This window comes from Carnobacterium divergens, assembly GCF_900258435.1.
GTDB classification, from domain to species: domain Bacteria; phylum Bacillota; class Bacilli; order Lactobacillales; family Carnobacteriaceae; genus Carnobacterium; species Carnobacterium divergens_A.
On the sequence record NZ_LT992558.1, the window covers coordinates 988736 to 1046406 of the forward strand.

Consider the following 57671-nt stretch of genomic DNA (forward strand, 5'->3'; position numbering starts at 1 on the left):
GGGATACAAAATGATTTAGTAAAATACGAAGGAGCAAATAAAGAGATTTCAAAAGAAGGTTATCTGAATGAAGACAATTTAAAGTTACAAATTCAACTCATGAAAGCCTCTAAATCAGCCTTAACGGCATCAGCGGATACATTCAAAAATCTAGCAACAGTGAGTCCAATACCGGGATTGAAAGATATGTTAAATCATGCTCAAGAACGGTTGAATCGGATGGCCAATAGTATGCAAGATGACATTGACAAGTTACAGAAAAAAATCAAAAAGTTACATGATTTTTCTAGTCAGACGAATGGACTTTTTAGTAATAGTTTAAATGAAATGAAAATTGCGATGCAAGGAGTTCTTGTATTGAGTGGAACGACAGTTAATAGTGATGGCTCGTATTCATTGCCAAGTGGAACGGATAAAAGTTGGTTTACTAAAATACAATCTGAAAAAGCGAAAAGTGAACTTGATAAACAATATGATGAAGTAAAAGAGTGGAACAAACTATACAAAGAATTTATCAAGACAGGAGATAAGTCGTTTAAAAGCGTTTGGTATGGTGCACGTGTAAGTCGATTATCAGATGGAACCTTGATTGTAACGACTGTCACTGGTATGTCGAAGCGATTGGATGAATTTACAGGATTTAGTAAATTTGTTAAACAGCATAAAAATTTTAATCGGATATCTTCTGGTGGTATACTAACAAAGGACGGTTTGAAAATACTAAAAGAAGCAAAACTAAATGATGTAGGAACCTTAACAAAAGGAGTATCAGGGCGCTTTGGGGATATGGCTAAAGCTACATGGGGAGCAATTAAACCCGACGTATCATCTGCAATAAAAAAACCAGTAACATTTGGTTTAAACACGATACTAAAAGATGCGAAAAATTTGAAAACAGCTAAAGGATTTGGAAAAGTTATACCTGGATTGAATATCGCTTCGGGTGCTATCGATGTTGGTACTGGAATTAAAGATAGCTATGCTTTAGCGAAAGAGGACGGTTTAAAAGGGGGGCAAGTTCTTGCAAGTCAAGCAGGTGGTGTTGCTGTTGATGTGACTAAAGTAGCTGTGACAACGGCTGTAGCTACTGTTGCTGCTACTGTGGGTGCAGCGGCTGTCACAGCTGGATTAGGTCTTGTAGGTATAGCAACTGCTCCGGTAGGTTTGACAGCAGCAGCAGCTGTTTTAGTTGGTTGGGGTGCGGTAAAAGGAGTGGAGTTTATTGATAAAAAATTGGGTATAACTAAAGGATTAAAAAAAGGTGTGAATAGTCTAATTAAAGGCGTAGGGGGATGGTTCAAATAAATACTGTTAATCCATTTCAATTGAAAAATTTTAATACAATGATAAAAACTTACGGAGTATTTTTTTTAGTAGGGTTACTATTTTATTTTTTTTCAGGAGAAGATTTCCAAAGAAAACGTTCCATATTTTTTTGTATTCTATTCTTATTTCTTTTAGTTATTGGAATTATTGGAAAACATTATTTTCTGAGTGAGAAATATAAAAAAATGGGCTTATGGATGTTGTATTTAAGTATGATGATTGCTACTATAGGTTTTCCGCTACTTGCATATATAAGTGAGGTTACTCAAAATGTTGAAACATTTATTTTTAATTGTATAATAATGTTTTCTTTGAGTGTTATTATGATTATATATATGATAACGGTGGGAAAATACGGCAGGAAATTTTTTTCTGAAAATACGTTAGCATATGTGATTATGATCCCTGTATTATTATTATTAATAGTGCCAATAATAAAATATGGAGTTGAAGATTTTTTTAATGCATTTGTAGGAATAGGCGCTTTTTTTTTGGTGGGTACAATGGCTCAGTATAAAAGAATAGGTGCTTATTTTGAACAGAAAAACATGAAGAGATATGGAAACTCATTAGATATAGTAAATAAGAAAAAAGAAGGAGGAAAAAAATGGACGAGCAACGATTTACGATGATGAATTTAGCTTCACGAGAGATAGTCGGAAACATTCGAGATATTATTGAAATTGTGAGCACAGTCGAATTAAATAATTATGGTGAGGGGCGGTTTCAAAATGGACCTACGATGGTAGAATTCAAACCAACCGAAATAGAGAGCGAAGAACAAACATTTAAAGTATATCTTCCAATAAATGAAGAAGTTTCAGGTGAAGGAAATGATGGCGTAAATTGGAAATGGGTACCTGAGTTAAACCTTACAAAAGTATTAAGAAGTCGGGTTCCTTTTGATGAAGGTATTGAAACTAAATTGGAAGAAATGAAAAGCTATTTACAAGAAAACTCTATTCCATATGAAGACCGTCTTATACTATTGTTCTCTAAGATTTATGAAGAATACTGGGTGGATATGGTGATTCCATATGTTTAACAAAAGAAAAGTGGAAAGAGAAAGAAGAATGGGATTTAATCAAACTATTCATTTTGAAAATGTAGTAAGTCGGTATTATCAAGTAGATTTAAAAGATTTTGCCAAGGCATTTGAAGATTTTGTAACAACTGTCGTAAAAAGTGGGTATACGCCAACAAGTAATTTTTTCTATGCCATTAATTCAGATTTAGAAGATCCTGTTGATATGCTGTTGCAAGTGTTTATCCCTGTAGAAGAAGATAAATCATATGAGTTACCCGAAAACTATCGATACCAGTCCTACTACGAAGTCATCAATATGGTAGGTGTGCGAGTGGAAGGTGACAGCGAATCCCAATTTTCAGAAGGGATAAGAGTATTAGTTGAACAAATAGTAGAAATGGATGCTGAATTAGCAAGTCCACCATTTTACTTCGTAAATCAAATAGGCGACAAAACATTTACAGATATTTTAATAAAAATATCCGTAAATGTTTAGCTTATGTAGCTATTGAGATAGATTGAATACTATTAATCTATCTGACAATTTCCTGAGATTAACAGGAGCTAGGAAGCGAATATGTTAACTTATACCTCAGTTATTGTACAGATTCAAATTATTAATAGGATAAATGAAGTCAATAAATAAAGATGCTAATCAGACATTTCTTAGTATCTTTATTTAATTTAGTTTAAACCATAGAACAACTAAATGAAGAACACTCAGAAATCCAGAAAGAAAGGAATGAAGTCTCATGGGATTAGTCTATTCAAGCGGAGACTCTTCAAATTTACTGAGTCCGTTATCTAGTAATTTAGGGACGGCGAAGAGTACGATGAATGGGGTATCAACGGTTGACTGCCGCAGTGGATGAGTGCATTTAAAGTAGCAGGAAAAGCAACCACGTTAAGCAAGCTAGGTAAAGTCCCTTCCATGGTGGATAAAGCGCTGAAATATGGAGATGACGCTCTAAAAGTCTTTGCGACAAAATTAAAGAATATTCCAATGCCGATAATGGACGAAGTGGCTCTTGCGGGTGGAGGAAGTGTCAAAGTTTTTGGTAAGAACGTTGGGTTATTACATGAATGCAGCAAAAGTGTACTTTAGTAAGGGAGTGGAGCTGTTGATGATGCTGTTAAGAAAGCCAGTGGGGCTAAAGTTGAAATTCCAGAACAAAGTTTGAAACATGCTTATGTCGGAGATTTTACTGTCAATCCTTCAAAACTAATAACAACAAATAAGAGGAGAATACAATAAATGAATGAAAAAAGGGTACAACGTAAATGGGCATTAGTGGTAGCAGTATTACTGACTTTGGCATCCATTAGCCAGTTAGCCAAAGAAATAAATCTATCAAATTTGTATGGAATAGGAAATTTTATAGGATTAATAGCATTCCCCATAGTATTTTATTATCTAGCTTTTAAAAAGAAAAATTAGGTGAGTGGCATGTTGGAAGATCTATTTTTAAAAATAGTAATCATTTTTTAGTGCAATAAAAATAAAAAATTGAAAACAATAGAAGGAAGACTAGTTTATATTTCCCTTGACTTTCCCCAAAAACCTGCTAAATTTACCAACTGAATTTCATATGCTATAGTATGAAAATAACCCCTGAGAGGAAGTTGGATATGAAAAAAATAGTGGAGCCCGTGCAAGAAATAACCGAATTTATTGAAAATGAAGAGATTTATATAGAAGAGATTGAAAGTCATACACACTATAAAAATTGTCGGATTGACATGAGATTTGGTGTAAAAAAAATCAATGAAATGACATTTGAAAATTGTCAATTTGAAATCAAAGACTTTAATAATATGGAATTTTTAGATGTCGTATTTATTAATTGCGACCTATCAAATAAGGATTTCTCAGATTCAATCATGTACCGCACACGCTTTGAAACCTGTAAATTAAGTGGCGGAAACTTTATTGGAACCGTATTGAAAAATGTTCAATGGTGGGACTGTTTATTAAGTTATAGCAATTTTTCAGATACAAAAATGGAGAATAATTTATTTTCTGAAGGACGACTAAATGAAAGTTATTTCCAAGAAGCCACTTTAAAAAAAGTTCATTTTAAAAATATCGATATGGATGAGATTGATTTAAAAGGCACGGATCTTAGAGGCGTTGATTTATCTGAGGCGACTTTTGAAACAATCAGCTTAGATATTCCGCTTGCAAAAGGCTTGATTATTGACTACAGTCAGGCTTATAAAATTATTTCATTATGTGGCATTGTTATTAAATAAAGAGTTAAGTTTTTTTTATAAAGATTAATTTTTTTAGAACCTCATTAGAAGGTTCTTTTTTTGCATTAAAACCAAAGGATATTCATAATGGTTTGTTCTAAAAGAAACTAATAAGATGTTATCTTATAAAAAAAGAGATGAAAGTATGTAAAAAGAACGCTCCTGATGTTATAATGTAAGAGGTTACAAATTTATCTCATAGGAGTGAATCGGATGAAAGCAGCAGTAGTTAGTGAAAAGAATAACGGGAAAGTTGAAATTAAAGACGTAACATTACGAGCTCTAAAAGAAGGTGAAGCGTTAGTTGATGTGGAATATTGTGGCGTTTGTCACACAGATTTACATGTTGCCCATGGTGATTTTGGTGAAGTTCCAGGACGTGTTATTGGACATGAAGGAATTGGAATCGTCAAAGAAATCGCACCGGATGTTACGAATTTAAAAGTTGGCGATCGCGTAAGTATTGCTTGGTTTTTTGAAGGCTGTGGAACATGTGAATATTGCGTTACGGGTCGTGAAACATTCTGTCGTGATGTTAAAAATGCTGGGTTTTCAGTTGATGGCGCGATGGCAGAAGAATGTATCGTTAAAGCTGATTATGCAGTGAAAGTACCAGAAGGATTGGATCCGGCTCAAGCAAGTAGTATCAGCTGTGCGGGTGTGACTTGTTACAAAGCAATTAAAGTTTCTGATGTGAAGCCAGGACAATGGATTGCGATTTATGGTATTGGTGGGCTGGGGAATTTAGCCATTCAATACGCTAAAAATGTTTTTAATGCAAAGGTAATTGCAGTTGATATTAATGATGATAAATTAGAATTTGCAAAAGAATTAGGTGCAGATTTAGTTTGCAACCCATTGAAAGATGGTGACGCAGGTGAGTGGATTCAAAAAGCTGTTGGCGGCGCACATGCAGCTGTCGTAACAGCAGTATCTAAAGTAGCTTTCAATCAAGCGGTTAATTCAGTTCGTGCTGCTTCAAAAGTAGTGGCAGTAGGATTGCCTTCTGAGACGATGGATCTAGAAATTGTTAAAACGGTTTTAGATGGCATTCAAATCGTTGGTTCCTTAGTTGGAACTAGAAAAGATTTAGAAGAAGCCTTCCAATTTGGCGCTGAAGGAAAAGTTGTGCCATTAGTTGAAACGCGTAGCTTAGATGAAGTAAACGATATTTTTGAAGAAATGGAACAAGGAAAAATTAGAGGAAGAATGGTTGTCGATTTACACAAAGGATGCAGCCATTAATGAATGAAACAAGAAGGATCACCTGATCTTTCTTGTTTTTTTACCTATTTTTATTTTTTGTTTGCAACCCCTTTCTTTAAGCAGTAGAATAAGAGAGTAAGAGAAACGGAGGGAATCATCGTTATGAAACAATTAGATTTAGGGAAAAGTGGCTTAATGGTTTCAGAAATTGCCTTAGGTTGCATGAGAATGTCGGATCTTTCAATTCAAGAGGCTAGTAAGGTGATTGAAACATCTGTAAGTGAAGGCATGACGTTTTTTGATCATGCGGATATTTATGGTGGCGGAGCTTCTGAAGAAATTTTTGCGTCAGCTTTAAAACAAACCTCGATTAAACGAGAAGAGATTCATTTACAAACAAAATGTGGCATTCGTAAGGGATTCTTTGATTTTTCTAAGGAACATATTATCGCTTCAGTTGAAGGAAGCTTAAAACGTATAAATACAGATTACGTTGACACGTTGTTACTCCATAGACCAGATACATTGATGGAACCAGCAGAAGTAGCAGAAGCCTTTAACGACTTACAAAAAAGTGGAAAAGTACGTCATTTTGGTGTCAGCAATCAAAATCCGTTACAAGTAGACTTATTACAAAAATCAGTGGATCAAAAATTAATCGCAAATCAATTGCAATTCGGTGTGATGCATACAGGAATGATTGACTCAGGTATCAACGCGAATATGAAAAATTCAGCAAGTATTTTCCATGATGGAGGCGTATTAGAATATTCACGCTTAAAAGAAATTACCATTCAAGCGTGGTCACCGTATCAATACGGCATGTTTGAAGGGGTCTTTTTAGGTAATGAAAAATTCCCAGAGATTAACCAAAAAATCGATGAAATTGCAGACCGCTACCAAGTTAGCAATACCACGATTGCAACAGCTTGGATCTTGCGTCATCCAGCAAATATGCAGACCATTGTTGGGAGCATGAATCCCGACCGAATCAAACAAATTGCACAAGCTTCTGACATTCAATTAAGTCGTGAAGAATGGTATGAAATTTACCGCGCAGCAGGCAATCAACTGCCTTAATATAAAAAAACACGCCAACAATCGTTTAGTATTGTTGGCGTGTTTTAATTTTAAGTAGTATGAGATTTACGATAAACCTCTAAAGTTGAATGTTGTTCTGTTGCTAATTGGAAGCCACATTTTTCAACTAATTTCTTTGAAGCGGTATTTTCTTTTTCGATAGAAGCAAACACCGTTTCCAATCCGAGCTTTTCAAAAGCAGTCTGGCAAAGAAGAGCAACAATTTCAGTTCCTAATCCAAGATTCCAAAAAGTCGGTAAAATTTCATAGCCGATTTCAGTTTCCTTTGCTTGCCAGTCAAAGAAATTAAAACCGCAACTGCCAATGCAATTATTCTGGTAATAAATAGCATAGCGCACTGCTTTTTCAGTTAGCAAGATTTCTTCAAAAAAAGCAATCATCTCTTTTGCCTGCTGAAGCGATTCAAATGGGGCAATATTCATATACTTGGTAACGGTTGAATTCGACCAAACATTAAAGAGAACCGTAGCTTCGCTTAATTGAACTGGGGTTAACGTTAGTCGTTTCGTTTTTAGTAATGTTGGGATCACTTAATTACACATCCTTTATTTTTTTAGGGTAGTGGTATTTGTGATTTTCGCTGGCATTGTTCACTCCCTTCAAGAAAGTTAAATATTAAAGTAAAACAATCAAAATTACGGTCATAATAATTAATGAAAGAATAATACTTGCCGATGAAATAAATCCAGCAACAGAGGCTTTACAACCAAAAGCGATTGAGCTAATTGTAGACAAACTACCAATTGGAGCAAATGCAAGTAAGACAAGCACTTTACGAATAAACAATGGGAACGGCAATACGAAATAGAAAAAACAAGCCACGACGGTAGCCAGTAAATAACGAGTAATTAATACTTTACTGACAAGTTTTAAATCGGTTTTTTGAATCGAGATTTCTAAGTACAAACCAATCATAAACATGGATAAGAAGGCATTTCCGCTAGCAAATAAGTGTACATAGGATAAGACGGTTTTTGGAATTGTAATATGAAAGATGGCAAGAAAAAACATCAGAATGTAAACCGTGAAAGGAGGAGAAGAAAACAACCGTTTTAAGCTTTGAAGTGCAGAAAATTTGGATTCACTTTTACCCGTCATTGTTTCTACTAAAATGGTTGAACCTCCTGATAACATTAAGGCATTTCCCATGTCGAACATACATAAAAAAGGAACGGCGGCGCTAAAAAAACCTTGTACAAAAGGAAGGGTAAAGTTGCCAATATTATAACCTGAGATTCCAAACATCATAAAGCCTTGTTGGATGGGATCTTTCTTTTTCCAAATGAAACCGCCAAAAAAGACGAGCACCACATTCGTAAGAAAACCAATTAAAATTAAATAAAAGAAAATGGAATTTACCTCAACACCATTAAATCCCAAAATAATCGCAGCTGGTAAGGTAAGATTGACGATTACCTTCGATAAGAGGTGGCCATCACTTTGTTTAAATAGCCCTCCTTGCTTTAATAAATAGGCAACTGAAATAATCAATAAAAATCCCGTTGCTTGTAAAATAATCGAACTCATTAAATCACTCCTCTACTACTATTATGGAATGAATAGGCTAGAAGCGCAAGGATAAAAAATGAAGTCTTGCAAATTGTGGTATACTAAATTGAATTCAAATAAAGTGGGTGAAAAAATGAATGGCAAAAATAGAAAAGATATCCAAATTGGTGCATCGGTTGAAATTGTGTTAAAAAAAGACCAACGCACTGGAAAATTAACAAAAGGACACGTTAAAAGAATTTTAACCAACAGTCCTACTCATCCACACGGCATTAAAGTCATGTTAGTAGAAGAGGACCAAGTTGGGCGTGTTCAAAAAATCAATCCAAATTAAAAGGCTGAAAAGAGCGTTCTCTTTTCAACCTTTTTTTAATTTGGACGAAGCTGATTTAGTTTCTCTAAAGCTTTTTTTGGAACATCATTTTGTGTGACTTCTTCCCACTCACGAACATAGTCCCCTTTGGCATCTAATTTAAGATACGCGTCTTCCTTTAAAATGCCTCCTGCGTAATATTTAATGGGAGATTCGTCCCCATCTTGGTTATAAGCTTTTTGAGTATAATGATAACCGCCTTCTGGAACTTTGACAGCATCCTTTGTTGAAGTCAAAACATAGACAGGCTCACTCTTTACTAGTGGATTAAAGCGATCGCCAAATCCGATAATGGCTAAAGCACTGGCTGCGATAGCTAAAAGAATCAATAAAATACTACTACTTAAAATTACTTTTTTCATACAAATCATTCTCCTTTTTTTTATTACTCTTTAAGTATAAAGTATTTGTTATTTTTTTGAATTGAATCACCTTACAAAAAAGTGACGAAACTTACAGAACTGTTAGAAACGACTAGGTCTTAAGGTTGATTTTTTGTTATTAAATCATTAAGATATGCTCAAAGTTGAACAAGCTCTTGTTTTTGACCTAAAAAAAGGCGTATACTATTTATATAGTAAGAATTAGATAGTAGGGGGCTTAAAGAATGAGAATAGGAATTCCAAAAGAGATTAAGAACAATGAAAATAGAGTGGCGATTGTGCCAGCGGGTGTTGCGACTTTAGTTGAAGCAGGACACGAGGTGTTTGTTGAAAATGAAGCAGGCATTGGAGCGGGTTTTTCTAACGCTGATTATGTAAAAGTAGGGGCAAAAATGATTGAAGAGGCTGAAACCGTTTGGTCAGCCGATATGATTATGAAAGTAAAAGAACCACAAGTATCAGAATATCGTTATTTTAGAGAAGACTTGATTTTGTTTACGTACTTACATTTAGCGCCAGTAAAAGAATTAACGCTAGCATTAAAAGAAAGTGGCGTGACAGCTGTTGCTTATGAAACGATGGTAGACAATGAAAGAACCTTGCCGTTGTTAACACCAATGAGTGAAGTGGCAGGAAGAATGTCTGTGCAAATTGGCGCTCAATTTTTAGAAAGTCAATATGGCGGCAATGGCACCTTGCTTGCAGGCGTTCCTGGGGTTAAGCGTGGTAAAATTGTGATTATTGGTGGAGGGAAAGCCGGTACGAATGCAGCTAAAGTTGGCATTGGAATGGGTGCTGCTGTGACAATTTTAGATGTTAGTTCAAAACGATTAGCGGAATTAGATGATTTATTTGGCAATCAAATCAATACGGCGATTTCTAACGGATACACGATTGCACAGGAATTACGCGACGCAGATGTTGTAATTGGAGCCGTTCTAATACCGGGAGCGAAGGCACCAAAATTAGTTACGGAAGAGATGGTCAAGGAAATGAAAAAAGGCGCTGTTTTAGTTGATATTGCCATTGATCAAGGAGGCATTTTTGAAACAACAGATAAAATTACGACTCATGATGATCCTATTTATCTAAAACATGGTGTCATTCACTATGCCGTTGCCAATATGCCTGGTGCAGTAGCTAGAACGTCAACATTAGCTTTAACAAATGCTACGTTGCCTTATGCACTTCAAATTGCCAATCAGGGTATCAAAAAAGCAGCGAAAGCCAATCCAACAATTTTTAGTGGACTTAATTTGATGAATCATGAAGTTACTTATGAAGCAGTTGCACTGGCTCATGGGTTAAATTATGTTTCGGCAACTAATTATATAGAATAAAAAGACAAAAAACGAACTCTTTATTGGAATTTGATGCAAATTCGCGAATAAAGGTTTCGTTTTTTTCATGAAAGTTTTATAATAGTAAAGAAGAGAAAATATTTGTTGATAAAGGAGTTCATCATTTTGGCTAGAAGCAATAAAGAAATTAGCGTAGAAGTGAGAGAGACGAGTAAAAATACTGAGAGTTTTGTAGAACTTGAATTAGTTGTAAATAAAGAAGTAATAGGGACTGTTCAACAAGAAGTGGGGCAAAATCCTGTTATTATTACAAATGATGGCAAACAACAAACGGTTAAATCCGTTGATGTTGGAATCAATGAATTGATTATGGCGTATAATTTACACAATTAAAAAGAAGAGTGGAAAATGTATGTTAGATTTTCCACTCTTTATTTTTTTGTTTAAAAACCAATTATGCTATGCTAGGGATAAGTACTTTTGAAAATGACTTGTATAGGATGTGACGTAGTGGTTTCAACAGAAAAGAAAGAAAAAATAAAAGAGTCAGCAGTCGCCATTTTTATTTTAGCAAAGAATAATTGGGCAAGGGTAGCTATTTCCTCTCAATCTGCTGAATTAGCGTATTATGTGTTGCTCTCATTGTTTCCTATTTTGATTGTTGTAGGAAATTTAGTGCCATTTTTACCGATTGATGTCGATGCAACCCTGCCGTACATCGAATCGATGATGCCTCCTGATATCTTTAAAGTCTTAAAGCCAATTTTGCTCCAATTTTTAAATAGCTCAAGTAGTAGCGCTATTTCAATTGGATTGATAACGGCAATTTGGTCTTCTTCGAAAGGCTTTAATTCACTACAAACGGTATTGAATAGTGTTTATGGAACCAAGAAACGAAAGAATTTTATTATTGTTCGAATAGTGTCCTTCTTAATTGCGTTAGCCATGATTGTGATTCTTGGATCTATTGTCTTTCTATTCGTTTTTGGCGAACAACTCATTCGGTTTATCCAAGATAAACTGTCATTGCCTTTCGATTTGTTAACGGATTTTACTCAATTAAAGTGGGGGGTTACGGTAATTGTTTTAACGGTTATTTTTACAGCGATTTATTTCTTGGTTCCGAATAATCGCTGGACTATTCTCTACGCATTGCCAGGAGCTGTTTTTGCAACGATTGGTTGGTTGGTTTCATCCCAAGCATTCTCGTTGTATGTTCGTTTTGGCGGTGGAAATTCAGTAGGGTATGGAACGATTGGTATTTTTATTGTGTTGATGTTGTGGTTGTATTTAGTCTCGATGATTTTGTTAACGGGAGCTTTTGTCAATGTTATGGTGTATCAATATCTGAATGGTGTTGACAGCCAAAATGTACCGAAAAAAGAAGTGGAAATGGAAAAATCATCAAAAAAACAGCGTCGGAAATTAACTAAATCTTAGATGTTTTTAATGTAAATTGAATAATCCTAAAGGTAAAATGTATAAACTTGCAAAGTGAGAAGGATTTCCTATTTTGGATGGCTTGACTATGCTAAACTAGATAGGATTATAGGAATTTAGGAGATTACTAAAGTGGATAAAATTCGTAAGCAAGAAGAAATAAAAAGTGACCGGCATAAAGTTGGACTGTTGCCATTGATTACCTTAGTGATGGGTTCTGCTATTGGTGCTGGAATTTTTAATCTAATGAAAGATATGGCTCAAGGAGCGGCTCCTGGGGCGGTATTGATTAGCTGGGTGATTGTTGGAATCGGAATTATAGCCTTAGCGTTATGTTTTCAAAATTTATCAGATGCGTTGCCAGAATTAGATGCCGGTATTTTTCAATATGCAGAAGATGGTTTTGGGAAATTTGCAGGGTTTGCAAGTGCGTGGGGGTACTGGTTGTCGATTTGGTTAGGCAATGTTGCTTTTGCAACGATGTTGATGAGTAGTTTGGGTTTCTTTTTTCCAATTTTTAAAGGAGGACAAAATATCCCTTCTATTATTGGGGCTAGTATTTTGTTATGGTTTTTGAATTATTTAGTAACTAAAGGAGTAGAAAATGCTACAGTTATCAATTTTGTTGTTACAATCTGCAAGTTGGTTCCGATTTTTGTCTTTATTGTTTGTGGCTTGTTTGCCTTTAAGCTAAGTACGTTTACCTATGATTTTTGGGGAACCGTTTCTCAACGTTTTGAATGGGCAGATGTCTTCTATCAAGTGAAGTCAACGATGCTGATTACGATTTTTGTTTTTGTTGGGATTGAAGGTGCTTCAATCTTGTCATCCCGTGCAAAATATAAAAAAGATGTTGGACGCGCGACGATTATTGGTGTTTTAAGCGTTTTAGTCATCTACATGTTGGTGACGATTCTTTCCTTTGGCATTTTACCTCAAGGGGAGCTAGCTCATTTACCTGAACCGGGGATGGCTTATGTTTTAGAGGCGATTGTTGGTTATTGGGGTGCAGCGTTTATTTGTGGCGGACTGTCTATTTCAATTTTGGGTGTGTGGCTGTCATGGACAATTTTACCTGCCGAAACAGGCTTGATTGCAGCAAAACAAGGCTTGTTTCCACAATTATTTGGGAAAGTAAACAAGCATGGTGCGCCAACCTATTCATTGGCAATCACAAGTGGTTGTATTCAATTGTTTATGTTTACCTTTTTAATTACCGATGAAGCTTACCAGTTTATGGCTTCGATGGTTTCAAGTGTTGTGATTATTACCTATTTATTTGTGACGCTTTACCAAGTAAAATTTTCTTATCAGCAACCAAAAAGTAAAAATAGAACCATCCAATTAGCGATTGGAGTTGTTGCAACACTTTTCCAAATTTGGGCATTCTTTAGTGCTGGTTTAAAATACAACTTATTATTAACGCTTCTCTTTGTACCAGGTATTTTTGTTTATATTCAAGCTCAAAAAGAGCAGGGACGTTCAAAAAATATCTTTTCCAATTTTGAAAAAATGGTAGTCGGTTTGATTTTTGTTGGAAGTGTCGTGGCCCTTTACTTTTTAGTTACAGGTGTCATCGCTATTTAAATAAAAAGAAAAAAAGCATCCCTCGTTTTCAGAGGTGATGCTTTTTTTTGTTAGAATGTTTCAGCTAAAGTTTGAGCTTGTTCAAAACCTGTTGCCATAATTTGAGGAGCCAAGTCTGGATCGTGATCCATTCCTTCAACAAAGATTTGGTGGTAGTCAGTTACTCCAATAAAGTTAAAGATCATTTTAAGGTATTGGCTAGCAGGGTCGTTTCCTTTATATACGCCACCACTTGCTTGGATGTGTAGCACTTTTTTGTCAGTTACTAAGCCAACAGGACCTTCAGCAGTATATTTAAAAGTTTTACCCGCAACATTTACTGTATCAATCCATGCTTTTAAGCGAGTTGGAACATTTAAATTCCATAATGGATTTGCAATAACAACTTTATCTGCATCTAAGAATAGTTGCGTTAATTCGTTAAAACGAGAAACTTTGTCTTGTTGTTCTTGAGAAAGTGTTTCAAAGTTTGCTCCGTTTGCTAACGCGCCCCAAGCACTTAAAATATCTAAATCAACTTCTGGAATAAATGAAGTATATAAGCTTAACTCTTCAATTTTATCGAAATGATTTTTTGCAGCATAAGCTTCAACAAACTTGTCTGCTACTTGCATAGAACGTGATGTTTCTCCAGTTAAGGGATGTGCGCGAACGACTAATAATTTTGTCATGGTTGTGAACCTCTTTCATAATTTTATGAATGTTGTAAGCTAAAAAAGCGCTTGTAACATATTTACAAGATTAATCTTACCAAAAGTAAGTGAGTTATGCAATTAAAAAAATGAAAATTTAATTTTTTTCTTAAATATCATCTGTTTAGTTGTTCTATATTGAGAACGTATTCATTAAAATAAGACGAAAAATCGAAAAAAACTACTTGCAAAATGACAGGTTGTCATCTATAATGACAAAGTGTCATATGACGACGTGTCATTAATGCTTGATTAGATTAACCAAACTCTCTATGAAAGGAGTCAACGATATGCCTACTCAAACTTTTTTTAATCTTCCAAAAGACAAACAGCAACGCTTATTAGATGCAGCAGCAACTGAATTTTCGAGAGCGCCATTAAAAGATGCTTCTATTAATAATATTATTAAATTAGCTGAAATTTCACGAGGGAGCTTTTATCAATATTTTGAAGACAAGGAAGATTTGTATTATTATTTCTTTCAAACGCTTCGACACGATACAAAGAAAATTTTAGAAGATTGTTTTAAAAAAGCAGATGGGGATTTATTTGTCGCTTTTGATGCTTTTTTTCCAATGATTCTAACAATGATTACGGAAGAGCAACATTCAGAGTTTTTTAGACATCTATTTGTTCATATGGATTACCGCTCAAGTAGAAAAGTTTCACCAGAAACCATGCAGCAACAAAAATGCGAACACGCTAAAAAGAATGGTCATTTCTTTGAAGATTATGTCGATACCGATCTCTTAAAGATTGGCGATGAAGATGTTCATCTGCTTGTAAAATTAATTATGAGCTTCCTATTTCAAACAATTGGCGAAGGATTTATTAAAGAATGGCCTAAAGAAAAAATGCTTGAGGTTTTTGATAAAAAACTAAGCTGGGTAAGGTATGGGGTAGCTGTTAAAGAATAATGAGGTAAAGGCTCTTGTCTTTACTTATTAGATAAAAAATCGTTCAATGTAACGACCAACAGAAAGAAAGGGATGATTAGTTTATGTTAAAATTAGCAAAAAGAATGTCTTTCTGGGCTGTAGCAGGAGCGATTCTGTTTATGATCGTCCAGGTGGTTAGTGATCTATATTTGCCAACCTTAACTTCAGATATTATTAACAATGGGGTTGCCAAAGGAGACGTTGATTACATTTGGTCTGTCGGACTTAAAATGTTAGGCTTTTCTTTAATCAGTATTGCAGCAGCAACTGGAAATGTGTTTCTGGCAGCTCGTCAATCACAAAAATTAGGAAAAACCTTACGTAGTGAGGTTTATAAAAAAGTAACGAATTTTACCAATGATGAATTTGATGAAATGGGCACTTCTTCTCTAATTACGCGGACAACCAATGACGTTGTTCAAGTTCAAAACGTTGTCATGATGTTTTTAAGAATGATGATTATGGCACCAATTATGTTGATTGGCGCAAGTTTCTTAGCCTATAGCAAAGATGGCGAATTAACAAAAATTTTCCTATATGTTTTGCCTATTTTAGCTGTTTTTATGGGTGTAATTATGTATTTTGCAGTTCCACTCTTTAAATCAATGCAAAAGAAAACCGATAAATTAAATCTTGTTTTCCGTGAAGGGTTAACTGGGATTCGTGTTATTCGTGCATTTAATCGCAGTAAATCTGAAGCTGTTCGTTTTGATGAAGCGAATAAGGATTTCACCGATACGTCTATTAAAGTAAATACTATTATGAGCTTTATGTTACCTGTTATGACATTTGTCATGAGTGCAACAAACATTGCCATTATTTGGTATGGTGGACACTATATTGCTGACGGTACATTAGAAGTTGGGAACTTGATTGCCTTTATGACTTACGCAATGCAAATTTTAATGAGCTTTATGATGTTGTCGATGGTTTTCGTCTTTATTCCAAGAGGACAAGCATCTGCTGTTCGGATCAATGAAGTATTAAATATGGAAAGTAAAATCAAGGATCCAAAAGTAATCACAAAAATGCCAACTGAAAACCGTGGTACGTTAGACTTTAATCATGTTGATTTCCGCTATGAAGGCGCAGAACGATTAGCTTTAAAAGACATTGATTTCCACGGACGTAACGGACAAACGGTTGCCATTATTGGTGGTACGGGGTCTGGTAAATCCTCTTTATCCAATTTGATTCCTCGTTTTTATGATGTTGAATCAGGTTCCATTGAGATTAATGGAGTCGATATTCGTCAAATGAGCCAACATGAATTAAGAGATGCTGTAGGATTTGTTCCACAAAAAGCGATGCTTTTTACAGGAACCATTCGTGAAAACATTCAATATGGAAAAAAAGATGCCACCGATGAAGAGATTTGGCATGCACTTGAAATTGCACAATCTAAAGAATTTGTTGAAGAATTACCTGATGGACTGGATTCCTATGTTGAACAAGGCGGAGGCAATTTCTCTGGTGGGCAAAAACAACGTTTGTGTATTGCAAGAGCGTTAATTAAGAAAGCCGATATTTTTGTCTTTGATGATTCATTCTCAGCACTTGACTTTAAAACCGATGCAGCACTTAGAAAAGCGTTGAAACCAGAAACAAAAGAAGCCGTTGTTGTTATCGTAGCGCAACGCATCAGTACGGTAGTGGATGCTGATTTAATTTTAGTCTTAGACGAAGGAGAACTCGTTGGAATGGGAACGCATGAGGAATTGAAAGAAACCAATGCAACATACCAAGAAATTATTAGTTCTCAACTTAGAGAGGAGGAAATCTAATGAGCGAAAAAGCGAATCATTCAAAACCAGCTGCTGGAAAAGGACCAATGGGCGGCGGACCTGGTGCGCGTATGCCAGCTGAAAAGGCTAAAAACTTTTGGCCAACTGTGAAACGTTTATTAGGTTATATGTCAAAACGTTCAATTGCGATTATTGCTGTTTTCGTTTTAGCCATTACCTCAACTATTTTTCAAATTAGAACGCCTAAAATTTTAGGGGAAGCAACAACGGAAATCTTTAAAGGTGTGATGGAAGGTTTCAAAATGAAACAAGCTGGTATCGCTGTTGATAAATTTCCAATTGACTTTGATAAAATTGCGACCATTCTTTTAATTGTTGGCGGACTTTATATTGCTTCGGCTGTCTTTAGTTTCTTACAACAATTTATTATGACGCGTGTTTCTCAAAGAACAGTATTTGAATTAAGACGTGATTTAAAAACTAAAATGAATACTGTGCCAATGGAATATTACGATACCCATTCAAACGGAGACGTGATGTCACGTGCAGTTAATGATATGGATAATATTTCGAACACCTTGCAACAAAGTTTAACACAATTAGTTACAAGTATTGTGTTGTTCTTTGGGGTTATGTATATGATGTTCACAATCAGCTGGCAATTAACTTTAGTTGCTTTGGCAACTGTACCACTAAGCTTGATTGTTGTTGGAATCGTAGCACCTAAATCACAAAAATTCTTTGCTAGCCAACAAAAAAGTTTAGGTCTTTTAAACAACCAAGTGGAAGAAACCTATAGCGGACATGTAGTTGTTAAAGGCTTTAACCAAGAGGGTGAAGCGATTGAAACATTTGAAGAGCAAAATGAAAAATTATTTGCTGCTTCATGGAAAGCACAATTCATTTCTGGCTTGATTTTCCCACTGATGAACTTTGTTAAAAACTTAGGCTATGTTTTTGTAGCGGTTCTTGGAGGAGTAAAAGTTGCTAATGGGAATATGACATTAGGGGATGTGCAAGCATTCTTACAATATACCAACCAATTTTCACAACCGATTACTCAAATCGCAAACTTAATGAATACAATTCAATCAACAGTCGCGTCAGCGGAACGGGTTTTTGAAGTTCTAGATGAAATGGATATGGACAATACGCCATCTGGCATTACACCAATTCCAAATTCACCTTATAAAATCAGTTTTGACCATGTTCAATTTGGCTATGGTGAAGGCAAAGAAAACTTGCTGATGACTGATTTTAACTTAGATGTTAAAGAAGGCCAAATGGTGGCAATTGTAGGCCCAACGGGTGCTGGTAAATCAACTCTAATCAATCTGCTAGAGCGTTTCTATGACGTTAAAGGTGGAAGCATTAAGTTAGATGGTACCGACACAAGAGATATGACTCGTGAAGAATTGCGTAGTCATTTCGCAATGGTACTGCAAGATACGTGGTTATTTAATGGAAGTATCTATGACAACATTAAATATGGGAATGAACGAAACGAAGCAGATGATCATATTATTGAAGCTGCCAAAGCAGCTCATGTCGATGACTTTGTGCGTAAATTACCACATGGATATGAGACTATTTTAAACGAAGACGCTAGCAATATTTCACAAGGGCAACGTCAATTAATTACAATTGCGAGAGCCTTCCTTGCAGATCCAGAAGTCTTGATTCTTGATGAAGCAACGTCAAGTGTGGATACTCGTACAGAAGTCTTGATTCAAAAAGCCATGCGTAAATTATTAAAAGGCAGAACAAGTTTTGTTGTTGCTCACCGCTTATCAACGATTCGAGATGCGGATAATATTATTGTAATGAACCATGGCTCTGTTATTGAAACAGGGACTCATGATGAATTAATGGCGAAAGATGGTTTTTATGCTGATTTATATAATAGCCAATTTTCAGAAAAAGCCGCTGTATAATAAAGAAATAGAAGCTTGTTAAACTAAGAATTCTCTTAGCTTAACAAGCTTTTTTTGTTCCTTTGCTAGTGATTAAAAAAGGATGCAACTTTTTTTTATTATGGTAAAATGAACTAGTAAATGTAAGTAGAGGGAGTGGGAGCATGTCAGATTATCAAGTTGTAACAGCAAAAGATCGTGACCAAATGATGGAATTGGCAGCGTATGCATTTAATCAGGAAGTGACTGAAAAACGAAGAGCTGTTTTTGAACGATTGTGTGAAGAGTCAATTTCTTTAGGTGCTTTTCAAGGAGATGTTTTAACGAGTCAGGTAATGGTAACACCTTTTAATGTCCATCTACATGGCAGTGTTTATCAAATGGGTGGAATTGGTTATGTAGCTAGCTATCCTGAGTATCGAGGCGGTGGGGATGTTGCAAAATTAATGAAGCTATCGCTTGAAAAAATGAAAGAAGCGGGGATGAGTTTATCTTATTTAGCTCCTTTTTCCTATGGGTTTTACCGTAAATATGGTTTTGAGCAAGTTTTCGATCGTTTGAAATTAACTTTTGAAGTGAGTGAACTCCCCTTTACTAAAGGAACAGAGGGCACGTTAAAGCGCCTTCAATGGGGAGATGCTCTAGAAACCTTAAAAGCTCTTTATGAAGAAAAAAATAAAACCGCAGTCGGCCCTTTAAAACGAAGCGACTGGTGGTGGGACTACTTGATGTTAAAACATAGCCAACGTAAAATTGGCATTTATTATAATGAAGAAGGAACAGCAACGGGTTACGTCATCTATGAAGGTACGGGTATGACCTTTACAATTCATGAATTGATTTATTTAACAAAAACGGCTTATGATCGTTTATGGCAATTTATATCTTCTCATAGTGCGAGCTTTAATGAATTTGTTTATTTTACTGGAACAGATAATAATGAAGCATATTTATTAAGCAACCCACGTATTAAACAAGAAATTGTTCCTTTTATGATGGCACGAATTGTGGAGATCGAATCGTTCTTGAAAAACTATGATTTTAAAAAAGGGCAAACAGGTACTTGTTATCTAAAAGTGAAGGATGAATCAGCATCTTGGAACGAGGGGGTTTGGAAACTTCAAGTGAGCGAAAATAAAACAAAGGTATCCTTCCTTGAAAATCCATCAAAGACTGAATTAGAGTGTGTTTTATCTGCAGATATTCAAACGTGGACGCAAATTTTTATGAACTACCAACCCATTCATCATTTAGCGTTTTATGAGCGTATTTCTGGAAATACAACTGAACTTGAACAATTAGCCGATCTATTGAAGACTGGAACTCCAGTTTTAGCCGATTATTTTTAAATAAAAAGCATTGCGAAATTTTCGCAATGCTTTTTTACTATAGAAGATTTAATACTTTTTCATAGGCTGTGATTTCACCTTTTAAGGTTTCGATTTTCAGTTCATTTTCGATGTAGTTAATGGCGTCTGCCAAATTTTCTGTGCGGTGTGTTGTTAACCGATCGACTTCTTTTTTTGCTTCGACTAGATAATGGTTGACTTGTTCTTTAGTTGTATTTGACATCTTAAATTCCTCCTCAAATTTCTCTAGTTACTTCTAATCTCATCCTACCTTTAATGGTTAAAATATGCAAAAGATATGAATTGAACACGAAACTTACAAAAAAGAAGTTTATTACTTGAAGTAATTAAAAAAGTATGGTTAAATAGATTTAACTAGTAAAGTGAGATTGGAAAGGATGATAAACTATGACAAACATTCACCCAGCAGCCCATATTGGAATGGTGGCCTTAAAAGTTGAAAACTTGCCATTAATGAGCGAATTCTACCAAGAAATAATTGGATTAGATGTAAAAAAACAAACAGAGACAGAAATACAGCTTGGCAATCAAGAGGATAACAAAATTTTATTAAGTCTGCAAAAAGTAGCCCCACAAAAGAAAAATCACTCAACAACTGGCTTATACCACATTGCCTTTTTACTTCCAGAACGAAAAAATCTAGGGGATAGCTTATACCATCTATTAAAGGCTAAGTATCCATTAGCCGGTGCAAGTGATCATGGGTATAGCGAAGCAATTTATTTAACAGATCCTGAAGGAAATGGGATTGAAATTTATCGCGATAAACCAAAAGAAGTTTGGACGATTGAATCAGATGGTCGGATTGAGGGCATCACGATTGAAATGGATGCAGAAGGTGTTTTAGGAGAAGCAACAGGAAGTTTTAGGGGGATGCCATCTGGAACGACGGTTGGTCATGTTCATTTGACTGTAGCAGATTTAGCGAAAACAGAAGAATTCTATGTTGGCTTAATTGGCATGAGCTTAAAATCAACTTTGCAAAATTCTGCTAAATTTATTGCCGCGGGGGACTATCATCACCATATAGGAACCAACATCTGGTCAGGTCGTCATTTACCACCATTGCCAGAAGATATGCGAGGATTAAATTATTTTACCATCGAGGTACCATCAGCAGAAGATACCCAAGCAATCGCGTTGCGATTAAATGACGCAGAGTATCCTTTTGAGTGGAGAGAAAATGATACGACACTTGCTGTGACGGATCCAAATGGAATTCATCTTTTAGTGAAAGTTGAAAAATAACTAATAGCAAGTACCTCAAAGTTGATTTTTAATGACTTGAGGTACTTTTTTTAGTCATAAAAAACAAATGAACCGATTGACGCTAAACAACGTTCAATCGGTTCATTTGTTTTTACAGACAATCGCAATCCTATTTAATCCAATTAGTTATCTGGCATTTCTATTTTGGCAGTACCATTGCCTTGTTCAGTCACGTTGACTTTTTTTCCATCTATTTCTTTTACAGTCGTTTTAGCCTGTTCATCTGCCTCTTTCTTGCCACAACCTGCTAAAAAGCTTGTTGAAATAAATAAAGACGCGAGTGCAACAACGATTAGTTTTAATTTTTTTGATTTCATAAAAAGAATTCCTTTCATCAGTTATTGGTATTCTAGAATATAATTATTTCATAGGCGCTAATTGTACCTTTTTACCATTAATTTCTGAAGTAGCCGTTGGTGTTAGTTCCTTTTTATCGTTCTCTTTTTTCCCACAGCCAGTCATTAACCCTAAAGAGATAAAAGCCATTGTTAAACAAGTAATGATCATTTTTAATTTTTTTGATTTCATAAAATTGCTCCTTTCTTGAATTAAGTCAAGTATAGAAGAGAATTGTCAAAAAATGTATGGAATTCATCTGTATCTTATCTGAAGTTTTTATGAAGCCCTTTTCCAAGAGGGAAGTTGTATGCTATTGTACTATTAAAGATTGCAACGAAAGTAGGAAAAGTTATTGTGAATAAAACAATTTTAGTCGTAGAAGATGATCTAAATACAAATGAAGTGATTTCAATTTTTTTAAGAGAAAAAGGATACACAGTGGAATCTTTTGATAATGGTGAAAAAGCCTATGAGTTTATTTCAATGAATACAGCCATCGATTTAATTATTGTGGATATCATGCTTCCTGGAATGGATGGAATTGAATTGTTAACGAAAGTTCGCTCCTTTTCTCAAGTACCAATCATTGTTTTAACAGCAATGGTAGATGAGCAAACCCAACTAGTAAGCTTTAGTAAACTTGCAGATGATTTTGTTGAAAAACCATTCTCACCGTTACTATTAGTGAAGCGAGTTGAGGCGGTTTTAAGAAGAAGCAATCCAATCAAGCAAACAAAAACATTCATTGGAGACTATACGATTGAGTTGGATAACTTAAAGGTATTACATGAAGGGAAAGAAGCCTATTTGACCGTCAAGGAAGCCGAAATTTTACATTATTTAATTGAAAACCGTGGCAATATTGTCACACGAAAAAAATTGATTGAAAGCGTCTGGGAGTACGATTATGATGTAAATGATCGTTCATTAGACACACATATCAAAAACTTACGAAAAAAAATTGGGCAACAAAACATAATTACCTGTAAAGGTCTTGGCTACAAATTAGGTCAATGAGGAGAAAAACAATCTTTCATTTAATGGAAGATTGCTTTTTTTTTGAAAAATACAGATTAAATACAGATAAGTTACATAATGGCTTCACGAGGCTTTGGTATGATTTGACTAGTAAAGAAATGAGGGAAAACAATGATAAAGAAGAAAAAGAAAAAATTAATAATCGCACTAACCGTAGCAGGAATGATCGTTGCAGGTACATCGATTTATGTAGTATCTAATCAGAAACAACAAGCAAGCAATTTAGTTCAAGATGCGCCTCAAGTAAACAAAGTCAGTGATTTGATGTCTAGTAGCACGTCAAAAGGCGAATCTTATTTGACTGGTAAAGTAGCGCCTAATGCAACAAGTAAACTAAATGCAGATTCTGCAAAAGGAAAAATTAATGAAGTATTTGTAAAAGTAGGAGACAAAGTAACAAAAGGTCAAAAACTTTTTTCTTATACCAACCCTGATGGTCAAATTGCGATGGAAGAAGCCGAGACTGATCGAACAAAACTCCAAAATAAACTCAATCAATTAAACGAATCAATTGCAACAAAACGAACACAATTGACTAAAAAAACGGATGAACTAACAGCATTAACGAATAAAGTCAACAATGCGACTACAGAAGAAAAAGAATCTTTAAATCAAGAGAAAAAAAGTTTAGAAGAAACAGTTGAGTTAGGGAAAAATGAGATTGAAACAGCTAAAAGCGAATTAAGTGATGCTAAATTAGACTTACAAAAAGCAGAACGCACACAGCAACTAACAAATGAAAAATATGGACGTTCAGAAGTAGTATCAGACGTAGATGGCATTATTCAAAAAATAGACGATACTCAGATTAACAGCACTGTCAGTGCGGGTTCACAGCCAGAAAGTTTTATGGAAATTATGGATACTTCCGTTTTAAGAGTTCTTGGGAAAGTAGATGAATTTCAAAAAGGAGAAATTGCAGTTGACCAACCTGTCAAATTAATTGATCGAAAAGATCAAAGTAAAACATGGCGTGGAAAAATTGCTAGAGTTGATGCAACGGCAACAGACGAAAAAGAGGAAAGTACGATTTCTAAATATCCCTTTGAAGTCGTGATGGAAAATGGAGAAGAGATGCCTAATATTGGCAACCATGTCTATATTCAACCTGAAAAAGAAGAAAATGCGAAAGTCAGTCTTCCTACAGATTATATTATGAATGAAAAGGACAAAAAATTTGTTTGGAAAGTGATCAAAGGTCAAGTTCTTAAACAAGAAGTAACCCTAGGAAAATCAAATGAAGAAGCCAAGACGATTGAAGTTAACGCGGGATTAACAAAAGAAGATACAATTGTTTTTCCAACAAAACTTATTAAAGAAGGAATGAAGGTGCCAATTCATGATTAGCTTGAAAAACATTTATAAATCTTATTGGCAAGGAGAAGAAGAAATAGCGATTTTAAAAAACATCAATTTAGAAATAGAAAAAGGGGATTACATTTCAATTATGGGACCTTCTGGCTCTGGGAAATCGACCTTAATGAACATCATTGGTTGTTTAGATAAACCAACTTCTGGAGACTACCACATCTATGATACAGATATTTTAAACTTAAACGAGCGCCAACTATCTGACTTACGAAATCAATCCATAGGATTTGTCTTTCAAAATTTCAATTTAATGCCACGTTTGTCCGTTCAAAAAAATGTAGAACTGCCCTTGATTTATTCAAAAATAACAAAATATGAGCGTTCAAGAAGAGCCGTTAGTGCCCTTGATAAGGTTGGATTATCTCAACGGTTAAGCTTTCGACCACCTGCTCTTTCAGGGGGACAAAAACAACGTGTTGCGATTGCAAGAGCATTAGTAACGAATTCTGATTTTATTTTAGCGGATGAACCAACAGGAGCGTTGGATACAAAAACAAGTACGGAAATTATGGCGCTTTTTGATGAATTTAATCACCTAGGTAAAACGATTATTATTATTACTCATGAAGCTGAAATTGCCGATTATACAAATCGAAAAATTGTGATTCGTGATGGTGAAATTATTTCAGATGAACGAAAGGAGGCATTAGATGAGTGAAAATATTTTGCTTTCATTAGAGTCGATTTGGGCCCATAAATTACGATCGATTTTAACGATGATTGGTGTGATTATTGGAATTGGTTCCATTGTTGCTATTTTTAGTATTGTTGAAGGAAATACAGAAAACACTAAAAAAAGTATGTTAGGTGGAGAAAACAATAGTATTTCGTTACAATACGCAACAAAGGAGACGCTAAGTGGACAATATGGTAACGATAATGGAAAGAAGCCGGACTATCTAAAGCCGCTTACTTCGCAGCAAATTAAACAAGTTCAAACGGTTGCTGGTGTTAAGGACGCAACGGTAAGCTATGAAGCTGAAACCGATGTGAGCCTTAAAAATAACTCTGTTACGAGTAAAATTTTAGGCATTACAGAGAACTATTTTAATTACGAAGGGTATTCTTTGCTAGAAGGCAGACTGTTAAATCAAAGCGATTATGCTCTTTCAGAACAAGTAGCAGTAGTAGATCAGTCACTTTATAAACAGTTATTTCCAAAAGAAGATGGCATTGGTAAGTTGATTGAAATTAAAGGGCTACCCTACCGACTTGTAGGTGTCGTAAAACCCAAAGAAGATCAACAAACGGGAATGTTTTCATTTGATAAAAAAACAGATCGAGCGTTTGTGAGCATTAACAACTGGTCTAAGTTCATGGGCACTCTTAATCCAGAGCCTAAAGTAACAGTTCAAACAGAAAAATCAGATGATTTACAGCCAGTTGCTAATCGTGTGGCCGATACGTTAAATAAAATGATTCCTAAATCCGATTATTTATTTGGTATTCAAAATTCAAAGGAAATGGAAAAAAGTATGGAAGAGTATGCACGTTCTCAATTCCAATTATTAGGTGGCCTTGCGAGTATTTCTTTAATTGTAGGGGGAATTGGCGTGATGAATATTATGCTCGTTTCCGTAACTGAGCGAACGCGTGAAATAGGAATCAAAAAAGCACTAGGAGCAAGGCGAGAAACAATCTTAACCCAATTTCTGATGGAGTCTATTGTATTGACTTTATTGGGTGGTATTTTAGGAATTACCCTTGGTTTAGCTGGAGGAAAACTAGCAACAAGCTTATTGGGCTATCCTTATTATATCTCGCTAATTGCCATTCTAGGAAGTGTCTTATTTTCAATTGCTATTGGATTGATTTTTGGATTATTGCCAGCCATGAAGGCCTCTCGTCTAGATCCAATTGAGGCATTACGATACGAATAAATCTAAATACGGTTGCGTCATTTGATAAAACCGTTATACTAAAAGAAAATGGAAAGCAGGAGGATGGTAGATTTTGAAAATCAGAACAAAAAATTTTCTTTATACTTCAGGAATCATCATCCTTATTGTGACGATTGCTTTTAGTATTCTGTATCTTTTGATGCCTAATTATTATCAAATGAAGAAGGAAAGAGAACTTAAAGTCGCAATAAAACTTGTCGTTACAAAAATAGAAGAACAGCCAACTTCATTAGATTCCTTTCAAATTTTGTCACAAGAATCCTTTTATAGCGGATTGACCTTTATTTTGAAGGATCCTAATGGGAAGATCATTTACCCAAATACGCTACAATTATCTGATGCAGCCAATCTACAGCAAACTAATGAAGTGCAGCAGGTTGAAGGAGCAGCGATTTTATTTTCAGATTTAGAAGAAATTGCCACGTATAGTCAAACGGCAAAAGTAAATAATGATTTACAGTATTTGACCTATAATGAAGCGTTTAAAGACAATCAGCAAAGAAAGTATGTGTTAACGGTCATTTATCCGTTACAACCCATTAATGAGGCTCAAGAAGTTCTTCTTGACATCTATCCGTTAGTCTTGCTGATTTGTTTTGTAATTGGGGCCTTTGGTGCCTATTTATATTCCTATTTCTCAACAAAAAGAATTACTAAAATTTCTGAAACTACTAGACAAATGACGTTTTCTAATGAAATTCTAGCGAATGATATCAAGGGCGTTGATGAAATCAGTGAATTGTCTAAAGATATTCACTATTTGCATGCGAGCTTGGTAACTACAAATGAACAATTAAATCAGGATTTACTAATTATTTCAAAACTTGAAAATTCAAAAACCGAGTTTATGCAGATGGCTTCTCACGAACTAAAAACCCCATTGACTGCACTTTCAGGGATTGTTGAAGGAATGGTGCATAAAGTAGGACCGTACCAAGATCGAGATAACTATTTAGAAGTGTGCCAAATGCTATTAAAGGAGCAAGCAGACTTAATTAATGATATTCTTTATATTTCAAAATTAGATAAAATAGAAGAACAAAAAAAGACAACTTTCCAATTAAATGAATTAATTGAAGCGGAGCTCCCTAAATTTGAATCGTTTGTTATTAAGCAAGATTATCACTTGGAGATTGCATTAGAGCCAGTCAAAGTCAAAGCAAATCCAGCAGAAGTCCAAAGAGTCATTTCTAATTTAATCAGTAATGCAATGAAGTATACAAAAGCAGGCGGACGGATTAGTCTTACGGTAACTAAGGGGGAATTCCAAATTAAAAACGAATGCGAACCTTTAAAAGAACAAGAATTAGACCAAATTTTTGAAGCCTTTTACCGACCTGATTTTGCTAGAAATAGAAAAGATGGTGGGACAGGACTAGGGTTATTTATTGTCAGTCAACTTTTGAAAAAAAATCAATTAGGTTATGAATTTGTCCCGCTGGAAAAGGGTCAAGGAATGGTGTTTAAACTATTTTTTTGACGGTGAAGAACGAATCTAGTATTTTAATAAAAGTATTTCTTGTTGCATTTGAAGGATGAATGCAACAAGAAATGCTTTTTTATCATGGTTACAATAGGTTTTACCGATTCTAAGCTCGATAAGAATTAACTGCTGACGGTATACTTCATTCACTAGTCAATGAAACACGTTTCTTTAATTATCAATACTTTATTCCTCATCCTTATAGTATAATTATTTTAGAATTAATAAGTGACAACAACAAGTAAGATTAGTAGGACTAATAAGGTACAAACCAACAGGTTTTAGCGTAACGTAAAATTTTTAACAGAGAAAGAAGGACACAACATGTATCCTAAAACACGAGCAATGATTCATTCTTTAATGGAAGATAAAACCATTCCAGGTGCAAACTATCAATTTATCACAAAAAAAGGCAATAAAAGTTATTCAGAAGGATTGGCTGCTGTTTTTCCAAAGAGTGAACCAATTAAAAGCGACTTGCTTTATGATGTAGCCTCTTTAACGAAAGTCATGATGACAACGACCGTGATTTTACAATTGTGGGAAACAGGACAATTAAAATTAACGGATCCTGTTAAGGTCTATCTGCCGACCTTTAGTGAACCAAAAGTTACGATTCAACACCTATTGACTCATACATCAGCTTTACAAGGCTTTATTCCAAATCGAGATCAATTAAATCAAGGGGAATTAAGAGAAGCATTGTTGCATTTACCAATTGGGGAAGGCTTTGAAAAAGAGGCAGTCTATACGGATTCTGGAATGATTTTACTCGGGTTTATTATTGAAGCTATTTTAAAAGATGATTTAGTCGCTATTTTCAATCAGAGAATTATCCAACCGTTAGATTTAAAAAATACCACCTTTAGCCCTCGTGATCCAATGCTGTGTGCCCCAACTGAAAATCATCAGACACGAGGCTTAATCCGAGGAGTAGTCCATGATCCGAAAGCCTTAGTGCTAGGTGAACATTGTGGTAGCGCCGGCCTTTTTTCAAATTTACAAGACGTGAGTCGCTTTAGTCAAATGCTGTTAAATCGTGGAACGATAGATGGGGTTGAAATTTTAAAAAAAGAAACCGTAACAGCTTTAATTCAGGATTGGACGCCTTCTGGCACCTTGCATCGTTCGTTAGGCTGGGATTTGTTTAGTTCCATTGATGGTACGGATAAAACCCGCTACTTATTTCATTCCGGATTTACAGGAACCTTTATTTTATTAGATTTAGCAGCGGAAGAAGGCTTCGTCTTTTTATCTAACCGTGTCCATCCAATTAATGACAATCCTCACTATTTGAAACGTCGAAATGAAGTCTTACAAGCCTACTTCCATGAAAAAGAAGCAAGATAATCAAAAAGACTAGTCAAATTATTAAAAAAAACTTACAAAATGACTAATTTTCATAAAATCGTTTTCAACTATGGTAAACTAAAGAATGTAAAAAGTAGAGGAGGAACAAACACGTGAATGAACCATTATTTTTAGAAGCCGTTTTACAAGAGAAAATCTGGGGTGGAACAAAGTTAAAAGACGTTTTTGGATATTCTTTGCAAAGTGATAAAGTTGGAGAATGCTGGGCGATCAGTGCACATCCCAATGGCCCAAGTATTGTTAAAAATGGCCCCTACAAAGGACTGACCTTAGCGGAGGTTTGGAGCCAACATCGCGATCTTTTTGGAAATGCTAAAGGAGACGTTTTTCCTTTATTAACTAAAATTTTAGATGCCAATGATGATTTATCTGTTCAAGTTCATCCAGACGATGCGTATGGGTTAAAGCATGAAGGTGAACTAGGTAAGACAGAATGCTGGTATGTAATTGACGCAGACGAAGGCTCTGAAATCATTTATGGGCATCATGCTAAAAGTAAAGAAGAATTGGAACAGATGATTGAGTCTGGACAATGGGATCAATTATTACGTCGTATTAAAGTCAATAAAGGCGATTTTTTCCATGTACCAAGTGGGACGATTCATGCAATTGGAGCAGGGATTATGATACTTGAAACCCAACAAAGCAGTGATACCACTTACCGTGTCTATGATTATGATCGCAAAGACGATCAAGGAAATTTACGGGAATTGCATATTCAACAATCCATTGATGTAACGACGATTCCTCATATTGATCCAGTCTTGCATATTGAGACAAAAAATCATGAAAATGTTGAAGTAACGACTTATGTTGAATCGGATTTCTTCGATGTGTATGAGTGGGATATTACTGGAAAAGCTGATTTTACAGCAACTGCACCCTATACATTAGTGAGTGTTTTAGCAGGAGAAGGAAAGCTATCTTTAGTAGACGGTTCAAGTTATCCCTTAACAAAAGGGGTTCATTTTATTTTACCAAATGGCATCAAACAGTGGAGTATTGATGGAAAATTACAAATAATTGCTTCAACTCCTGGAAACGAAAATCGTTAAATCGAACGGTTAAGTGAGTTAAAGAGTAAGTAGAAAAGTATTTCTACTTACTCTTTTTTTGTATAAATAAAAAATTAATAATTAGGTACCTAAATAGTTTGCTTTTTTATGTAAGAGGGTGTATGATGTTAATTGTTAGGTACCTATTTAAAAATAAAAAAACTAATTGAGGTGTAAAATATGAGTGAATTAACCAAGACACTATTTAAAAATTTTGAACAATTAATGAGACAAAACCACAGAATGATGGGGTTTATGAGTATGAATCGGGGAGGTAAACATTTTTCAAGTCAACAAAGAGTTCTAGGAATATTAAAGAAACATAACGGTGAAATGACGACTAGCCAATTAGCAGAAGAACTAGATATCCGTCCATCTTCTGTTTCTGAACTGATTAAAAAATTAGAAAAATCAGGTTTTGTTACTCGTAAAAAAGATGAAAAAGATAAACGCGTGACATTGATTCATCTTACTGAGTCAGGTATAACAGCAAGCGAAGAAAAATCAGATAAAATCGGTGATTTTAGCGAGATTTTTTTCAATAGCTTAGATGAAGAAGAACAAGCAGAATTGAATCGATTACTAGAAAAATTATTAACCAATTCTAAAGATCAACGAGAAGAATGGTTTGAACACATGCAACAAATAAGAAGAAGACCTGATTTTGGAGGACGAGAAAGAGGCAGACATCCAGGTCATCCTTTTTCAGACTTTGAAAATCATCCTGATGGAATGGATCGTGTTGATTTCTTTCATCATCCGTCTGAATTTAAAAACGAAGAAGAACACAACGAATTTATGACTAAATTTTTTGGAGGAAAAGAGCAATGAGAGAAGTACCAGAAAGTGAAGAAGAAATGATTGTCACAAAGGGCGAACATTATTCATGGAAAGCATTCTTTAAATTAATTCGCAATACACAGCCTAGAAAAAGTCTGCTGGTTTTTGGATTGATTTTAAGCACGATTACAACCTTAGCGGGATTAGCAGTTCCATTATTAACTAAAAACTTAATAGATGGCTTTAGTATGGCTAGCATTTCGGTAGGACTGATTGCCTTAATTATCGGAGCCTTCATTTTTCAAGCCTTAATCAGTAGCATAGGCTCATTTATGTTAGGTTACGTTGGGGAAGAAATCGTAGCAAAATTAAGAAAACAAGTTTGGAATAAATTAATCACCTTAAAAGTTCAGTATTATGAAAATACCAAAACGGGGGAAACGGTAAGCCGATTGATTAACGATACAACGACCGTAAAAATGTTAGTAGCAGATCAATTTCCAAGTTTTATTACAAGTATCATCTCAATGGTGGGTGCCTTAATTATCTTAACGATTATGGATTGGCGTATGATGCTGATGATTTTTATTTCGGTACCCATTGTAATGCTAGTTCTAATGCCAGTAGGTCGCATGATGCATAAAATTGCCAAAAAACTGCAAAAAGAAACCGCTGATTTTACTGGAATTACAAGTCAAACGTTATCTGAAATTCGTTTAGTAAAAGCTTCAAATGGAGAAACGGTTGAAAAAGAACACGGTGAAGACGGAATAAAAAAATTATTTAATATCGGAGTCTCAGAAGCTAAAGTTCAATCAGTGATTGGCCCAATTATGATTTTAGTGATGATGAGTATTTTTGTAGGGATTTTAACTTACGGAGCATTAAGAGTAGCAGATGGAAGCTTATCGAATGGAACCTTGATTGCCTTTTTACTTTATTTAGTTCAAATTATCGCTCCAGCTGCTCAATTTGCACAATTTTTCTCACAACTACAAAAAACAAAAGGCTCAACAGAACGTCTTTCAGAAATTTTAGCAATGGAAGCAGAAGATTTTACTGTTGGCGAAGCTGTCGATGTGACGGGGAAAGAACTTAAAGTAGAGGCTGTTTCGTTTGCTTATGATGAGGCACACCCTATTTTAAAAAATATTTCCTTTGTAGCAAAACCGAACACAGTAGTGGCCTTTGCAGGTCCAAGTGGTGGAGGGAAATCAACAATTTTTTCTTTATTAGAACGTTTCTATGAGCCACAAGCGGGTGAAATGTCAATTGGAAACCATAACTTGAAAGAAGTGTCGTTGTATTCGTGGCGCTCTCAAATTGGCTATGTGGCGCAAGAAAGTGCCATTCTATCCGGAACAATACGGGATAACTTAGGCTATGGCATCAACAAAGCATTTTCTGACGAAGAATTATGGCACGTATTGGAACTCGCTTATGCTCGTCAATTCGTTTCAGAAATGCCACATGGATTAGACACAGAAGTTGGCGAACGAGGGGTTAAGCTATCTGGTGGGCAACGTCAGCGACTAGCTATTGCAAGAGCCTTTTTACGTGATCCTAAGATTTTGATGTTAGATGAAGCAACAGCTAGTTTAGATAGCCAATCAGAAGAAATGGTACAAAAAGCGTTGACGAACTTAATGAATGGAAGAACGACCTTGATTATTGCTCACCGCCTTTCAACAATTGTTCATGCAGATAAGATTTTATTTATTGAGCATGGCGAGGTAACTGGTGAAGGCACACATCAAGAATTAGTTGAAACACATGAGTTGTACCATCGTTATGTAAAAGAACAATTTAAACAATAAATAACTGACTGCAAAGAGGTGTATTATGGGAAATATTCAAGTATTTGAAAAAATAGCTCCAAACTATGAAAATGACGAGCGAAGAAAAATAGCTAAAATAATTGCGGATGCTATTCGTCAACAACACCCTCAAGGAAACCAACAAACAGCAATTGATTATGGCTGTGGAACGGGACTTGTAGGTATGGAATTGTTGAGTGATTTTAAATCCATTCAATTTGTGGATGCTTCAAAAAATATGGTTGAAATAGTGGTACAAAAAATCAACAATCAACAAGTCTCAAATGCAACAACCCTCTGCTTAGATATTGAACTAAATCCCTCAGTTAAGTTACATGGAGACTGTATATTTTTAGTTCAAGTCTTACTCCATGTCCCAACGATTGAATCCTTGCTTTCGAATTTGTATCAATCCCTTAATAGAAACGGGCAGTTATTAATCATTGATTTTGATTACAATGAAGCAGTAGTTTCCGATAACGTTCATTCAGGGTTTAAACAGCAAGAATTGATTCAAACAATGAAAAAAATCGGTTTTACAGATGTAAAAGCAACAACCTTTTATCATGGAAGTCAGTTATTTATGAACCAAGACGCATCATTATTTATGCTAGAGGCGACTAAGAATTAATCAAAAAAGCATCTTACAAGTTTATGTAAGATGCTTTTTTTTAATCAGCCAATTCAATTTCTGGATAGCGATTTTTCATTGCTGCTTTTAACACACGATCCGTTAAAACTGTATTTTTTACCAGTAACGGTCCATGGAAATAAGAACAATAGGTTTGCTTATAAATTGCACCCTCAGTTTGATCTTTGCCATTGTTTCCCTTGCCTTTTTGGACAATCCCTAACGGTTTTTCGTCTTTACCAAGGAAGGTCATCCCATTATGATTTTCAAACCCAACATAGGTTTCACCAAATTCTTCATTTTTAATGACAATGTCCCCAATAAAGCGACTGTTGTCTTGACTCAATGTGTAGTGATCTAAGGCACCAATTCCATCGATTTTATTGCCACTGGCATCCATATAGTAATGACCAAGTAGTTGATAGCCACCACAAATGGCAACCGTAACGCCGTCATTTTCGATATATTGAGTTAAGGCTTCTTTTTTATCTTGAATGTCTTTTGAAACAATGAGTTGTTCATAATCTTGACCGCCACCAAAAAAGACGATGTCATATTTAGCTGGATCAAACGCTTCTTTTAAGCTGATCACTTCAATATCTAGTTGAATGCCTTTTTGTTTTGCCCGATGATTTAACATCAAGAGATTGCCATTATCTCCATAGGTGTTTAAAAGATTTCCATAGAGATGGCAGACTTTTAAGTTGTACATCTTACATCCCTTCCTTTACATGCCCTTGGTTGGCTAATTCTTTGCGTAATTGTAAAACAGCAGTGTACGTTGCTAAAACATAAATACGTTTAGTCGGTGCATTTTTAAAGTCTTTAATCACGTCTTGTAAGTTAGGAATAACTTTTAATTCTTCTTTTGGAACACCAGCAACTTCTAAACGAATCGCAATGTCTTCAACACGTTCCCCACTAGCTGTTACTTGTTGAATGTTCATTTCTTGAATTTTTTCATAATTGGCATCCCAAATCCAACTAATATCAATCCCATCTGCATAATTTGCATTGAGTACTGAAACCAGTGAAAAAGGTTCTGGATCTAGCGCAATCATTTCTAAAATTTGATTCAAGCCAACAGGATTTTTAACTAAATTGATAATGATTTCTTTGTCGCCAATGTGGATACTTTCTTGACGGCCAAAAACTTTTTCCGATAGCTGGAAGCCTTTGCGAATATCTGTTGGAGAAACATCGAAAATACGACCAATTGAGTAAGCTGATAACGCATTGTAGACATTATATAAGCCACCCACATTGATTTTAAATGATTCGCCATCAATTTTAAATTCAGAAGACTCATGATCTGTATGAACCATTTCAGTTAAGCGATAAGTCAATTCAGGACGTTTAAAATCACAATTAGGACAATAATATTTTCCTAAATTGCTATAAGTAATAAATTTATAATGTAAAATATTTTGACAATGAGGACAAAGGACGCCATCTGTATTGAAATGAGCCATTTCTTCACCATCAGGCAAATGGTCAAAGCCAAAATAAACTCGAGGATTGACTGTTTCTACCGAATTAAAAATAGGGGCATCGCCATTGCTGACAATGGTTGCATCTGGTGCAAGAGCTGCGCCATCCGTCATCATCCGGTAAATCGTATAAATTTCTCCAAAGCGATCCATTTGATCACGAAAAACATTCGTAAAGAGAATCGCCTTTGGTTTAATGTATTTGGTTACATGAACTAAACTTCCTTCATCAACTTCTAAAACGGCAATTTTTTTATGTGTTGTTTTTTTAAAAGAGTGATGGGTTAGAAACGTTGAAATAATCCCCTGTTGCATATTTGCACCAGTCGGGTTTGTAATAATATCTGGATATTTTTGTTTTAGAACTTGATAAGTAAGAGCGGTTGTTAACGTCTTACCGTTTGTTCCAGTAACGATCACAACTTCAAAATCTTTCGCTAATGCGCCAAGAACCGTTGGATCTAATTTTTTTGTAATCACGCCAGGTAGACTGCTACCACCTTTAAAAAAGGTATGGAGTCCCCATCTTGTTGTTTTCCCCACCGTAATGGCAAAGTTGCTTCGTATACTCACACTTGTTCCCTCCAAAAATACTTCATAATAGTCTAACATATCATAGCATAGTTTTTTTGAATTTTTATTAAAAAAACTCAACATCCTCATGAGAAACTTAAAATTTAAACAAAAATAAATAGTTTCTAGGAGTTACGTATTTATTTTTACCAAGAATAATAGTAAAAATAAGGAGTGTATTTTTTATAAAAATGAGTTAAAATAACAAGGTACGTTATTTGGATGATTATATAGAAAAAAGGGACCAGGACTATATTGGAAGAGATAATGATAAGCATCAAGTGTTTTAATCGAGAAAGTGTGTTATTAAAAGATGCCAGGGGTGGAGTAACTCTTTTAAAAGAAAGTGAACTAATTAAGGAAATTAATCAATATGTTACAACAAATATTAGTGAATTTAGCCATGAACAAATTATTGACATTAGCAATCCAGAAACCGTCGCTGATTTAAAACAACAAGTTATCATTGAAGTACGCGGTGAAAATAGTTTGCTTCAAAATCAACAAGAAATTATCGCAGTTCTAACAAATTACCACCATCATTTTGAAAAAAATAATCCTTACATGCAAGTCTATCAAGCTTATCTAGTGACTGAATCACATCGCATTCGCTTATGTTTGAATTTTTTCTTAAAATTTATTTATCAATACGAACAATTCAGCAAAATCGAAATCCGAGACGCCTTAATGAAGCAAGGAGTCGATGCAACAGGGAGTATTTTAGCCAATTGGAAAAAAATTGAAATTCAACGTCTTAGTCAAAATTTAACAGCTAGAATTTCACCAGAAAAGTTATCAAAAACGGCTATGAAACAGATTCCAAACGCAACCCAACTCATTGAAACAGCGAATCCGTTGATTCAAAAAATCGTTGGAAAGATAGATTTGCTACGCCAACAGATTTTAACGATGGATACTCAGCTTGCAACAACCTATGAGTTAGATGAAGCGTTGGAGAAACAATTGCAAAACAAGCACGTAGAGTTAACAAAGCTATCTGAAAATCTAGATTCTTTCACAATCAAAAAAGAGAAGTTAGAAAATCACTACACCACAATTGCTACAAAAATAAATCAATTAGAGCCACAAATTCAAAAAATTCAAGCCACAAGCATAAGCTTGCAAAACCAACTGAACCAAACAAACAATGATGATCTTGAAAAACTCAACAGACAACATGGCCAACTTGAATTGTATAGCGCAACCTTAGAAAGTAAGGAACAAGAACAACAAAGCATTTTGGAAAAAGTTAATCAAATCCAACAACTTAACGAGCGTGGAGAAGAACTAGTAGCTAAACTTGAACATAAAGTAGAAGCACAAACGAGACAAAAAGCAAACGCAATTGTTTTTTTAGAAGAACAACAAAAATTAATGGAAAATTTAGCTTTAATAGAGCAAAAATTGGTGAATAAAACTGAAACCTTTGAGTATGAAAAAAAAGAATTGACGCTTTTTATTCAACAGTTAAAGTATGAAAACAAATTGTTAAAAGAACAGTTGCAACAACCAACTACAAGCAGTCAACCTCCCATTGAATCGGCTGAGCCCCTTGTTCATAAAAGTCTCCCTAAAGAAGTTAAATTTATAGAAGTTAAACAAGACCATCAAGCTAGCTTAGACTTAACCAATGATCAAAATGAGGTACAAAAAACGACCATCTTAAAGGAGACCATTTCTGCAGATAGAGAAATTTACGTTAGTCGAAGCAGAAAAACGACTAATGCAAAAAAACAAACAAAACCCAAATTAACTTTGAAAGAATACAATGATATTTATCAAAAAGTTCGTTATTTAGAACATACATGGATGATTTATTTAGATTACTTAGTAAAACTTGAATCTGATCCAGAGGAGTTTCATTTAAAACAGTTAACACCATCAGAACACCGTTTGAAAAGAAGAATCAATCGTCATTTAATCGAAGCGTTTATTCAATCTAACCAACTTACTACAATGAAAGAAGAAATTGAACAACGGAAGCGAAATTTCTTTAAAAATCCGAAAATTAACTTAACAGCTAAGGAATACCGTGAACTTCTTCAAATAGTGGAAAACTATGAAGTGATGGACTACTTAAATCAAGTCTTAAGAAGAATTTATGAAGTAGCAGATTAATCAGTTAGTTGTCTAAAAAAACCTTTAAACAGTTTCAATGTGTTTAAAGGTTTTTCGTTTTGAGGCCATTTGATCAAGCTTTTATAAATAAAAGATGAAATCTTCACCATTTTACAGTATAATGCTAGATGGATTCCTATAGAAAGAAAAGGGTGGAAAAAGAGCATGGCACAACTTTTTTTTAAGTATGGCGCAATGAACAGTGGCAAGACGATTGAGATTTTAAAAGTAGCGCATAACTATGAAGAACAAAATAAACCAGTTGTCATTATGACTAGCGGAATAGATGATCGAGATGAAGTTGGCATCGTTTCAAGCCGAATTGGCCTTCGTAGAGAAGCTATCCCTATCTTTGACAATACAAACATTCTAAACGAAATTGAAACAATTGGTTTTAAACCAGCCTGCGTGCTGATTGATGAATCTCAATTTTTAACCAAAAAACACGTCCATGAGCTTGCGAATATTGTCGATCAATTAGATATTCCAGTCATGGCATTTGGCTTGAAAAATGATTTTAGAAATGAACTGTTTGAAGGCTCACAATATCTATTGATTTACGCAGATAAAATCGAAGAAATGAAAACGATTTGTTGGTATTGTCATAAAAAAGCCATTATGAACATGAGAATGGTTGATGGAAAACCTATTTACACTGGCGAACAGATTCAAATTGGCGGGAACGAATCTTATTTTCCCGTTTGTCGAAAGCATTATCACCACCCACCAATCAATTAAAGAAAACCTAAAAGGAGTGTTTCCACACAATGTTTGATAAATTACAAGGCGTTGAAGGTCGCTATGAAGAACTTGGCGAATTATTAAGCGATCCAGAAGTTATTAGTGATACAAAACGCTTAATGGCATTAACAAAAGAAGAATCACAATTACGCGAAACCGTTGAAGTTTATCGTCGTTATAAAGTAGTTGTAAATGATATTGCCGATACAGAAGAAATGCTAGGAGAAAATCTAGATTCAGATATGGCTGAAATGGCCAAAGAAGAATTGTCTGATTTAAAAAAAGAAAAAGAACAAATTGAAGAAAAAATCAAAATTTTACTATTACCAAAAGACGAAAATGACGATAAAAATATTATCATGGAAATTCGTGGTGCAGCTGGTGGCGATGAAGCAGCCCTATTTGCTGGAGATTTGTTTGGCATGTACCAAAAATATGCAGAAGGTCAAGGCTGGAAAACAGAAGTCTTAGAAGCCAACATTACAGGAATTGGCGGTTACAAAGAGATTATTTTCATGATTTCTGGAAACAACGTCTTTTCAAAATTAAAATACGAAAGTGGCGCTCATCGTGTTCAACGTGTTCCTTCAACAGAATCACAAGGTCGTATCCACACGTCAACAGCAACGGTTGTGGTGATGCCAGAAGCGGAAGAAGTTGAATTGAATTTAGCAGATAAAGACATTCGTACAGATATTTATCATGCCAGCGGCGCCGGTGGACAGCACGTCAATAAAACCGCTTCAGCAGTACGTTTAACGCATTTACCAACTGGAATTGCGGTTGCAATGCAGGACGAACGTTCACAAATTAAAAATAGAGAAAAAGCGATGAAAATTCTACGTGCTCGTGTGTACGATATGCTGCAAACAGAAGCGCAAAGCGAGTACGACGCCAACCGTAAGTCTGCAATTGGAACAGGAGACCGTTCGGAGCGAATTAGAACATACAATTTTCCACAAAATCGTGTAACAGATCACCGTATCGGTTTAACGATTCAAAAACTAGATCAAATTTTAGCAGGAAAACTTGATGAAGTAATTGATGCACTCGTTGTTTTTGATCAAACCGAAAAACTGGAGCAAATGAAAAATGGCAACTAATCCAACCTATCAGGAAGTCCTTCATTGGGCTTCTTCTTTTTTAGAAGAACATCAGCTAGATGGACGAGCAAGCGAACGCCTGTTGCTAGAACGATTAAACTGGAATAAAACGGACTTAATTCTTGCTTTCAAAACTGAAATTTCAACTGAAACAAAAGCACAACTTGAAAAAGATATAGATGCTCTCATTAATGGCGAGGCTCTGCAACATATTTTAGGCTACGAATGGTTTTATGATCGCCAATTTAAAGTGACAAAAGATACATTGATTCCTCGCCCTGAAACAGAAGAAATTATCGAAAAATTTTTAAAAATGAATGCCCCTGAAAAAGGACGTTTAGCAGTCTTAGATATCGGAACAGGAAGTGGAGCAATTGCCATTACTGTCAAAAAAGAACGCCCGCAAGATTGTGTAACAGCCGTTGATATTTCAAAAAAAGCCCTACTTGTTGCAAAAGAAAACGCGACACTACTTGAAGCAGAGGTGCTCTTTTTAGAGGGAGATTTAACGGAACCTGTTGCAAAAAAACAATTTGATGTCGTTATTTCAAATCCTCCCTATATTTCAGAAGAGGAGAAACCATTAGTTGATGAAGTCGTCTTAACAAATGAGCCTCATCTAGCACTATTTGCCAAAGAAAACGGGTTAGCTATTTACCAACGATTAGCAAAAGAATTGCCTTCTTTAATGAAACCAAAAGGTCAAATTATAGTAGAAATCGGGTTTAAACAAGGAAAAGCGGTCGCTGCTCTATTCCAAGAAGCTTTCCCCGCAAGTCACGTAACAATCGAAAAAGACTTAACTGGGCATGATCGCATGATTTTTGTCCAATTGCCATAATTTATTTAGAAAGAAGGAGTTTAAATGAAAACTCAACGATTTCAAAAAAATCAGATTACAAACGCTGCCGAATTATTAAAAGCAGGAGAATTAGTCGCTTTTCCAACGGAAACCGTCTATGGCTTAGGCGCAGATGCGATGAACGAAAAAGCTGTACAGCAAGTTTATCTAGCAAAAGGACGTCCTAGTGACAATCCCTTAATCGTTCATATCGCTGAAAAAAAAGAGTTGACTGATTTAGTTGAAGAAGTTCCAGCAATTGCACAACAGCTGATGAACCGTTTTTGGCCAGGTCCATTGACGTTAATTTTCAATGCAAAAGAAGGCGTTTTTGCACCTACGGTAACAGCCGGTTTAGCAAGTGTTGCAATCCGCATGCCAAATAATTCTGCAACTCTTGAGTTGATAAAAAAAGCAAATACCCCCTTAGTGGGTCCAAGTGCCAATACTTCTGGTCGCCCAAGCCCTACCACTAGTGAACATGTTTACCATGATTTAAATGGGAAAATTGCTGGGATTCTAGAAGATGGACAAACTGGGCTAGGCTTAGAGTCAACTGTTTTAGATATCACAAATCCTGAACAACCTATGATTTTACGACCAGGAGCCATCACTAAAGAGGAGATAGAAAAGGTAATTGGTTCAATCTCTATTGATCAACATTTAGTTGGAGAAAAAGAAACACCAAAAGCTCCTGGCATGAAATACACACACTATTCTCCAGCAGAACCAGTCATCATTGTAGATGGCGATAACCAAAAATGGCAAGAAGCAATTAACCATTACCTTGCATTGGGCGAAAAAGTGGGATTATTAGCAAATGAAGAACGCATTTCCTATTTTCAAAATCAAGTAAGTGCTGTTTTTTCTTTGGGTAAAAAAACGAACATTGAAGATGCTTCTCACTATTTATATGCGGGTTTGCGTTTTTTTGAAAATACTGATGCTACTGTTATTTTAGCAGAAGCTTATTCTACCAGTGATTTTGGAGAGGCTTATATGAATCGATTAGAAAAATCTGCTGGAAAAAAATATTTTTAACGAACTTTTAAAGCAAAAAAAGAGAAATCTCATAAAAAAAATGCTATACTAAAGACAACTTAAAAGGGATGGAGTGTTGAAGTTGAATTTTGAAGAATTTGATCGTGAATTATGGGGCGCAATTGATCAAGAACGTGATCGTCAAGAACACAATATTGAGTTGATTGCTTCAGAAAACTTTGTTTCTAAAGCCGTTATGGCAGCTCAAGGAAGTATTTTAACCAATAAGTATGCAGAAGGTTATCCTGGCAAAAGATATTACGGTGGCTGTGAGTACATAGATATCGTAGAAAATTTAGCAATAGATCGAGTAAAAGAGCTATTTGGTGCAGAATACGCAAATGTTCAACCACACTCAGGTTCACAAGCGAATATGGCTGTGTTTAATGCCTTTCTAGAACCAGGAGATACTATTTTAGGGATGGATTTGACTCATGGTGGGCATTTAACCCATGGTTCACCTGTTAACTTTAGCGGAAAAACCTATCACTTTATTGCTTACGGCGTCGACAAAGAAACGGAAATGATCGATTACGAAGCAGTTAAAAAGAAAGCCCTTGAAGGCAAACCAAAAATGATTATTGCTGGAGCAAGTGCTTACTCAAGAGCCATTGATTTTGCAAAATTCAAAGAAATCGCTGATGAAGTGGGTGCCTTTTTAATGGTCGATATGGCTCATATTGCTGGACTAGTAGCAACAGGAGATCATCAAAATCCAGTTCCTTATGCAGATGTGGTAACCTCAACCACTCATAAAACCTTACGTGGCCCTCGCGGCGGTTTGATTTTAGCCAAGGAACAATATGGAAAAGCCTTAAACAGTGCTATTTTCCCAGGAATTCAAGGTGGACCATTAGAACACGTGATTGCTGGAAAAGCAGTAGCCTTTAAAGAAGCAATGGAACCAAGCTTCAAAGCTTATACTACTCAAATTATTAAAAATGCGAAAGCAATGGAATCTGTTTTTAACGGCTCTGTGGGCCATTTGATTAGTCAAGGAACAGACAATCACTTATTGCTTTTAGATGTCACTAATTTTGGGTTAAACGGTAAAGAAGCCGAAGCTATTTTAGACAGCGTAGGCATTACTGTAAATAAGAATACCATTCCCTTTGAAACCTTAAGTCCATTTAAAACAAGCGGTATCCGAATTGGAACGCCAGCCATTACAACACGAGGGTTCCTTGAAGAAGAGTCAAAAGAAGTCGCTTCATTAATCGTAGCGGCCTTAACAGCTAAAGAAGAAACTAGTAAACTGGAAGAAATCAGCAAAGAGGTACGCGCTTTGACGGATCGCTATCCACTTTACCCAACTGAAAAATAAAAGCCAAGACCATTCAGAGCCTCGTTTTTCTGAATGGTCTTTTTTTCAAAAAAAACGCAAAAAAAACAAAGTTTTACTAGCTATATACAGCGATTTCAATTACAATAGAATTGTTTAAAAAAATTTTTAGAAAATGAGGGCTGAAAAAAATGGGTAAATTCCAAGTATTAGATCATCCGTTGATTCAACATAAGTTAACAATGATTCGCCAAACAAAAACAGGAACAAAAGTGTTTAGGGAAGTTGTTAATGAAATAGCTATGTTAATGGCTTACGAAGTTTCAAGAGATATGCCATTAGAAGATGTTGAAATCGAAACGCCTTTAGTAAAATCTGTTCAAAAACAATTATCTGGTAAAAAAGTTGCCATCGTTCCAATTTTAAGAGCCGGTCTTGGAATGGTTGACGGAATGCTTCAAATGATTCCAGCAGCTAAAGTTGGTCATATCGGGCTATACCGTGACCATGATTCATTAGAACCAGTTGAGTACTTTGTAAAACTTCCAAGTGATATTAATGAACGTCAAATGCTAGTAGTTGATCCAATGTTAGCAACTGGAGGATCTGCGATTATGGCAATTGATGCCTTAAAACGTCGTGGCGCAACCACCATTAAATTTGTTTGTCTCGTAGCAGCTCCAGAAGGCGTGAAAGCCTTACAAGAAGCTCATCCTGATGTGGATATCTATGTAGCCTCATTAGATGAAAAATTAGATGAAAACGGCTATATCGTTCCTGGATTAGGGGATGCTGGCGACCGTTTGTTTGGAACTAAATAAACGATTAAAATGAAACCAAAAATTTCTGTCAATGTTTAATTGACAGAAATTTTTTTAATAAATAGAGAGGTTTTTGGTGTCTTTTATAAAGAAGAAAAAGTTCTTTTATTTTAAATAAAAAAATTTCAGAAACTAAAACATAAAGCGCTATCATAGTTAGCTATCATGAATTCACCGAATTTGTGAAAAACAGATTAAATAAATTCTATTCCTAAATGGAGAGTTTCTAATAGAAAAAATAGATAATATTAATGCATTAACGTTGCTATCAAAGGTTTTTTTTGAAAAACAGAAATGTTTTTCAAAAAGCTTTGTATTTTAGAAAGAATGGTGGTATGATAGCAAATGTTAAAGAGTGAACTTGGAAAAATGATACCTTGATAAGCTGTGAATTATCCTTTTGAAGAATAAATAAAAACAAAGTTTATAATAGTAAAAGCGTTCTTATTTATGATAGAATAGAGAGGATCAACGAAAGGCTTTAAAGATAAAATAAGAGGTATCATAGATTCATTTTTTCAATCATCGCTCTGTTTTGTTTTACCTAACTTCGTTGGATGAAAGTTCAATTTTGGAAAAGAGGTGAAAGTTGTGGAACATAAGGCTCCAATAATTCATTTGTTTGGGTTGGGTTTCAATATCACAAACATGGTTACAGTTCTTACTGCATGTTTGATTGTTTTTCTTGTTGTTTTCTTTTGTACAAGAAAGCTAGCAATCAAGCCGACAGGAGCTCAAAACTTTATCGAATGGATTGTGGATTTTGTTCGAACCATTATTTCAGGACCGATTTCTGGTAAAAAGGGAGAAAAGTTCCAATTATTAGGTTTTACTTTGTTATTATTTGTTTTTGTATCTAATATGATGGGATTGCCTTTTATGCTAACAATCGGAGGTTATCAAGCGTGGAAGAGTCCAACAGCAGACCCAATCGTCTGTTTATCTCTAGCTTTGATGGTCGTTTTATTGACTCATTTTTTTGGTGTTCAAGAACAAGGATTTAAAAACTATTTCTTAAATAGTTATATTAAACCAGTATCGTTCTTACTTCCTATTAAAATATTGGAAGAATTCACGAATACATTAACGTTAGCATTGCGTCTATATGGTAACGTGTATGCAGGTGAAATTTTATTAGGCTTGATTGCAAGTTTTGGTCAAAGCCACGGTATTTTAACATGGATCATTGGGATTCCATTAGAAATGGTTTGGCAAGGTTTCTCTATCTTTATCGGAAGTATTCAAGCTTTTGTATTTACAACCTTGACAATGGTTTACATGGCACACAAAGTGCAAGCAGAAGAGTAACAATCATTAACAGTAATTAAATTTAGAAAAAGAGTGTAACACTCTTAAGGAGGAAATTTTATCATGGGTTTAATTGGAGCAGCAATCGCAGTAGCAGGAGCAGCAATCGGAGCATCATTAGGGAACGGAAAAGTTATTTCAAAAACAATCGAATCAGTAGCACGTCAACCAGAATTACAAGGTCGCTTACAAATGATGATGTTTATCGGGGTCGGTCTTATTGAAGCTGTTCCGATTATGGCAGTAGTTATTGCCTTTATCTTAGTATTTAAATAGAACAAATAAAAGGCGGAGAAATTTTTGTTTCATAACATCTGCCTTTTTGGTTCATCTATGAATAAGTGATTAGAAGGAGTGTCGGGAATGTACGATTTAGTATTAGGAGAATCTACCAGTGCTGGAGATACAATTTTTGTCTTATTAGCCTTCTTATTGCTATTGTTAGTTCTAAAAAAGTTTGCTTGGAAACCTCTAATGGGGATTATGGAGGAACGTGAAAGGCAAATTTCGAAAAATATTGACAGTGCAGAAAACTCTCGTATTGAAGCCAATCGTTTAGCTGTTGAAGGAAAAGAAAAAATGGATGAGACTCGTAATGAAGCTTTGACTATTTTAAACAACGCTAGAGAAAATGGTGAAAGAATCAAACGTGATATGTTGGAAAAGGCGAAAGAAGATGCAGAACGCATCAAAGCTGAAGCACAGTTGGATATCGAAATGGAAAAACAAAAAGCAATAGAAAGCGTTAAAAGTGATGTGAGTCAACTATCAATGGAAATTGCAGCGAAGCTAATCGGTAAAGAACTTACAGGTGAGGGACATGCCGCTTTAATCGATGAGTACATTGAAGGGTTGGCTGATGACAAATGAAATTAAATAAGCACACAGTAGCAACTCGTTACGCAAAAGCATATTATAATTTAGCAGAAGAGCACGACTGTATCAAAGAAGCTTTTGATAATATGATGGATATTCGTCAAATTTTTGGCGAAAACCCTGGGTTGGGCTTAGTTTTATCAGATGCCAGATTAACACTTGCTCAAAAACGTCCGATTGTGGACAACTTAATTAAGAATTTTCCAGAGTTGATGCAAAACTTTGTCTTAATGATTTTTGATTATGATCGCATGGGCGACATGGAATTGATCGTGGATGAATTTGAAAAGCTTTATGACCACAAAAACCGGACAATTTTAGCGAAAGTAACAACAGCAGTGCCTTTAACTGAAGCACAAAAAACACGTTTAGCGGATGTTTTTGTAAAAAAATTAGACGGTAAAAAAGTGATTTTTGACGAAGTTGTTGATCCTGAGATTTTAGGTGGCGTAATCATCGAAGCTGAACATCAAATTTTTGATGGTAGTATTCGGTTAAATTTAGAAACATTGAAAAAACAAATTGCTAAATAAATGTAAAAGGTTGAAGAGGTGAAGAGGTAATGGGCATTAAAGCTGAAGAAATCAGTGCTCTAATTAAGCAACAAGTAGAAGGATACCGTAATGAATTAATTGTGGATGAAGTTGGAACGGTAACATATATCGGTGACGGAATCGCGCGCGCATACGGACTTGAAAATGCTATGGCTGGGGAATTATTAGAATTCTCAAACGGCGTTTTCGGAATGGCCCAAAACTTAGAGTCAAATGATGTTGGTATTATTATTTTAGGACCTTTCGAAGAAATTCGTGAAGGGGATAAAGTTAGAAGAACAGGACGTATTATGGAAGTTCCAGTTGGAGAAGCCTTAATTGGTCGTGTTGTAAATTCACTAGGACAACCAGTCGATGGACTTGGCGAAATCAAAACGTCTAAAACACGTCCTGTTGAAACCTTAGCGCCTGGCGTTATGCAACGTAAATCTGTTTCAGAACCACTTCAAACTGGATTAAAAGCGATTGATGCACTTGTTCCAATTGGTCGCGGTCAACGTGAACTTGTTATTGGTGACCGTAAAACAGGGAAAACTAGTATTGCAATTGATACAATTATTAACCAAAAAGGCAAAGATATGATTTGTATCTATGTAGCGATTGGTCAAAAAGAATCCACTGTTCGTAACCAAGTAGAAACATTGAAAAAATTTGGTGCGATGGATTATACAATCGTCGTCACAGCTAGTGCCTCTCAACCTGCGCCAATGTTATTTATTGCACCATATTCTGGTAGTGCGATGGGTGAAGAATTTATGTACAACGGCAAACACGTCCTAATTGTTTTTGATGACTTATCAAAACAAGCAGCGGCATACCGTGAAATTTCCTTGCTTCTTCGTCGTCCTCCAGGTCGTGAAGCTTATCCAGGGGATGTCTTTTATTTACACTCACGTTTATTAGAACGTGCAGCAAAACTAAACGACGAACTAGGTGGCGGTTCAATGACAGCATTGCCTTTCGTTGAAACACAAGCAGGCGATATCTCAGCTTATATTCCAACGAACGTTATCTCGATTACAGATGGACAAATTTTCTTGGAAAGTGACTTGTTCTACGCTGGTACAAGACCCGCTGTTGCAGCTGGTTTATCTGTGTCACGTGTAGGTGGGGCAGCTCAAATTAAAGCGATGAAAAAAGTAGCAGGAACTTTGCGTCTTGACTTAGCAAGTTTCCGTGAACTAGAAGCCTTTACTCAGTTCGGTTCAGATTTGGATGCGGCAACGCAAGCGAAGTTAAACCGTGGACGTCGTACAGTTGAAATTTTAAAACAAGACTTGCATGCACCATTAGCTGTTGAAAAACAAGTAATGATTTTATATGCATTGACACATGGTTTCTTAGACTCTATTCCAGTAGACGAAATCTTACGCTTTGAACAAGAATTCTTTGACTTCTTAGATCAAGAAAAACCAGAGATATTAGCTGAAATTACTGAAACAAAAGATTTACCAGATTCTGAAAAACTAGATGCAGCAATCGTTGCATTTAAAGAAATCTTTTTACCAATGGGTGTAGCTTCAAGCTCAGCAGATGAAAAAGACGAATCTGAAACAAAATAAAGGCGGTGGAGATAAATGGCAGCCTCTTTAATTGATATCAAAAAAAGAATTGCTTCAACTAAAAAGACAAGTCAAATTACAAGTGCTATGCAAATGGTTGCGGGTGCAAAATTAGGCAAAGCTGAAGATGTTGCAGCAGGTTTCCAAATCTACGCGTCAAAAGTTAGAGAAGTCGTTACCCATATGGCAGCGACTCAACTAGCTTTGATTGAAGATAGCAATTTAATCGGTTCAAACTCTGCATCCAATGTAGATTTTCACGATATGCTGATTGAAAGACCCGTGAAAAAAACTGGTTATATCGTTATTAGTTCAGATAAGGGCTTAGCTGGTAACTACAATAGTTCTGTTATTAAATCAACAGTTGACATGATTACAAAAGATCATAAATCATCTGATGAATATGTTTTTATGGCAGTGGGTTCAGCTGCAGCGAACTTCTTTAAAACAAGAGGGATGAACTTAGCTTACGAACTTCGCAATATCAGCGATCAACCTTCATTTGAAGAGGTCAGAGAAATTGCAAGAACTGCAACAGAAATGTATAAAAATGAAGTATTTGATGAATTGTACGTTTGTTACAATCACCATATTAATTCAATCTCGTTCCAATATCGTGCTGAAAAAATGTTGCCATTAAGCGATTTGGATGCTAGCGAATCCGTTGAATATGAAGTGGAATATATTTTCGAACCTTCTAAAGAAGCTATTTTGGATATTCTATTGCCACAATATGCCGAAAGTTTGATTTACGGCGCCATATTAGATGCCAAGGCTGCGGAACATGCTGCGAGAATGAGTGCCATGAAGAGTGCCACGGATAATGCTAAATCAATTATTGATGATTTAACCATCCATTATAACCGTGCACGTCAAGCCGCAATCACGCAAGAAATTACCGAAATTGTCGGTGGAGCTTCGGCATTAGAATAGTTTAATAAGTGGGAGGAAAAACGAATGAGTATAGGTCAAATTGTTCAAGTAATTGGACCCGTTGTCGATGTGGAATTCCCATTAGATGGATCATTACCTGATATTAACAATGCCCTTATTGTACAAAAAATTAAAAATAAACAAGGAACAGCAGATGAAAACACTGAAACAGTGGTTTTAGAAGTTGCTTTGGAACTTGGTGACGGCGTAATCCGTACGATTGCAATGGAGTCAACGGATGGTTTACAACGTGGAATGAATGTTGTAGATACTGGAAAAGCAATTTCGGTTCCTGTAGGTACTGAAACATTAGGTCGTGTATTTAATGTTTTAGGTGAAACAATTGATTTGAAAGAACCTTTCCCAGCCGATCATAGACGTGACGTAATTCACAGAAGTGCACCCACTTTTGATGAGTTAAGCAGCAGTACTGAAATTTTGGAAACAGGAATAAAAGTAATTGATTTACTTGCTCCTTATTTAAAAGGTGGTAAAATTGGTCTATTTGGTGGTGCCGGTGTTGGTAAAACCGTATTAATCCAAGAATTAATCCACAACATTGCGGAAGAACATGGCGGAATCTCTGTATTTGCCGGTGTAGGTGAACGTACTCGTGAAGGGAACGACTTATACTTTGAAATGAGAGAGTCTGGCGTAATTGAAAAAACAGCCATGGTATTTGGGCAAATGAATGAACCACCTGGCGCGCGTATGCGTGTTGCTTTAACTGGTTTGACAATTGCTGAATATTTCCGTGACGATGAAGGTCAAGATGTTTTGTTATTTATTGATAACATTTTCCGTTTCACGCAAGCAGGATCTGAAGTATCTGCCTTATTAGGTCGTATGCCTTCTGCCGTTGGGTACCAACCAACACTTGCAACAGAAATGGGTCAATTACAAGAACGTATCACGTCAACAAGAAAAGGCTCAATTACATCGATTCAAGCAATCTATGTACCTGCCGATGACTATACCGATCCAGCGCCAGCAACAGCTTTCGCCCATTTGGATGCAACAACCAACTTAGAGCGTAAATTGACTGAACAAGGAATTTACCCTGCTGTGGATCCATTAGCATCATCATCAAGTGCATTAGCACCTGAAATCGTTGGAGCAGAGCATTATAAAGTTGCAATTGAAGTTCAACAAATTTTACAACGTTACCGTGAATTACAAGATATTATTGCCATTCTAGGAATGGATGAATTATCTGATAATGAAAAAGTTCTTGTATCACGTGCTCGTCGTATTCAATTCTTCTTATCTCAAAACTTCCATGTGGCTGAGGCCTTTACAGGTCAACCAGGTTCTTATGTTCCTGTTTCAGAAACGATTCGCGGATTTAAAGAAATTTTAAATGGGAAATACGATGATCTTCCAGAAGATGCGTTTAGAAGTGTTGGTCGTATCGAAGAAGTAGTAGAGAAAGCCAAAGCGCAAGGGTTTTAATAAGGAGGAGTAACTATGGCTATTTTAAAAGTAAATATCGTTACCCCAGATGGTATTGTTTACAACCACCAATCAAAAATGGTGATTGCTAAAACACTTGATGGAGAAGTGGGGATTTTACCTCAACATGCGCCTATTATTGTTCCTTTATCCATTGATGAAGTTCGTATTAAACGAGTGGATTCTGAAAACCATGAAGATGCAATCGCTGTGAATGGTGGCGTAATGGAAGTTCGTGACAATGTTTGTACGATTATTGCAGACAGTGCCGAGCGCGAACGTGACATTGATCTTGATCGTGCGGAACGTGCAAAATCAAGAGCTGAGAAACGAATTCAAGAAGCGCATGAAAAAGAAGACCGAGATGCTGTTCAACGAGCAACGGTTGCACTTAATAAAGCAATCAATCGTATCAGTGTGTCAAAACATCGTCGCTAAAAAGTTACAAGTTGCTTCAATTAATCATGATTAATTGAAGCGTACTTGTTTTTTATTGTCTTGACTTTATATTTTAAATAACAAATAGATATAAATCCCTACATAGAAAAGATAAAAAAATGTATAACTATACAATTAAGGTTCGCCTTAAATATTAAGAATGTTGCAAATGAAATAGGAATGATTTATTTTTTTATGTATTTATGGTAGCATATATTTAAATAACGAAAGGATGGTAGAAAAAATGAACCTTTTAGGTGTTCAAGCCATCATAGGAATTGCAACAAATATCTTTTTTATTATGGTTTCATTTTGGGCTTTAAAAGGCTTGAGAATTGAATCTTGGATAAAAAAAAATCATGTTGCACAAGCACGAATTTTGTATGTCTTTTTTTCAATTACCATTGGATATACCGTCAGTAATTTTGTTTTAGAATTTTTAAATTTATCTAAAAATCTAATATTTTTACTCAATTAGATTAAATTTCCATAAGTTTTTTTACATTACTAGTTAATAATTTGTTTAAACAACGATGTTCGTGATATAATGCCAAAAGTGGCATAAACGTATAATAAAATAACGTAATTTTAAATGAAGGAATTAACTGAGATTTTTCGGAGGGGTTAACATGGAAAAAATAATTGTTCGTGGCGGGAAACGTCTTGAAGGAACAGTTAAAGTAGAGGGTGCTAAAAATGCTGTTTTACCAATTTTAGCAGCAACAATTTTAGCAAGTGTTGGAGAAAGCAAGCTGACAAACGTTCCAACTTTATCAGATGTATACACAATCAATGAAGTATTACACCACTTAAACTTAGACGTAGCATTTAATGAAAAAAATAAAGAAGTTCAAATTAATGCAACACATGATTTGAATTTTGAAGCACCTTTTGAATATGTAAGCAAAATGCGTGCATCAATTGTTGTAATGGGTCCACTACTAGCACGTTTAGGACATGCAAAAGTAGCGTTACCTGGTGGTTGTGCGATTGGCACAAGACCAATTGATTTACATTTAAAAGGCTTTGAAGCGATGGGTGCGCGAGTACATATCGAAAATGGCTATATTGAAGCCTTTGCCGATGAATTAGTAGGCGCTCGTATTTACCTTGATTTCCCAAGTGTAGGAGCAACTCAAAACATCATGATGGCTGCAACATTAGCTAAAGGCACTACTACAATCGAAAACGTAGCTAGAGAGCCAGAAATTGTGGATCTTGCGAACTTCTTAAACCGAATGGGAGCAAAAGTAGTCGGAGCGGGTACAGAAACGATTAGAATTGAAGGCGTTGCAGAATTAACAGGCGTTGAACATTCAATTATTCCTGACCGTATTGAAGCTGGAACCTTTATGATTGCAGCAGCAATGACTCAAGGAAATGTTTTGGTGGAAGATGCAGTTGCAGAACATAATAAACCATTAATTTCAAAATTAAAAGAAATGAATGTAACCATTATTGAAGAAGAAAACGGACTACGTATTATTGGTCCTGAAAAACTAAAAGCAACGGATGTAAAAACAATGCCTCATCCTGGTTTTCCAACAGATATGCAAGCTCAAATGACGGCAATTCAATTAATGGCTGAAGGAACAAGTACGATGACTGAAACCGTTTTTGAAAATCGTTACATGCATATGGAAGAATTACGTCGTATGAATGCTCAATTTAAAGTTGAAGGACAATCTCTTGTTATTTATGGTCCAACAAAACTTCAAGGTGCTGAAGTAGCAGCAACGGATTTAAGAGCAGCAGCAGCTTTGATTTTAAGTGGTTTATGTTCAGAAGGTTACACTCGAGTAACTCATTTAGAGTACTTGGATCGTGGTTACTTTGAATTCCATAAAAAATTACAAGCATTGGGTGCTGATGTTGAGCGTATCAATGAAGAAGAAGAACATTTGCTAAAAGAAGCAGAACTTGATCAAATTTTTGCATCATAAGAAAATTACTAGAAAAACACATCGTTAAGATGTGTTTTTTTTTAGAAAATATTCATAAAATCACGGTTTCCCATTAAGATAAGTTATGCTATAATAGAAAATTAGATGGCTACATAAAATAGATAGCCTAAAACGAACAAGAGCTTTGAGAGGAGAACAAAGATAATGGCGAAAGATATTGGGATAGATTTAGGGACAGCAAATGTATTGATTCATGTGAAAGGCAAGGGGATTGTTTTAAATGAACCTGCTGTAGTAGCTGTTGATACAGCAACAAATCAAGTGCTAGCTGTGGGAGAAGAAGCATATCGTATGGTTGGGCGTACCCCAGGAAATATTCGTGCGATTCGTCCCCTAGAAGACGGGGTCATTGCTGATTTTGATATTACTGAAGCAATGCTTTCATATTTTATTGATAAATTAAACGTAAAAGGGTTTTTATCAAAACCAAACATTTTAATCTGCTGTCCTACAAATATTACTTCAATTGAGCAAAAAGCCATTATTCAAGCTGCTGAAAAAAGCGGTGGTAAAAATGTGTACCTTGAAGAAGAGCCAAAAGTAGCAGCAATCGGTGCTGGAATGGATATTTTCCAACCTAGCGGCAATATGGTCATTGATATCGGCGGAGGAACAAGTGACATTGCAGTTCTTTCAATGGGAGACATCGTAACAAGTCGTTCACTTAAACTAGCTGGTGATAAATTAGACAGCGAAATCACTCAATATGTCAAGAAAAAATACAAATTGTTGATTGGTGAACGTACTGCGGAATCTATTAAAATTGAAATTGGGACAGTTTTCCCTAACAATCGTGATGACTCAATGGACGTTAGAGGTCGTGATATGGTAAGTGGTTTACCAAGAACGATTACCATCACTTCAGCAGAAGTCCAAGAAGCTTTGAATGAATCAATGATGTTGATTGTTCAACAAGCAAAAGATGTTCTAGAGCAAACGCCTCCTGAATTATCAGCAGACATCATCGATCGTGGTGTCATTTTAACAGGTGGTGGAGCGTTATTAGATGGAATTGACCAGTTATTTGCAGAAGAGCTTAAAGTTCCAGTATTTGCAGCAGAGCATCCACTAGATGCAGTTGCACTTGGTACAGGTATTTTACTTGAAAATATTAATAAAAAACGTCGTTAAAGCAAACTTTCTTATGAGAGTAATTGATTGAAGAGGTGTTACATTGAAAGAGAATAAAATAAGAACTACTCCAATGCCCTTTGCATTGAAAGTATTGATTGTGCTTGTCTTGATCATAATGACCTTTTTAATAGGAGCAATGATTGGCTTTGGTGTTTTAGGGGATGGCAATCCTTTTGCAGTCTTTAGTAGTGCAACTTGGAAGCACATTTTCAGTTATTTTAGTAAGGGAACTTAATATCGTTTTTAGCAAAGTCACTTAACAAATTTGTTAAGTGACTTTTTTTAATGAAAATACAAAAAAATGCGGATAGTTATACTAGAAAGAAAAAAGGAGTGAGTGTAAAGTGAATCAAGTATCAATGATCGGAAGAATCGTCAGAGAAATCGAATTGCAACAGGTAGGAAATGGAAGTCAGGTCGTCAATAATACGTTAGCCATTCAACGAATGTATAAAAAAGATAAAAAACAAGGAGCGGATTTTATTCCATTTGTGGCATGGGGACCAGCGGCTAAAATGATTGCCGATAATTGTGAAAAAGGTGTTCAACTTGGTTTAAGTGGTCGTATGCAATCGAGAACCTATTTGAATAAAGAAGATGAGACTATTTTTGCAGTAGAACTTCGAGTGGAAGAAGTTAGTTTGATTTTTAAAAAAAGGGCAGAAGAAACGGCAGAAGTAGATAGTAGAGACGAATAATTCAACAAAATGACTTGAAAATATGAAAAGATTATGAAGAAAGCTAGACTCTTTAGGTTTCGACTTTTGTTGTCGAGGTAAAAATAGTATAATAAAAACGAGTGGAGAAACTGAAAAGAGGGATTAGATGAAAATATTAATGATTGAAGACAACCAATCTGTCTGTGAAATGATGGAAATGTTCTTCTTAAAAGAAGATTGGGATGCAACTTTTAAACAAGATGGGAAGGAAGGCTTAGATGCTTTTTTAACGCAACCAAATGCGTGGGACATTATTACCTTAGATTTAAATTTACCAACAATGGATGGCATTCAAATATGCCGTGAAATTCGAAAAGTGTCAAAAATCGTTCCAATTATCATGTTGACGGCAAAAGATTCTGAAAGCGATCAAGTGATTGGGTTAGAAATGGGAGCAGATGATTATGTCACAAAACCATTTAGTCCATTAACGTTAATTGCCCGTATTAAAGCCCTTCATCGTCGCGCGGATTTAGGACATGAGGAAGGCGTAGGAAGTCCAGCAAAAAATACAGATTTTGAAGTTGAAACGGATCACCTTAAAATCAATACTAAAACAAGAGAAGCCTTTTTGTATCATAAACCAATTGAAGGACTTACACCAAAAGAGTTTGAATTGCTATACACACTGGCTAAAAATCCAAAACAAGTTTTTTCAAGAGAACAGCTATTGACGATCGTTTGGGATTATCAATACTATGGCGATGAACGAACGGTTGATGCCCATATTAAAAAGTTGCGTCAAAAAATTGAAAAAACAGGTCCACAAGTGATTCAAACAGTTTGGGGTGTTGGATACAAATTTGATGACACTGGAGTTGAATAGTATTGAAATACCTTTATCAACAAATGTTGGCATTTTTTGCAGTAATTTTGACCATTTTAGTCATTATTGGCATTTCGTTTTCAAATTTTGCTAGTAGTACCGTTTATAAAAATACTGAAAAACAATTATATGGTTATGCACAATCAGTTATTGATGATGGTTTAATTAATCAAGTTGATTTGATTCAAGTGGTGTTAAAAAGTCAAAATGTAAATATGTCTATTTTCAATGAAGAAAAACAAATGATTGCTCCTAAACAAGAACAAAATTACTCTTTAAACATTTCTGAAAAAGATTGGAAAACATTGCAAGCTGGGAATCAGATTGCTTCTTCAATTAACAATACCGACTTTTTAGGAAACAAAGTGGAGCAAATTCGAGTTTTTCAACCATTTTTTAAGCGAGACACAGGAAAATTTGCCGGTGTAGTAGCTGTTGAAGCTCCAGTTAGTGGGGTAGAGTCTAGTATTAAGGACTTAAAGCATAACTTATTTATTGCGTTATTACTTTCTAGCGTGGGAGCGATGTTTTTAAGTTTCTTTTTAGCAAAATATCAAGTCAACCGAATTAATCGAATGCGAAAAGCAACTCATCGCATTTCCCAAGGGGATTTTGATGTCTATTTAGAAAATAAAGATCGTGATGAATTTGATGACTTGGCAGAAGATTTTAATGGTATGGCACGCTCTTTAAAAGCTTCTCATGAAGAAATTGAGCGTCAGGAGAACCGTAGACGTCAATTTATGGCAGATGCAGCTCATGAGATGCGCACGCCGTTAACGACGATTAACGGCTTGTTAGAAGGCTTAGAATACGATATGATTCCTGAAAATCAGAAAAAGCGTAGCATTCAGTTGATGCAAAATGAAACAAGGAGACTGATTCGTTTAGTAAATGAAAATCTTGATTATGAAAAAATCCGTTCAAATCAAATTAGTTTAACAAAACAAACTTTCAATGCAGAAGAAGCCTTAACGGTGATTGTAGAGCAACTAAAAACGAAAGCCAATGATGCTGGAAATCAATTAGAATTAAACTGCCCAGCAGATTTAACCGTATATGCTGATTATGATCGATTCGTTCAAATTATTGTAAATATTCTTCAAAATGCAATTCAATTTACAACGGATGGCAGTATTGTTATTAAGGGTTCAAAAACGTTAACTGAAACAATTATTGAAATTCAAGATAATGGAATTGGAATGACAGCACAAGAAGTTGAAAACATTTGGGAACGATACTACAAAGCAGATGTTTCAAGAAAAAACACCAAGTATGGTGAGTCTGGATTAGGATTGGCGATTGTTCAACAATTGATGAATTTACATCAAGCGAACGTAACGGTCACAAGTGAAAAAGGAGTAGGGACTACTTTTAAGCTTGCATTTCCAATTGAAACAACGGATAAAAAGGATTAAAAAAAGTGATGAAAATTTTATTTTTCATCACTTTTTTGCTAAGAAAGAAGAGAGAGTTGGCGACTTAAAATAAAAGACATACTAATTTACAAGACGATAATTTTTATGCTATAGTTACAGCACTTTAACGAGGATTAATAAAACCTAAAGGGAGTGTGTTTTTTATGTCATTCAAAGTTACTGAATCTCCAGAGATACTAATTGTTGGAGCATCAGCTCCAATTACAGTACCAAGCAATCCAAGTGGATTTCCGGATATGAGTAATAAGAAATTAGAACAACTTGCCGATTTTAAAAACATTAAAGCACTGGTTGTGAACGATGCACTGGATAACCATTTTTATGCAGTTAATAATGCGAGTTCTGGTAAACCGAGTTATTTAGTTGGTGTCAAGTCAAATAGAGCAATTCCAAATCAGGAAAGTTTCTTGTTGCCTGCTGGACACTATGCTATTTTTACGAAGACTGTTAAAAATCGTCTTGAAGCCGATCAATTTATCGGTGCTTCTTATGGAGAAGTTTATCAATCAGAAGAGTTTCAAATCAATGGGGCTATTAATTTAGAAGTAGTTGATGGGTTTATTCAAGAGTCCCCCGTTGTTGAATTTTCAGTTTGGATTCCAGTTTTGGCTAAAACAGCACCCTTATAAAAAAAAGGGCGATTAAAATCAGCTAGATTTTAATCGCTTTTTTTATTGAGAAAATTTAGTTTTACCTCTTGATCATTGAAGGTATAATCACTATGTTCAGCAATTTTTTCAGAATTGGTTAGTAAAATAAATGTGATCCCTTGCTCTTTAACAAAATTCTTGAAAATAAGCAACCAATTTACTTGTTCTGTTTCAGATAAGTTATCAAGCCAAGAATCAACAATCATTACTTTTTTCTCGCTAAAAATTGCAGAGATTAGTTGAACTTCTTTTAATTGTGTGAAGGTTAATTCTTGAACGGGTTTATGAGCTAATTTTGAAGAGATATTCATTTCTTCTAGCGCGTCTAGAATTAAAAAATCACTATTTCTTAATTTGGGTTTTGCTAATTTTACACTTAGTTTGATATTTTGAAAAGTTGATAAATAAGGAATAAATGTCGAATCCGTTAAAAGATACCCGACAGGTACTTTCTGTTTTTTTAAATAGGTCGAAAGTCGTTTAGATAAGAGCGAAGCTGTTTGGGTTTTAGTCGTTATTTGATAGATGCCATTCTGTTTGAAAGGGTCAAAAGCAGTGTGTGTTAGGTGTGAAGAATCAGTTGCCAT

62 protein-coding genes are annotated in these 57671 nt (G+C 35.4%); 52 read left to right on the plus strand and 10 right to left on the minus strand.

Annotated features, from left to right (window positions below; all coding sequences use genetic code 11):
• The 9 genes from CDIMF43_RS05075 to CDIMF43_RS05115 form a co-directional block, all read left to right on the plus strand.
• Positions 1-1305 (plus strand): hypothetical protein (locus tag CDIMF43_RS05075; protein WP_109841371.1); only part of this gene is annotated, 1305 nt, incomplete at its 5' end.
• On the plus strand, positions 1293-1958 hold the full coding sequence (locus CDIMF43_RS05080) for a hypothetical protein (protein ID WP_109841372.1): 666 nt from the start codon (positions 1293-1295) through the stop codon (positions 1956-1958). The genes CDIMF43_RS05075 and CDIMF43_RS05080, both read left to right, overlap by 13 nt.
• A complete protein-coding gene (locus CDIMF43_RS05085; protein WP_109841373.1) occupies positions 1934-2371 on the plus strand; it encodes a hypothetical protein in 438 nt (145 codons plus the stop codon). The genes CDIMF43_RS05080 and CDIMF43_RS05085 overlap by 25 nt, the downstream gene beginning before the upstream one ends.
• Positions 2372-2399: 28 nt before the next feature.
• Positions 2400-2849, plus strand: a complete 450-nt coding sequence (locus CDIMF43_RS05090; RefSeq protein WP_227001201.1) for a DUF5085 family protein — start codon at positions 2400-2402, stop codon at positions 2847-2849.
• A gap of 372 nt (positions 2850-3221) precedes the next feature.
• On the plus strand, positions 3222-3458 hold the full coding sequence (locus CDIMF43_RS05095) for a hypothetical protein (RefSeq protein ID WP_109841375.1): 237 nt from the start codon (positions 3222-3224) through the stop codon (positions 3456-3458).
• A gap of 150 nt (positions 3459-3608) precedes the next feature.
• Positions 3609-3791, plus strand: coding sequence for a hypothetical protein (locus CDIMF43_RS05100; protein WP_109841376.1), 183 nt, complete (start codon positions 3609-3611; stop codon positions 3789-3791).
• A gap of 191 nt (positions 3792-3982) precedes the next feature.
• Entirely contained in the window at positions 3983-4606 is a 624-nt protein-coding gene (locus tag CDIMF43_RS05105; RefSeq protein WP_109841377.1) for a pentapeptide repeat-containing protein, read from the plus strand.
• Positions 4607-4819: 213 nt separating this feature from the next.
• Positions 4820-5851: an alcohol dehydrogenase AdhP gene (adhP, locus tag CDIMF43_RS05110; protein ID WP_074401907.1), complete on the plus strand. Its 1032-nt coding sequence runs from the start codon at positions 4820-4822 to the stop codon at positions 5849-5851.
• 123 nt (positions 5852-5974) lie between these two features.
• On the plus strand, positions 5975-6892 hold the full coding sequence (locus CDIMF43_RS05115; protein WP_109841378.1) for an aldo/keto reductase: 918 nt from the start codon (positions 5975-5977) through the stop codon (positions 6890-6892).
• Between the two features lie 50 nt (positions 6893-6942).
• Here CDIMF43_RS05115 and CDIMF43_RS05120 read toward each other — a convergent pair whose 3' ends face one another.
• A complete protein-coding gene (locus CDIMF43_RS05120) occupies positions 6943-7443 on the minus strand; it encodes a GNAT family N-acetyltransferase (protein WP_109841379.1) in 501 nt (166 codons plus the stop codon).
• 85 nt (positions 7444-7528) lie between these two features.
• Positions 7529-8440 carry an AEC family transporter gene (locus CDIMF43_RS05125; RefSeq protein ID WP_109841380.1) on the minus strand — a complete coding sequence of 304 codons (912 nt, stop codon included), beginning with the start codon at positions 8438-8440 and terminating at the stop codon, positions 7529-7531.
• A gap of 88 nt (positions 8441-8528) precedes the next feature.
• On the opposite strand from CDIMF43_RS05125, the gene CDIMF43_RS05130 reads away from it, so the two are divergent.
• Positions 8529-8756 carry a YwbE family protein gene (locus tag CDIMF43_RS05130; protein WP_332888385.1) on the plus strand — a complete coding sequence of 76 codons (228 nt, stop codon included), beginning with the start codon at positions 8529-8531 and terminating at the stop codon, positions 8754-8756.
• A gap of 35 nt (positions 8757-8791) precedes the next feature.
• Here CDIMF43_RS05130 and CDIMF43_RS05135 read toward each other — a convergent pair whose 3' ends face one another.
• The gene (locus CDIMF43_RS05135) at positions 8792-9157 is read right to left on the minus strand and encodes a YxeA family protein (RefSeq protein ID WP_074401911.1); all 366 of its coding nucleotides are present in this window, start codon (positions 9155-9157) and stop codon (positions 8792-8794) included.
• Between the two features lie 245 nt (positions 9158-9402).
• Here CDIMF43_RS05135 and ald point away from each other — a divergent pair, with 245 nt between their 5' ends.
• The 4 genes from ald to arcD all read left to right on the plus strand — a co-directional run bounded on the left by ald (position 9403) and on the right by arcD (position 13506).
• Positions 9403-10518 carry an alanine dehydrogenase gene (gene ald / locus CDIMF43_RS05140; protein ID WP_074401912.1) on the plus strand — a complete coding sequence of 372 codons (1116 nt, stop codon included), beginning with the start codon at positions 9403-9405 and terminating at the stop codon, positions 10516-10518.
• A 126-nt stretch (positions 10519-10644) separates the two neighbouring features.
• Positions 10645-10872 carry a DUF2969 family protein gene (locus CDIMF43_RS05145; protein ID WP_074401913.1) on the plus strand — a complete coding sequence of 76 codons (228 nt, stop codon included), beginning with the start codon at positions 10645-10647 and terminating at the stop codon, positions 10870-10872.
• Between the two features lie 117 nt (positions 10873-10989).
• Entirely contained in the window at positions 10990-11919 is a 930-nt protein-coding gene (locus tag CDIMF43_RS05150) for a YihY/virulence factor BrkB family protein (RefSeq protein ID WP_233218293.1), read from the plus strand.
• A 132-nt stretch (positions 11920-12051) separates the two neighbouring features.
• A complete protein-coding gene (gene arcD, locus CDIMF43_RS05155; RefSeq protein WP_233218294.1) occupies positions 12052-13506 on the plus strand; it encodes an arginine-ornithine antiporter in 1455 nt (484 codons plus the stop codon).
• Between the two features lie 50 nt (positions 13507-13556).
• On the opposite strand, the gene CDIMF43_RS05160 is transcribed toward arcD, so the two are convergent.
• Positions 13557-14177 (minus strand): FMN-dependent NADH-azoreductase, encoded by a 621-nt coding sequence (locus CDIMF43_RS05160; RefSeq protein ID WP_074401915.1) that lies wholly within the window; start codon positions 14175-14177, stop codon positions 13557-13559.
• Positions 14178-14488: 311 nt separating this feature from the next.
• Here CDIMF43_RS05160 and CDIMF43_RS05165 point away from each other — a divergent pair, with 311 nt between their 5' ends.
• The 4 genes from CDIMF43_RS05165 to CDIMF43_RS05180 all read left to right on the plus strand — a co-directional run bounded on the left by CDIMF43_RS05165 (position 14489) and on the right by CDIMF43_RS05180 (position 20143).
• Entirely contained in the window at positions 14489-15115 is a 627-nt protein-coding gene (locus tag CDIMF43_RS05165; protein WP_074401916.1) for a TetR/AcrR family transcriptional regulator, read from the plus strand.
• 83 nt (positions 15116-15198) lie between these two features.
• On the plus strand, positions 15199-16920 hold the full coding sequence (locus CDIMF43_RS05170) for an ABC transporter ATP-binding protein (RefSeq protein ID WP_074401917.1): 1722 nt from the start codon (positions 15199-15201) through the stop codon (positions 16918-16920).
• Positions 16920-18815: an ABC transporter ATP-binding protein gene (locus CDIMF43_RS05175; RefSeq protein WP_109841381.1), complete on the plus strand. Its 1896-nt coding sequence runs from the start codon at positions 16920-16922 to the stop codon at positions 18813-18815. Before CDIMF43_RS05170 ends, CDIMF43_RS05175 begins: the two co-directional genes overlap by 1 nt.
• A 143-nt stretch (positions 18816-18958) precedes the next feature.
• A complete protein-coding gene (locus tag CDIMF43_RS05180) occupies positions 18959-20143 on the plus strand; it encodes a GNAT family N-acetyltransferase (protein WP_109841382.1) in 1185 nt (394 codons plus the stop codon).
• A 37-nt stretch (positions 20144-20180) separates the two neighbouring features.
• Here the strand turns inward: CDIMF43_RS05180 and CDIMF43_RS05185 are convergent, their stop codons facing one another.
• Positions 20181-20366, minus strand: a complete 186-nt coding sequence (locus CDIMF43_RS05185) for a hypothetical protein (protein ID WP_034571185.1) — start codon at positions 20364-20366, stop codon at positions 20181-20183.
• Positions 20367-20551: 185 nt separating this feature from the next.
• On the opposite strand from CDIMF43_RS05185, the gene CDIMF43_RS05190 reads away from it, so the two are divergent.
• Positions 20552-21412 carry a VOC family protein gene (locus tag CDIMF43_RS05190; RefSeq protein ID WP_074401920.1) on the plus strand — a complete coding sequence of 287 codons (861 nt, stop codon included), beginning with the start codon at positions 20552-20554 and terminating at the stop codon, positions 21410-21412.
• 143 nt (positions 21413-21555) lie between these two features.
• Here CDIMF43_RS05190 and CDIMF43_RS05195 read toward each other — a convergent pair whose 3' ends face one another.
• Complete coding sequence (locus CDIMF43_RS05195; RefSeq protein ID WP_074401921.1) at positions 21556-21750, minus strand: hypothetical protein; 195 nt, start codon at positions 21748-21750, stop codon at positions 21556-21558.
• Between the two features lie 43 nt (positions 21751-21793).
• A complete protein-coding gene (locus CDIMF43_RS13595; RefSeq protein WP_156099054.1) occupies positions 21794-21961 on the minus strand; it encodes a hypothetical protein in 168 nt (55 codons plus the stop codon).
• A 165-nt stretch (positions 21962-22126) separates the two neighbouring features.
• On the opposite strand from CDIMF43_RS13595, the gene CDIMF43_RS05200 reads away from it, so the two are divergent.
• From CDIMF43_RS05200 to CDIMF43_RS05245, 10 genes are all read left to right on the plus strand, one after another.
• A complete protein-coding gene (locus CDIMF43_RS05200) occupies positions 22127-22789 on the plus strand; it encodes a response regulator transcription factor (protein WP_109842336.1) in 663 nt (220 codons plus the stop codon).
• 132 nt (positions 22790-22921) lie between these two features.
• Entirely contained in the window at positions 22922-24157 is a 1236-nt protein-coding gene (locus CDIMF43_RS05205) for an efflux RND transporter periplasmic adaptor subunit (RefSeq protein WP_109841383.1), read from the plus strand.
• The gene (locus CDIMF43_RS05210; RefSeq protein WP_109841384.1) at positions 24150-24839 is read left to right on the plus strand and encodes an ABC transporter ATP-binding protein; all 690 of its coding nucleotides are present in this window, start codon (positions 24150-24152) and stop codon (positions 24837-24839) included. Before CDIMF43_RS05205 ends, CDIMF43_RS05210 begins: the two co-directional genes overlap by 8 nt.
• Positions 24832-26061, plus strand: a complete 1230-nt coding sequence (locus CDIMF43_RS05215; protein WP_109841385.1) for an ABC transporter permease — start codon at positions 24832-24834, stop codon at positions 26059-26061. The genes CDIMF43_RS05210 and CDIMF43_RS05215 overlap by 8 nt, the downstream gene beginning before the upstream one ends.
• Positions 26062-26134: 73 nt before the next feature.
• Entirely contained in the window at positions 26135-27562 is a 1428-nt protein-coding gene (locus CDIMF43_RS05220) for a sensor histidine kinase (RefSeq protein ID WP_109841386.1), read from the plus strand.
• 327 nt (positions 27563-27889) lie between these two features.
• Positions 27890-28915, plus strand: coding sequence for a serine hydrolase domain-containing protein (locus tag CDIMF43_RS05225; protein WP_109841387.1), 1026 nt, complete (start codon positions 27890-27892; stop codon positions 28913-28915).
• 113 nt (positions 28916-29028) lie between these two features.
• Positions 29029-29991 (plus strand): mannose-6-phosphate isomerase, class I, encoded by a 963-nt coding sequence (gene manA / locus CDIMF43_RS05230; RefSeq protein WP_109841388.1) that lies wholly within the window; start codon positions 29029-29031, stop codon positions 29989-29991.
• A 180-nt stretch (positions 29992-30171) separates the two neighbouring features.
• Positions 30172-30822 (plus strand): MarR family winged helix-turn-helix transcriptional regulator, encoded by a 651-nt coding sequence (locus tag CDIMF43_RS05235; protein ID WP_109841389.1) that lies wholly within the window; start codon positions 30172-30174, stop codon positions 30820-30822.
• Complete coding sequence (locus CDIMF43_RS05240) at positions 30819-32588, plus strand: ABC transporter ATP-binding protein (protein ID WP_199198150.1); 1770 nt, start codon at positions 30819-30821, stop codon at positions 32586-32588. The genes CDIMF43_RS05235 and CDIMF43_RS05240 overlap by 4 nt, the downstream gene beginning before the upstream one ends.
• A 25-nt stretch (positions 32589-32613) precedes the next feature.
• Entirely contained in the window at positions 32614-33219 is a 606-nt protein-coding gene (locus CDIMF43_RS05245; RefSeq protein ID WP_109841390.1) for a class I SAM-dependent DNA methyltransferase, read from the plus strand.
• Positions 33220-33259: 40 nt separating this feature from the next.
• Here the strand turns inward: CDIMF43_RS05245 and CDIMF43_RS05250 are convergent, their stop codons facing one another.
• Together CDIMF43_RS05250 and CDIMF43_RS05255 are read right to left on the minus strand one after the other, a co-directional pair.
• Positions 33260-33931, minus strand: a complete 672-nt coding sequence (locus CDIMF43_RS05250; RefSeq protein ID WP_074401930.1) for a type 1 glutamine amidotransferase — start codon at positions 33929-33931, stop codon at positions 33260-33262.
• 1 nt (position 33932) lies between these two features.
• Positions 33933-35282: a Mur ligase family protein gene (locus CDIMF43_RS05255; RefSeq protein ID WP_109841391.1), complete on the minus strand. Its 1350-nt coding sequence runs from the start codon at positions 35280-35282 to the stop codon at positions 33933-33935.
• Between the two features lie 267 nt (positions 35283-35549).
• Between CDIMF43_RS05255 and CDIMF43_RS05260 the strand changes: the two genes are divergently transcribed.
• The 23 genes from CDIMF43_RS05260 to CDIMF43_RS05370 all read left to right on the plus strand — a co-directional run bounded on the left by CDIMF43_RS05260 (position 35550) and on the right by CDIMF43_RS05370 (position 57063).
• Positions 35550-37400 carry a hypothetical protein gene (locus CDIMF43_RS05260; protein ID WP_109841392.1) on the plus strand — a complete coding sequence of 617 codons (1851 nt, stop codon included), beginning with the start codon at positions 35550-35552 and terminating at the stop codon, positions 37398-37400.
• 165 nt (positions 37401-37565) lie between these two features.
• Positions 37566-38138 (plus strand): thymidine kinase, encoded by a 573-nt coding sequence (locus CDIMF43_RS05265; protein ID WP_074401932.1) that lies wholly within the window; start codon positions 37566-37568, stop codon positions 38136-38138.
• Between the two features lie 29 nt (positions 38139-38167).
• Positions 38168-39244 (plus strand): peptide chain release factor 1, encoded by a 1077-nt coding sequence (prfA, locus tag CDIMF43_RS05270; RefSeq protein WP_074401933.1) that lies wholly within the window; start codon positions 38168-38170, stop codon positions 39242-39244.
• The gene (gene prmC / locus CDIMF43_RS05275) at positions 39234-40085 is read left to right on the plus strand and encodes a peptide chain release factor N(5)-glutamine methyltransferase (RefSeq protein WP_109841393.1); all 852 of its coding nucleotides are present in this window, start codon (positions 39234-39236) and stop codon (positions 40083-40085) included. The genes prfA and prmC overlap by 11 nt, the downstream gene beginning before the upstream one ends.
• Before the next feature lie 24 nt (positions 40086-40109).
• Positions 40110-41126, plus strand: a complete 1017-nt coding sequence (locus CDIMF43_RS05280) for an L-threonylcarbamoyladenylate synthase (RefSeq protein WP_109841394.1) — start codon at positions 40110-40112, stop codon at positions 41124-41126.
• An 82-nt stretch (positions 41127-41208) separates the two neighbouring features.
• Positions 41209-42450, plus strand: a complete 1242-nt coding sequence (gene glyA / locus CDIMF43_RS05285) for a serine hydroxymethyltransferase (RefSeq protein ID WP_109841395.1) — start codon at positions 41209-41211, stop codon at positions 42448-42450.
• A 149-nt stretch (positions 42451-42599) separates the two neighbouring features.
• A complete protein-coding gene (gene upp / locus CDIMF43_RS05290) occupies positions 42600-43229 on the plus strand; it encodes a uracil phosphoribosyltransferase (RefSeq protein ID WP_034571091.1) in 630 nt (209 codons plus the stop codon).
• 591 nt (positions 43230-43820) lie between these two features.
• Positions 43821-44537, plus strand: a complete 717-nt coding sequence (gene atpB, locus CDIMF43_RS05295; protein ID WP_074401937.1) for a F0F1 ATP synthase subunit A — start codon at positions 43821-43823, stop codon at positions 44535-44537.
• Between the two features lie 63 nt (positions 44538-44600).
• Positions 44601-44813: a F0F1 ATP synthase subunit C gene (gene atpE / locus CDIMF43_RS05300; protein WP_074401938.1), complete on the plus strand. Its 213-nt coding sequence runs from the start codon at positions 44601-44603 to the stop codon at positions 44811-44813.
• An 87-nt stretch (positions 44814-44900) separates the two neighbouring features.
• Positions 44901-45407, plus strand: a complete 507-nt coding sequence (gene atpF, locus CDIMF43_RS05305) for a F0F1 ATP synthase subunit B (RefSeq protein ID WP_109841396.1) — start codon at positions 44901-44903, stop codon at positions 45405-45407.
• Complete coding sequence (gene atpH / locus CDIMF43_RS05310; RefSeq protein WP_034571062.1) at positions 45404-45946, plus strand: ATP synthase F1 subunit delta; 543 nt, start codon at positions 45404-45406, stop codon at positions 45944-45946. Before atpF ends, atpH begins: the two co-directional genes overlap by 4 nt.
• Positions 45947-45975: 29 nt before the next feature.
• Complete coding sequence (gene atpA / locus CDIMF43_RS05315) at positions 45976-47529, plus strand: F0F1 ATP synthase subunit alpha (protein WP_109841397.1); 1554 nt, start codon at positions 45976-45978, stop codon at positions 47527-47529.
• A gap of 15 nt (positions 47530-47544) precedes the next feature.
• Positions 47545-48462, plus strand: coding sequence for a F0F1 ATP synthase subunit gamma (locus CDIMF43_RS05320; protein ID WP_074401940.1), 918 nt, complete (start codon positions 47545-47547; stop codon positions 48460-48462).
• A gap of 24 nt (positions 48463-48486) precedes the next feature.
• Positions 48487-49914: a F0F1 ATP synthase subunit beta gene (gene atpD / locus CDIMF43_RS05325; RefSeq protein WP_074401941.1), complete on the plus strand. Its 1428-nt coding sequence runs from the start codon at positions 48487-48489 to the stop codon at positions 49912-49914.
• A 15-nt stretch (positions 49915-49929) separates the two neighbouring features.
• On the plus strand, positions 49930-50352 hold the full coding sequence (locus CDIMF43_RS05330) for a F0F1 ATP synthase subunit epsilon (protein WP_074401942.1): 423 nt from the start codon (positions 49930-49932) through the stop codon (positions 50350-50352).
• Between the two features lie 244 nt (positions 50353-50596).
• Positions 50597-50830 carry a DUF1146 family protein gene (locus CDIMF43_RS05335; protein ID WP_034571047.1) on the plus strand — a complete coding sequence of 78 codons (234 nt, stop codon included), beginning with the start codon at positions 50597-50599 and terminating at the stop codon, positions 50828-50830.
• Positions 50831-50981: 151 nt separating this feature from the next.
• On the plus strand, positions 50982-52295 hold the full coding sequence (gene murA, locus CDIMF43_RS05340; protein WP_109841398.1) for a UDP-N-acetylglucosamine 1-carboxyvinyltransferase: 1314 nt from the start codon (positions 50982-50984) through the stop codon (positions 52293-52295).
• A gap of 165 nt (positions 52296-52460) precedes the next feature.
• Positions 52461-53447 carry a rod shape-determining protein gene (gene mreB, locus CDIMF43_RS05345; RefSeq protein WP_034571040.1) on the plus strand — a complete coding sequence of 329 codons (987 nt, stop codon included), beginning with the start codon at positions 52461-52463 and terminating at the stop codon, positions 53445-53447.
• A 43-nt stretch (positions 53448-53490) separates the two neighbouring features.
• A complete protein-coding gene (locus CDIMF43_RS05350) occupies positions 53491-53685 on the plus strand; it encodes a DNA-directed RNA polymerase subunit beta (protein ID WP_376711458.1) in 195 nt (64 codons plus the stop codon).
• Between the two features lie 109 nt (positions 53686-53794).
• Positions 53795-54148 (plus strand): single-stranded DNA-binding protein, encoded by a 354-nt coding sequence (locus CDIMF43_RS05355; protein ID WP_074401944.1) that lies wholly within the window; start codon positions 53795-53797, stop codon positions 54146-54148.
• 127 nt (positions 54149-54275) lie between these two features.
• On the plus strand, positions 54276-54995 hold the full coding sequence (locus CDIMF43_RS05360; protein ID WP_074401945.1) for a response regulator transcription factor: 720 nt from the start codon (positions 54276-54278) through the stop codon (positions 54993-54995).
• Between the two features lie 23 nt (positions 54996-55018).
• Positions 55019-56413, plus strand: coding sequence for an ATP-binding protein (locus CDIMF43_RS05365; protein WP_413488642.1), 1395 nt, complete (start codon positions 55019-55021; stop codon positions 56411-56413).
• Between the two features lie 164 nt (positions 56414-56577).
• Entirely contained in the window at positions 56578-57063 is a 486-nt protein-coding gene (locus tag CDIMF43_RS05370; RefSeq protein ID WP_074401947.1) for an effector binding domain-containing protein, read from the plus strand.
• Between the two features lie 29 nt (positions 57064-57092).
• Here CDIMF43_RS05370 and CDIMF43_RS05375 read toward each other — a convergent pair whose 3' ends face one another.
• On the minus strand, positions 57093-57671 hold the full coding sequence (locus CDIMF43_RS05375; protein ID WP_074401948.1) for a P-loop NTPase family protein: 579 nt from the start codon (positions 57669-57671) through the stop codon (positions 57093-57095).

Excerpts from the sequence above, each read along its gene's own strand:
- CDIMF43_RS05080 (WP_109841372.1), top strand. The coding sequence starts at position 1,293 with ATGGTTCAAATAAATACTGTTAATCCATTTCAATTGAAAAATTTTAAT.
- CDIMF43_RS05085 (WP_109841373.1), top strand. The coding sequence starts at position 1,934 with ATGGACGAGCAACGATTTACGATGATGAATTTAGCTTCACGAGAGATA.
- CDIMF43_RS05090 (WP_227001201.1), top strand. The coding sequence starts at position 2,400 with ATGGGATTTAATCAAACTATTCATTTTGAAAATGTAGTAAGTCGGTAT.
- CDIMF43_RS05095 (WP_109841375.1), top strand. The coding sequence starts at position 3,222 with ATGAGTGCATTTAAAGTAGCAGGAAAAGCAACCACGTTAAGCAAGCTA.
- CDIMF43_RS05100 (WP_109841376.1), top strand. The coding sequence starts at position 3,609 with ATGAATGAAAAAAGGGTACAACGTAAATGGGCATTAGTGGTAGCAGTA.
- CDIMF43_RS05105 (WP_109841377.1), top strand. The coding sequence starts at position 3,983 with ATGAAAAAAATAGTGGAGCCCGTGCAAGAAATAACCGAATTTATTGAA.
- adhP (WP_074401907.1), top strand. The coding sequence starts at position 4,820 with ATGAAAGCAGCAGTAGTTAGTGAAAAGAATAACGGGAAAGTTGAAATT.
- CDIMF43_RS05115 (WP_109841378.1), top strand. The coding sequence starts at position 5,975 with ATGAAACAATTAGATTTAGGGAAAAGTGGCTTAATGGTTTCAGAAATT.
- CDIMF43_RS05125 (WP_109841380.1), bottom strand. The coding sequence starts at position 8,440 with ATGAGTTCGATTATTTTACAAGCAACGGGATTTTTATTGATTATTTCA.
- CDIMF43_RS05135 (WP_074401911.1), bottom strand. The coding sequence starts at position 9,157 with ATGAAAAAAGTAATTTTAAGTAGTAGTATTTTATTGATTCTTTTAGCT.
- ald (WP_074401912.1), top strand. The coding sequence starts at position 9,403 with ATGAGAATAGGAATTCCAAAAGAGATTAAGAACAATGAAAATAGAGTG.
- CDIMF43_RS05160 (WP_074401915.1), bottom strand. The coding sequence starts at position 14,177 with ATGACAAAATTATTAGTCGTTCGCGCACATCCCTTAACTGGAGAAACA.
- CDIMF43_RS05165 (WP_074401916.1), top strand. The coding sequence starts at position 14,489 with ATGCCTACTCAAACTTTTTTTAATCTTCCAAAAGACAAACAGCAACGC.
- CDIMF43_RS05170 (WP_074401917.1), top strand. The coding sequence starts at position 15,199 with ATGTTAAAATTAGCAAAAAGAATGTCTTTCTGGGCTGTAGCAGGAGCG.
- CDIMF43_RS05175 (WP_109841381.1), top strand. The coding sequence starts at position 16,920 with ATGAGCGAAAAAGCGAATCATTCAAAACCAGCTGCTGGAAAAGGACCA.
- CDIMF43_RS05180 (WP_109841382.1), top strand. The coding sequence starts at position 18,959 with ATGTCAGATTATCAAGTTGTAACAGCAAAAGATCGTGACCAAATGATG.
- CDIMF43_RS05185 (WP_034571185.1), bottom strand. The coding sequence starts at position 20,366 with ATGTCAAATACAACTAAAGAACAAGTCAACCATTATCTAGTCGAAGCA.
- CDIMF43_RS05190 (WP_074401920.1), top strand. The coding sequence starts at position 20,552 with ATGACAAACATTCACCCAGCAGCCCATATTGGAATGGTGGCCTTAAAA.
- CDIMF43_RS05195 (WP_074401921.1), bottom strand. The coding sequence starts at position 21,750 with ATGAAATCAAAAAAATTAAAACTAATCGTTGTTGCACTCGCGTCTTTA.
- CDIMF43_RS13595 (WP_156099054.1), bottom strand. The coding sequence starts at position 21,961 with ATGAAATCAAAAAAATTAAAAATGATCATTACTTGTTTAACAATGGCT.
- CDIMF43_RS05205 (WP_109841383.1), top strand. The coding sequence starts at position 22,922 with ATGATAAAGAAGAAAAAGAAAAAATTAATAATCGCACTAACCGTAGCA.
- CDIMF43_RS05210 (WP_109841384.1), top strand. The coding sequence starts at position 24,150 with ATGATTAGCTTGAAAAACATTTATAAATCTTATTGGCAAGGAGAAGAA.
- CDIMF43_RS05215 (WP_109841385.1), top strand. The coding sequence starts at position 24,832 with ATGAGTGAAAATATTTTGCTTTCATTAGAGTCGATTTGGGCCCATAAA.
- CDIMF43_RS05225 (WP_109841387.1), top strand. The coding sequence starts at position 27,890 with ATGTATCCTAAAACACGAGCAATGATTCATTCTTTAATGGAAGATAAA.
- CDIMF43_RS05235 (WP_109841389.1), top strand. The coding sequence starts at position 30,172 with ATGAGTGAATTAACCAAGACACTATTTAAAAATTTTGAACAATTAATG.
- CDIMF43_RS05240 (WP_199198150.1), top strand. The coding sequence starts at position 30,819 with ATGAGAGAAGTACCAGAAAGTGAAGAAGAAATGATTGTCACAAAGGGC.
- CDIMF43_RS05245 (WP_109841390.1), top strand. The coding sequence starts at position 32,614 with ATGGGAAATATTCAAGTATTTGAAAAAATAGCTCCAAACTATGAAAAT.
- CDIMF43_RS05250 (WP_074401930.1), bottom strand. The coding sequence starts at position 33,931 with ATGTACAACTTAAAAGTCTGCCATCTCTATGGAAATCTTTTAAACACC.
- CDIMF43_RS05260 (WP_109841392.1), top strand. The coding sequence starts at position 35,550 with ATGATAAGCATCAAGTGTTTTAATCGAGAAAGTGTGTTATTAAAAGAT.
- CDIMF43_RS05265 (WP_074401932.1), top strand. The coding sequence starts at position 37,566 with ATGGCACAACTTTTTTTTAAGTATGGCGCAATGAACAGTGGCAAGACG.
- prfA (WP_074401933.1), top strand. The coding sequence starts at position 38,168 with ATGTTTGATAAATTACAAGGCGTTGAAGGTCGCTATGAAGAACTTGGC.
- prmC (WP_109841393.1), top strand. The coding sequence starts at position 39,234 with ATGGCAACTAATCCAACCTATCAGGAAGTCCTTCATTGGGCTTCTTCT.
- CDIMF43_RS05280 (WP_109841394.1), top strand. The coding sequence starts at position 40,110 with ATGAAAACTCAACGATTTCAAAAAAATCAGATTACAAACGCTGCCGAA.
- upp (WP_034571091.1), top strand. The coding sequence starts at position 42,600 with ATGGGTAAATTCCAAGTATTAGATCATCCGTTGATTCAACATAAGTTA.
- atpE (WP_074401938.1), top strand. The coding sequence starts at position 44,601 with ATGGGTTTAATTGGAGCAGCAATCGCAGTAGCAGGAGCAGCAATCGGA.
- atpF (WP_109841396.1), top strand. The coding sequence starts at position 44,901 with ATGTACGATTTAGTATTAGGAGAATCTACCAGTGCTGGAGATACAATT.
- atpH (WP_034571062.1), top strand. The coding sequence starts at position 45,404 with ATGAAATTAAATAAGCACACAGTAGCAACTCGTTACGCAAAAGCATAT.
- atpA (WP_109841397.1), top strand. The coding sequence starts at position 45,976 with ATGGGCATTAAAGCTGAAGAAATCAGTGCTCTAATTAAGCAACAAGTA.
- CDIMF43_RS05320 (WP_074401940.1), top strand. The coding sequence starts at position 47,545 with ATGGCAGCCTCTTTAATTGATATCAAAAAAAGAATTGCTTCAACTAAA.
- atpD (WP_074401941.1), top strand. The coding sequence starts at position 48,487 with ATGAGTATAGGTCAAATTGTTCAAGTAATTGGACCCGTTGTCGATGTG.
- CDIMF43_RS05330 (WP_074401942.1), top strand. The coding sequence starts at position 49,930 with ATGGCTATTTTAAAAGTAAATATCGTTACCCCAGATGGTATTGTTTAC.
- CDIMF43_RS05335 (WP_034571047.1), top strand. The coding sequence starts at position 50,597 with ATGAACCTTTTAGGTGTTCAAGCCATCATAGGAATTGCAACAAATATC.
- murA (WP_109841398.1), top strand. The coding sequence starts at position 50,982 with ATGGAAAAAATAATTGTTCGTGGCGGGAAACGTCTTGAAGGAACAGTT.
- mreB (WP_034571040.1), top strand. The coding sequence starts at position 52,461 with ATGGCGAAAGATATTGGGATAGATTTAGGGACAGCAAATGTATTGATT.
- CDIMF43_RS05360 (WP_074401945.1), top strand. The coding sequence starts at position 54,276 with ATGAAAATATTAATGATTGAAGACAACCAATCTGTCTGTGAAATGATG.
- CDIMF43_RS05365 (WP_413488642.1), top strand. The coding sequence starts at position 55,019 with ATGTTGGCATTTTTTGCAGTAATTTTGACCATTTTAGTCATTATTGGC.
- CDIMF43_RS05370 (WP_074401947.1), top strand. The coding sequence starts at position 56,578 with ATGTCATTCAAAGTTACTGAATCTCCAGAGATACTAATTGTTGGAGCA.
- CDIMF43_RS05375 (WP_074401948.1), bottom strand. The coding sequence starts at position 57,671 with ATGGCAACTGATTCTTCACACCTAACACACACTGCTTTTGACCCTTTC.